Annotated in this window: 57 protein-coding genes and 2 pseudogenes (1 of these 59 running past the window's edge); 33 read left to right on the top strand and 26 right to left on the bottom strand. The window is 66.2% G+C overall.

Features of this window, described 5'->3' with window-relative positions:
• The 9 genes from OG716_RS14510 to OG716_RS14470 all read left to right on the top strand — a co-directional run.
• Positions 1-217, top strand: the 3' portion of a protein-coding gene (locus tag OG716_RS14510) for an ectoine synthase (RefSeq protein ID WP_327146103.1). Its footprint begins 179 nt before the window's first position; only the last 217 of its 396 coding nucleotides appear in the window; its start codon lies beyond the left edge, outside the window; its stop codon occupies positions 215-217.
• Between the two features lie 24 nt (positions 218-241).
• Positions 242-1,126 carry an ectoine hydroxylase gene (thpD, locus tag OG716_RS14505; RefSeq protein ID WP_405138150.1) on the top strand — a complete coding sequence of 295 codons (885 nt, stop codon included), beginning with the start codon at positions 242-244 and terminating at the stop codon, positions 1,124-1,126.
• Positions 1,127-1,765: 639 nt separating this feature from the next.
• Positions 1,766-2,647 carry a helix-turn-helix domain-containing protein gene (locus OG716_RS14500; RefSeq protein WP_405138149.1) on the top strand — a complete coding sequence of 294 codons (882 nt, stop codon included), beginning with the start codon at positions 1,766-1,768 and terminating at the stop codon, positions 2,645-2,647.
• Positions 2,644-2,844, top strand: a complete 201-nt coding sequence (locus tag OG716_RS14495; RefSeq protein WP_405138148.1) for a DUF397 domain-containing protein — start codon at positions 2,644-2,646, stop codon at positions 2,842-2,844. The genes OG716_RS14500 and OG716_RS14495 overlap by 4 nt, the downstream gene beginning before the upstream one ends.
• 884 nt (positions 2,845-3,728) lie before the next feature.
• Positions 3,729-5,321 carry a TROVE domain-containing protein gene (locus OG716_RS14490; protein ID WP_405138147.1) on the top strand — a complete coding sequence of 531 codons (1,593 nt, stop codon included), beginning with the start codon at positions 3,729-3,731 and terminating at the stop codon, positions 5,319-5,321.
• Between the two features lie 155 nt (positions 5,322-5,476).
• Positions 5,477-6,031 carry a TetR/AcrR family transcriptional regulator gene (locus tag OG716_RS14485; RefSeq protein WP_405138146.1) on the top strand — a complete coding sequence of 185 codons (555 nt, stop codon included), beginning with the start codon at positions 5,477-5,479 and terminating at the stop codon, positions 6,029-6,031.
• Between the two features lie 77 nt (positions 6,032-6,108).
• On the top strand, positions 6,109-6,723 hold the full coding sequence (locus OG716_RS14480; protein WP_405138145.1) for a hypothetical protein: 615 nt from the start codon (positions 6,109-6,111) through the stop codon (positions 6,721-6,723).
• Between the two features lie 75 nt (positions 6,724-6,798).
• On the top strand, positions 6,799-7,173 hold the full coding sequence (locus OG716_RS14475; protein WP_405138144.1) for a VOC family protein: 375 nt from the start codon (positions 6,799-6,801) through the stop codon (positions 7,171-7,173).
• 71 nt (positions 7,174-7,244) lie between these two features.
• Positions 7,245-7,733 (top strand): GyrI-like domain-containing protein, encoded by a 489-nt coding sequence (locus OG716_RS14470; protein ID WP_405138143.1) that lies wholly within the window; start codon positions 7,245-7,247, stop codon positions 7,731-7,733.
• A 171-nt stretch (positions 7,734-7,904) separates the two neighbouring features.
• Here the strand turns inward: OG716_RS14470 and OG716_RS14465 are convergent, their stop codons facing one another.
• The gene (locus tag OG716_RS14465; protein ID WP_405138142.1) at positions 7,905-9,227 is read right to left on the bottom strand and encodes a GDSL-type esterase/lipase family protein; all 1,323 of its coding nucleotides are present in this window, start codon (positions 9,225-9,227) and stop codon (positions 7,905-7,907) included.
• Positions 9,228-9,440: 213 nt separating this feature from the next.
• Here OG716_RS14465 and OG716_RS14460 point away from each other — a divergent pair, with 213 nt between their 5' ends.
• From OG716_RS14460 to OG716_RS14445, 4 genes and pseudogenes are all read left to right on the top strand, one after another.
• On the top strand, positions 9,441-10,958 hold the full coding sequence (locus OG716_RS14460) for a carboxylesterase/lipase family protein (protein ID WP_405138141.1): 1,518 nt from the start codon (positions 9,441-9,443) through the stop codon (positions 10,956-10,958).
• Positions 10,959-10,979: 21 nt separating this feature from the next.
• Positions 10,980-12,968, top strand: coding sequence for a GMC family oxidoreductase N-terminal domain-containing protein (locus OG716_RS14455; RefSeq protein ID WP_405138140.1), 1,989 nt, complete (start codon positions 10,980-10,982; stop codon positions 12,966-12,968).
• A 13-nt stretch (positions 12,969-12,981) separates the two neighbouring features.
• The gene (locus OG716_RS14450; RefSeq protein WP_405138139.1) at positions 12,982-14,421 is read left to right on the top strand and encodes an aldehyde dehydrogenase family protein; all 1,440 of its coding nucleotides are present in this window, start codon (positions 12,982-12,984) and stop codon (positions 14,419-14,421) included.
• A gap of 295 nt (positions 14,422-14,716) precedes the next feature.
• A pseudogene (locus OG716_RS14445) lies at positions 14,717-15,436 on the top strand (M23 family metallopeptidase); the annotation flags it as partial.
• Positions 15,437-15,439: 3 nt separating this feature from the next.
• On the opposite strand, the gene OG716_RS14440 reads toward OG716_RS14445, so the two are convergent.
• Together OG716_RS14440 and OG716_RS14435 are read right to left on the bottom strand one after the other, a co-directional pair.
• A complete protein-coding gene (locus OG716_RS14440; protein ID WP_405138138.1) occupies positions 15,440-16,621 on the bottom strand; it encodes a cation:proton antiporter in 1,182 nt (393 codons plus the stop codon).
• 110 nt (positions 16,622-16,731) lie between these two features.
• Positions 16,732-17,094, bottom strand: coding sequence for a hypothetical protein (locus OG716_RS14435; protein ID WP_405138137.1), 363 nt, complete (start codon positions 17,092-17,094; stop codon positions 16,732-16,734).
• Between the two features lie 47 nt (positions 17,095-17,141).
• Between OG716_RS14435 and OG716_RS14430 the strand changes: the two genes are divergently transcribed.
• Positions 17,142-17,336, top strand: a complete 195-nt coding sequence (locus OG716_RS14430) for a DUF3349 domain-containing protein (protein ID WP_405138136.1) — start codon at positions 17,142-17,144, stop codon at positions 17,334-17,336.
• Positions 17,337-17,342: 6 nt separating this feature from the next.
• Here OG716_RS14430 and bla read toward each other — a convergent pair whose 3' ends face one another.
• The 3 genes from bla to OG716_RS14415 form a co-directional block, all read right to left on the bottom strand.
• Complete coding sequence (bla, locus tag OG716_RS14425) at positions 17,343-18,281, bottom strand: class A beta-lactamase (protein ID WP_405138135.1); 939 nt, start codon at positions 18,279-18,281, stop codon at positions 17,343-17,345.
• Positions 18,282-18,364: 83 nt separating this feature from the next.
• Complete coding sequence (locus tag OG716_RS14420) at positions 18,365-20,053, bottom strand: FUSC family protein (RefSeq protein WP_405138134.1); 1,689 nt, start codon at positions 20,051-20,053, stop codon at positions 18,365-18,367.
• A complete protein-coding gene (locus tag OG716_RS14415; RefSeq protein WP_405138133.1) occupies positions 20,050-20,649 on the bottom strand; it encodes a TetR family transcriptional regulator in 600 nt (199 codons plus the stop codon). The genes OG716_RS14420 and OG716_RS14415 overlap by 4 nt, the downstream gene beginning before the upstream one ends.
• A 79-nt stretch (positions 20,650-20,728) precedes the next feature.
• Here OG716_RS14415 and OG716_RS14410 point away from each other — a divergent pair, with 79 nt between their 5' ends.
• From OG716_RS14410 to OG716_RS14390, 5 genes are all read left to right on the top strand, one after another.
• A complete protein-coding gene (locus OG716_RS14410) occupies positions 20,729-21,352 on the top strand; it encodes a phosphoribosylanthranilate isomerase (RefSeq protein WP_405138132.1) in 624 nt (207 codons plus the stop codon).
• 103 nt (positions 21,353-21,455) lie between these two features.
• Positions 21,456-22,079: a DUF3159 domain-containing protein gene (locus OG716_RS14405; protein WP_405138131.1), complete on the top strand. Its 624-nt coding sequence runs from the start codon at positions 21,456-21,458 to the stop codon at positions 22,077-22,079.
• Entirely contained in the window at positions 22,076-25,234 is a 3,159-nt protein-coding gene (locus OG716_RS14400; protein WP_405138130.1) for a cytochrome P450, read from the top strand. Before OG716_RS14405 ends, OG716_RS14400 begins: the two co-directional genes overlap by 4 nt.
• A gap of 635 nt (positions 25,235-25,869) precedes the next feature.
• On the top strand, positions 25,870-26,862 hold the full coding sequence (locus tag OG716_RS14395) for a zinc-binding dehydrogenase (RefSeq protein ID WP_405138129.1): 993 nt from the start codon (positions 25,870-25,872) through the stop codon (positions 26,860-26,862).
• A gap of 1 nt (position 26,863) precedes the next feature.
• The gene (locus tag OG716_RS14390; RefSeq protein WP_405138128.1) at positions 26,864-27,199 is read left to right on the top strand and encodes an EthD family reductase; all 336 of its coding nucleotides are present in this window, start codon (positions 26,864-26,866) and stop codon (positions 27,197-27,199) included.
• A gap of 52 nt (positions 27,200-27,251) precedes the next feature.
• Here the strand turns inward: OG716_RS14390 and OG716_RS14385 are convergent, their stop codons facing one another.
• The gene (locus OG716_RS14385) at positions 27,252-28,250 is read right to left on the bottom strand and encodes a sigma-70 family RNA polymerase sigma factor (protein ID WP_405138127.1); all 999 of its coding nucleotides are present in this window, start codon (positions 28,248-28,250) and stop codon (positions 27,252-27,254) included.
• A gap of 269 nt (positions 28,251-28,519) precedes the next feature.
• Here OG716_RS14385 and OG716_RS14380 point away from each other — a divergent pair, with 269 nt between their 5' ends.
• From OG716_RS14380 to OG716_RS14370, 3 genes are all read left to right on the top strand, one after another.
• Positions 28,520-28,897 (top strand): VOC family protein, encoded by a 378-nt coding sequence (locus tag OG716_RS14380; RefSeq protein ID WP_405138126.1) that lies wholly within the window; start codon positions 28,520-28,522, stop codon positions 28,895-28,897.
• Positions 28,898-29,047: 150 nt separating this feature from the next.
• On the top strand, positions 29,048-30,379 hold the full coding sequence (locus OG716_RS14375; RefSeq protein WP_405138125.1) for a S8 family peptidase: 1,332 nt from the start codon (positions 29,048-29,050) through the stop codon (positions 30,377-30,379).
• A gap of 9 nt (positions 30,380-30,388) precedes the next feature.
• Positions 30,389-30,640: a hypothetical protein gene (locus OG716_RS14370; protein WP_405138124.1), complete on the top strand. Its 252-nt coding sequence runs from the start codon at positions 30,389-30,391 to the stop codon at positions 30,638-30,640.
• Between the two features lie 27 nt (positions 30,641-30,667).
• Here the strand turns inward: OG716_RS14370 and OG716_RS14365 are convergent, their stop codons facing one another.
• On the bottom strand, positions 30,668-31,642 hold the full coding sequence (locus tag OG716_RS14365) for an LppP/LprE family lipoprotein (protein WP_405138123.1): 975 nt from the start codon (positions 31,640-31,642) through the stop codon (positions 30,668-30,670).
• Positions 31,643-31,980: 338 nt separating this feature from the next.
• Between OG716_RS14365 and OG716_RS14360 the strand changes: the two genes are divergently transcribed.
• Entirely contained in the window at positions 31,981-32,541 is a 561-nt protein-coding gene (locus OG716_RS14360; protein ID WP_405138122.1) for a hypothetical protein, read from the top strand.
• Positions 32,542-32,612: 71 nt separating this feature from the next.
• Here the strand turns inward: OG716_RS14360 and OG716_RS14355 are convergent, their stop codons facing one another.
• The 3 genes from OG716_RS14355 to OG716_RS14345 are packed head-to-tail and all read right to left on the bottom strand — an operon-like array spanning position 32,613 to position 34,586.
• Complete coding sequence (locus tag OG716_RS14355) at positions 32,613-33,185, bottom strand: dihydrofolate reductase family protein (protein ID WP_405138121.1); 573 nt, start codon at positions 33,183-33,185, stop codon at positions 32,613-32,615.
• A 25-nt stretch (positions 33,186-33,210) separates the two neighbouring features.
• Positions 33,211-33,945 (bottom strand): SRPBCC domain-containing protein, encoded by a 735-nt coding sequence (locus OG716_RS14350; RefSeq protein WP_405138120.1) that lies wholly within the window; start codon positions 33,943-33,945, stop codon positions 33,211-33,213.
• A 2-nt stretch (positions 33,946-33,947) separates the two neighbouring features.
• Entirely contained in the window at positions 33,948-34,586 is a 639-nt protein-coding gene (locus OG716_RS14345) for an ArsR/SmtB family transcription factor (RefSeq protein ID WP_405138119.1), read from the bottom strand.
• Positions 34,587-34,762: 176 nt separating this feature from the next.
• Here OG716_RS14345 and OG716_RS14340 point away from each other — a divergent pair, with 176 nt between their 5' ends.
• Positions 34,763-36,217, top strand: a complete 1,455-nt coding sequence (locus OG716_RS14340; protein WP_405139687.1) for a CoA transferase — start codon at positions 34,763-34,765, stop codon at positions 36,215-36,217.
• Between the two features lie 18 nt (positions 36,218-36,235).
• Here OG716_RS14340 and OG716_RS14335 read toward each other — a convergent pair whose 3' ends face one another.
• A complete protein-coding gene (locus OG716_RS14335) occupies positions 36,236-36,877 on the bottom strand; it encodes a hypothetical protein (RefSeq protein ID WP_405138118.1) in 642 nt (213 codons plus the stop codon).
• 219 nt (positions 36,878-37,096) lie between these two features.
• Here OG716_RS14335 and OG716_RS14330 point away from each other — a divergent pair, with 219 nt between their 5' ends.
• Positions 37,097-37,597 carry a hypothetical protein gene (locus OG716_RS14330; RefSeq protein WP_355127411.1) on the top strand — a complete coding sequence of 167 codons (501 nt, stop codon included), beginning with the start codon at positions 37,097-37,099 and terminating at the stop codon, positions 37,595-37,597.
• Between the two features lie 222 nt (positions 37,598-37,819).
• On the opposite strand, the pseudogene OG716_RS14325 reads toward OG716_RS14330, so the two are convergent.
• From OG716_RS14325 to OG716_RS14315, 3 genes and pseudogenes are all read right to left on the bottom strand, one after another.
• A pseudogene (locus tag OG716_RS14325) lies at positions 37,820-38,011 on the bottom strand (cytochrome P450); the annotation flags it as partial.
• A 111-nt stretch (positions 38,012-38,122) separates the two neighbouring features.
• Positions 38,123-39,292, bottom strand: a complete 1,170-nt coding sequence (locus tag OG716_RS14320; protein WP_405138117.1) for a P1 family peptidase — start codon at positions 39,290-39,292, stop codon at positions 38,123-38,125.
• Positions 39,293-39,916 (bottom strand): TetR/AcrR family transcriptional regulator, encoded by a 624-nt coding sequence (locus OG716_RS14315; RefSeq protein WP_405138116.1) that lies wholly within the window; start codon positions 39,914-39,916, stop codon positions 39,293-39,295.
• A 117-nt stretch (positions 39,917-40,033) separates the two neighbouring features.
• Between OG716_RS14315 and OG716_RS14310 the strand changes: the two genes are divergently transcribed.
• Positions 40,034-41,446 (top strand): APC family permease, encoded by a 1,413-nt coding sequence (locus tag OG716_RS14310; protein WP_405138115.1) that lies wholly within the window; start codon positions 40,034-40,036, stop codon positions 41,444-41,446.
• A gap of 66 nt (positions 41,447-41,512) precedes the next feature.
• Here OG716_RS14310 and OG716_RS14305 read toward each other — a convergent pair whose 3' ends face one another.
• Complete coding sequence (locus OG716_RS14305; RefSeq protein WP_405138114.1) at positions 41,513-42,466, bottom strand: pyridoxal-dependent decarboxylase; 954 nt, start codon at positions 42,464-42,466, stop codon at positions 41,513-41,515.
• Positions 42,467-42,643: 177 nt separating this feature from the next.
• Here OG716_RS14305 and OG716_RS14300 point away from each other — a divergent pair, with 177 nt between their 5' ends.
• Both OG716_RS14300 and OG716_RS14295 read left to right on the top strand, forming a co-directional pair.
• Positions 42,644-42,997: a hypothetical protein gene (locus OG716_RS14300; RefSeq protein WP_405138113.1), complete on the top strand. Its 354-nt coding sequence runs from the start codon at positions 42,644-42,646 to the stop codon at positions 42,995-42,997.
• Positions 42,998-43,262: 265 nt separating this feature from the next.
• On the top strand, positions 43,263-43,430 hold the full coding sequence (locus OG716_RS14295) for a hypothetical protein (protein WP_405138112.1): 168 nt from the start codon (positions 43,263-43,265) through the stop codon (positions 43,428-43,430).
• 47 nt (positions 43,431-43,477) lie between these two features.
• Here the strand turns inward: OG716_RS14295 and OG716_RS14290 are convergent, their stop codons facing one another.
• Entirely contained in the window at positions 43,478-44,404 is a 927-nt protein-coding gene (locus tag OG716_RS14290; RefSeq protein WP_405138111.1) for a LysR family transcriptional regulator, read from the bottom strand.
• A gap of 87 nt (positions 44,405-44,491) precedes the next feature.
• Between OG716_RS14290 and OG716_RS14285 the strand changes: the two genes are divergently transcribed.
• Positions 44,492-45,058 carry a UbiX family flavin prenyltransferase gene (locus tag OG716_RS14285; RefSeq protein WP_405138110.1) on the top strand — a complete coding sequence of 189 codons (567 nt, stop codon included), beginning with the start codon at positions 44,492-44,494 and terminating at the stop codon, positions 45,056-45,058.
• A 51-nt stretch (positions 45,059-45,109) separates the two neighbouring features.
• The gene (locus OG716_RS14280) at positions 45,110-46,603 is read left to right on the top strand and encodes a UbiD family decarboxylase (RefSeq protein ID WP_405138109.1); all 1,494 of its coding nucleotides are present in this window, start codon (positions 45,110-45,112) and stop codon (positions 46,601-46,603) included.
• A 42-nt stretch (positions 46,604-46,645) separates the two neighbouring features.
• Here OG716_RS14280 and OG716_RS14275 read toward each other — a convergent pair whose 3' ends face one another.
• The 7 genes from OG716_RS14275 to OG716_RS14245 form a co-directional block, all read right to left on the bottom strand.
• A complete protein-coding gene (locus OG716_RS14275; RefSeq protein ID WP_405138108.1) occupies positions 46,646-47,419 on the bottom strand; it encodes a MerR family transcriptional regulator in 774 nt (257 codons plus the stop codon).
• A 104-nt stretch (positions 47,420-47,523) separates the two neighbouring features.
• Positions 47,524-49,044, bottom strand: coding sequence for a flavin-containing monooxygenase (locus OG716_RS14270; RefSeq protein WP_405138107.1), 1,521 nt, complete (start codon positions 49,042-49,044; stop codon positions 47,524-47,526).
• Positions 49,041-49,964, bottom strand: coding sequence for a ferritin-like domain-containing protein (locus OG716_RS14265; RefSeq protein ID WP_327146195.1), 924 nt, complete (start codon positions 49,962-49,964; stop codon positions 49,041-49,043). The genes OG716_RS14270 and OG716_RS14265 overlap by 4 nt, the downstream gene beginning before the upstream one ends.
• 1 nt (position 49,965) lies before the next feature.
• Entirely contained in the window at positions 49,966-50,871 is a 906-nt protein-coding gene (locus OG716_RS14260) for an SDR family NAD(P)-dependent oxidoreductase (RefSeq protein WP_405138106.1), read from the bottom strand.
• Between the two features lies 1 nt (position 50,872).
• The gene (locus OG716_RS14255) at positions 50,873-51,889 is read right to left on the bottom strand and encodes an alpha/beta hydrolase (protein ID WP_405138105.1); all 1,017 of its coding nucleotides are present in this window, start codon (positions 51,887-51,889) and stop codon (positions 50,873-50,875) included.
• A gap of 116 nt (positions 51,890-52,005) precedes the next feature.
• Positions 52,006-52,269 carry a GlsB/YeaQ/YmgE family stress response membrane protein gene (locus tag OG716_RS14250; RefSeq protein ID WP_355127386.1) on the bottom strand — a complete coding sequence of 88 codons (264 nt, stop codon included), beginning with the start codon at positions 52,267-52,269 and terminating at the stop codon, positions 52,006-52,008.
• A 140-nt stretch (positions 52,270-52,409) separates the two neighbouring features.
• Positions 52,410-52,994, bottom strand: coding sequence for a TetR/AcrR family transcriptional regulator (locus OG716_RS14245; RefSeq protein ID WP_405138104.1), 585 nt, complete (start codon positions 52,992-52,994; stop codon positions 52,410-52,412).
• A gap of 44 nt (positions 52,995-53,038) precedes the next feature.
• Here OG716_RS14245 and OG716_RS14240 point away from each other — a divergent pair, with 44 nt between their 5' ends.
• Entirely contained in the window at positions 53,039-53,896 is an 858-nt protein-coding gene (locus OG716_RS14240; protein WP_405138103.1) for a phytanoyl-CoA dioxygenase family protein, read from the top strand.
• A 9-nt stretch (positions 53,897-53,905) separates the two neighbouring features.
• On the opposite strand, the gene OG716_RS14235 is transcribed toward OG716_RS14240, so the two are convergent.
• Positions 53,906-54,724 carry an alpha/beta fold hydrolase gene (locus OG716_RS14235; RefSeq protein ID WP_405138102.1) on the bottom strand — a complete coding sequence of 273 codons (819 nt, stop codon included), beginning with the start codon at positions 54,722-54,724 and terminating at the stop codon, positions 53,906-53,908.
• Positions 54,725-54,870: 146 nt separating this feature from the next.
• Between OG716_RS14235 and OG716_RS14230 the strand changes: the two genes are divergently transcribed.
• Entirely contained in the window at positions 54,871-55,602 is a 732-nt protein-coding gene (locus OG716_RS14230) for an SDR family oxidoreductase (RefSeq protein ID WP_405138101.1), read from the top strand.
• A gap of 152 nt (positions 55,603-55,754) precedes the next feature.
• On the top strand, positions 55,755-56,069 hold the full coding sequence (locus tag OG716_RS14225; RefSeq protein ID WP_405138100.1) for a DMT family transporter: 315 nt from the start codon (positions 55,755-55,757) through the stop codon (positions 56,067-56,069).
• A 102-nt stretch (positions 56,070-56,171) separates the two neighbouring features.
• Here OG716_RS14225 and OG716_RS14220 read toward each other — a convergent pair whose 3' ends face one another.
• Complete coding sequence (locus OG716_RS14220; RefSeq protein ID WP_355127380.1) at positions 56,172-56,354, bottom strand: hypothetical protein; 183 nt, start codon at positions 56,352-56,354, stop codon at positions 56,172-56,174.
• Between the last annotated feature and the right edge of the window lie 335 nt (positions 56,355-56,689).

Here is a 56,689-nt window from a genome sequence, read left to right as displayed (position 1 = left end):
GCTCGTCGAGGGGGAGGGCAGTCTCACCGATCTCGACAACGGCGTCAATTACGAGCTGGGTCCCGGATCGATGTACCTGCTCGACGGCCATGAGAAGCACCGGCTGCACGCGCATACGCGGATGCGGATGATGTGTGTGTTCAATCCGCCGGTCACCGGCCAGGAAGTTCACGACGAGAACGGAATCTATCCGCTCGTCGCGGTATCGACCGACTAGTGGAATGACGGGAGTTTCCAGGGCATGACGGCAACGTACGACACCCGGTTCGACAGATATCCGACGCGCACGGACGGACCCGCACCCCATCTGGAGCGCACCGATCCCACGGTATGGGGTGAGGTCGGGACGGCGGCGCTGGCCAGTTTCGAGGCCGACGGGTACGCGATCCTGGACGGCCTGCTCGATCGGGCGGAGGTCGCCGATGTCGCGGCCGAGATCGAGCGCATGACAGGCGATCCCGAGCTGATGCTCGACGAGCGGGTCGTGATCGAACGCGAGTCGAACCGCGTCCGGTCGATCTTCGAGGTGCACAAGCTCAGTGTGCTGATCGCGAATCTGTTGCGCGAGAGTCGAATTGCCGGAATGGCCCGGCAGGTCCTCGGCTCGGAGGTGTACATCCATCAGAGCCGGATCAACTACATGCCCGGTCTGCGTGGCGCGGGTTTCTACTGGCATTCCGACTTCGAAACCTGGCATGCCGAGGACGGAATGCCCGCGCCGCGCGCGGTCAGCCTCTCCATCGCGCTGACCGACAATTTCCCATTCAACGGCAGCCTGATGGTGATGCCCGGCTCGCACCGGACCTTCGTGCCGTGCCAAGGACAAACTCCCGCCCAGCACTACCGAGATTCCTTGCGGGAACAGCAGATCGGCGTCCCCTCCGAAGCCGACATCACCGATCTGGCGAACCGCCACGGCATCGCCCAGTTCACCGGCCGCGCCGGCTCCGCCCTCCTGTTCGACTCGAACATCATGCACGGCTCGCCCAACAACATCACCCCCTTCCCCCGCTCGAACCTCTTCATAGTCTTCAACAGCGTGGACAACACCCTGACCGACCCCTACGCGGCCACCACCCCCCGCCCCGCCTACATAGGCAGCCGCGACTTCACCCCGGTCATGTAATCAGCGCCGCCCCGTTGAGAGGGACCACCCGAAAGGGCGGTCCCTCTCGCCATTTCCCAGAGCTCAACGCCCACCGTCCGCGCCCAACAACCGCATTGCCCGAGCACCCGCCGAGCACTCCTCGGCTCGGCAATCATGATGTAGCGCCAGAACTTCCGCCCACTGCCCCCGCGACCGCCCCTCCAGCACCACCCCATGATCCGCCAACTCCAACGTGAGCGGCGCAATGTACTCCACGCCCCTCACCTCCGATGCTTCCCGGAAGCCCGATGCCGCCCAGCCGAAACCGGCATCAACACCCGCCGCTCCCCACCGAGCCGCCCGCACAACACAAGAATCGCCCGACCGAATTCCGCCTGAAGCAACATAGGAAACCTCCTGCTGCGATGTGTTCCGAAGCCCGCCGATGGCCGGTAGTCCGCTCACCACCCGAAGCATTTGCGAAGGGGCACAACGCAAGAGCGATCCGCTCGGAATGGTCTGAGACTTCCCGGCCACCGGGGGCGATTTCCAGTAGACAACCGGACTATGCCTGCCGGAAGATTTCAGTCAGCGATTCGCTCGACTGATTCCTCATCTTCCAAACCTGCGCCGAAAATCATTCCAAAACGGCGCACGAACGATACTGAGGCTAACGGGATGACCGGTTCGACCGTTCCACGACGAATGTTGGGCCGCCGGCTCCGCCACCTGCGTGAAACCGCAGGTGTGAGTACTGCATTGGCGTGCAGAGCAATCGAGGTATCGCCCCAAACGCTGTGGCGGCTGGAGGGCGGCCAGTCGGTGAAGCTGAAAGCGATCTACGTCGAGGCGCTCTGCAGGCTCTACGAAGCTTCACCCGACGACACGGCAGCTCTGCTGGGGCTGGTACAGGAAGCTCAGCGTTCGGGCTGGTGGCACTCGTACGGCGATCTCGTACCGGCTCACTTCGATCTGTACCTCGGACTCGAGGAGTCCGCCCGCAGAATCACCACATGGCATCTCACGCTGCTGCCGGGCCTACTCCAAACCCCCGAGTATCGCCGCGCGATGATCTGGACTGTCTTTCCGGGGATGTCCACGCCTGAGGTGGAGCAGCGCGTGGAAGTGACCGTGAAGCGTCAGCAGCGGCTCGACGATCCGGAATTCTGTGTGTCAGCATTACTTTCGGAGTCGGTGCTGCACCATCAGGTGGGCGGCCCCGCCGTCATGGCGAGGTCTATATGGCATCTCGCCGAGCTCGGTGACCGGCGAAACGTCTCCATACGTATCGTTCCGCATCGGGTCGGGTCGCATCTCGGGCTGCAAACGGACCACTTCGTCCTGCTGGAGTTTCCGTCGGACACCGCTTCCGGGACCCGGACCAAGTGGATCGAGCCTCCGGTGGTCTACGTCGAGGGGTTTACCGGCGCCCTCTACCTCGAAAAAGACACCGAGGTCGACCGTTATCGCAGCGCGCTTGTAGAAATCAACCGACTTGCGTTGGATGAGGGGGACACGCGAAAGATGTTGGCACAGAGGGCGAAGGAGTGGGCACCGTGAGCATCCCCGACGAAAGACGCTGGTTCAAGAGCAGCTACTCCGCTCAGCAGGATGCTTGCGTGGAGGCTGCACACATCAGCGGGGGAGCGGTCGGCGTCCGCGACTCCAAAGATCCGGCCGGCCCGGTACTCACTTTCGCTCCCCGGCAGTGGGACAGCTTCCTGATCGCTCTTCGCGCAGGTACTTTCGACAGATAGCGCGTGGCACGGTGAGGCTCCGGACTGAGCGGTCAGATGCCCACCACCACGACATGATCTGCTGCCCGCGCCGATTCCGGACCGCTGTCAGCGCAGGTCCTACGACATGTAGCGCTTGATACGGCGATGGCCCGGCCTGAGCGGTCAAAAACCCAGTCATCACGGCAATATTTACCGCTCTGCGCTCATGTTTGACCGCTGAGACCGGTCTCGAAGCGGAACCCGCGACCTGAGGCCTCGCCGAGTGGGCTCTGGTGGTGGGATTTCTCGGCGTGTCTCCACCACCAGAGCCCACTCGGCGTCGTACTGCGCCAGGGTCGGCGAGGTGCGGTGAATCGAGGGTGATGAGGGAAGTGTCGGGGTGCTGGCGAAATTGGTTGGCGCGTGGAGGGGGCGACCACTTACAGTCGATCGAGTACAGCAGATGTTGTGTGAGCGGGCCGGATTCGGTCGGTTACCACTTCTAATGGGGATGTCGCGAGTTCGAATCTCGCCGGAGGCTTGCTTCCGTAGCTCAGTTTGGTAGAGCGCCAACACGTCGGTCGGAACAACATGACCGCTCACCTTGTCTGCTGTGGCGAGTAAGGACGGGCCGGAGCTGATCGGTTATCGGTTACCAAGGTTCAACTCCTTGCTGACATTCGGAGTGATCCGTATGCCAGTCCCGGTCGGCACACCATGACCGTCCGCGCTCGATTGCATTACAGGAGAACGGAAGACGGGCCGGTTTCGATCGGTTATCGGAGCGGGAATACGCGGGTTCGACTCCCGCCGAACGACATTGTCGTTCGTAGCCGAGTGGATAGGCGCCCGCCAAATCCGGTCGGCATGCACATGCCCGTCTTTTTCCATGCCCTTCGCAGGGCCGAACAAATGAGGTGAACATGGACGCTTATGCAGGCGTGAACCTGCGGGCAACCCCGCAGTCGCAGCCCGCCGACCGGCGCCAGGTTGCCAACAATGCCGGCGGTTTCACTTTCGAGGTGACGCCGGAAGTACGGCTGCGCCGATTCCTGACGCTCGGGACCGAGGGCGGAACGTACTACGTGAGCGCGCGTGATCTGACCAAGGAAAACGCTACTGTCATACTGGATTTCGCGCGCACTCGCACCGCGGACCTGGTCGCCGAAATCGTCGCGATCTCGACCGCGGGCCGGGCCCCGAAGCAGAACCCGGCGCTGTTCGCCCTCGCTGCCGCCGCATCTCTCGGTGACGTCGATGGCCGTCGCGTCGCGCTCGACGCCTTGCCGCTGGTCGCACGTACCGGTACCCACCTGTTCCTGTTCGCCCGCTACATCGAGCAGTTCCGTGGCTGGGGACGCGCGCTACGGCGTGCCGTCGCGCACTGGTACGTGGACAAGTCCGTCGACGACCTCGCGTATCAGGCCGTGAAGTACCAGCAGCGTGAGGGTTGGACGCACCGCGATCTGCTGCGTCTGTCGCACCCGGACACCGACCAGGACGAGCGCCGCCGCCTGTTCGATTGGATCTGCGACCGCGAAGCATCGCTCGAGGGGCTGCGCCTGATCGAGGGGTTCAAGCGCGCGCAGGACGCGCCGGTCGCACGCATCCCGGATCTCGTGCGCGAGTACCGGCTGTCGTGGGAGATGCTGCCCGACTCCGCGATCAACGAGGCGTCTGTATGGGAAGCGCTGCTGGACAGCGGTATTCCACAGACGGCACTGATGCGTCAGTTGCCGCGACTCACCCGTCTGGGTCTGCTGTCCCCGCTGGGGGTGCGTACCAAGGCCGTCGCCGAGCAGCTGGCCGACCGTGATCGTCTGCGGAAGGCTCGCGTGCACCCGGTGAATGTCCTTGTCGCGCTGCGTACTTACGCGTCCGGCCGATCGGCGCGCGGCGAAAGCTCCTGGGAGCCTACCCGTCCGATCGTGGATGCGCTCGATTCCGCGTTCTACCAGGCATTCGAGTCGGTCCAGCCGACCGGTAAGCATCACCTGCTCGCGCTGGACGTGTCGGGATCGATGATGTCGACAGTCTCGGGGCTGCCGTTGACCGCCCGTGAGGCGACGGCCGCGCTGGCCCTGGTCACCGCATCGACCGAATCCTCCTACGACATCGTCGGATTCACGTCGAACGGCGACTACCGGAACGCCGCACTGACCCGCCTGCCGATCAGCCCGCGTCAGCGCCTCGACGACGCGATCCGAGCGGTGAGCAACCTGCCGTTCGGTGGCACCGACTGCGCGCTCCCGATGCGGTACGCGCTGCAGAACCAGCTGCACGTCGATGTGTTCGCAGTGCTAACTGATAACGAGACCTGGGCGGGCCGGGTGCATCCGCATCAGGCGCTGCAGCAGTATCGGCGTGAGATCAACCCGGAGGCGAAGTTGGTGGTGGTCGGCATGACCGCGACGAACTTCTCCATCGCCGATCCGGCCGATGCGGGGATGCTCGACGTCGCCGGGTTCGATTCGGCGGTGCCGACGCTGCTGGCGGATTTCGCGCGCGGGCTCTGACGGCTGCGTGTGGCGATGATATGAAACGACGCTGACCAAGTATCTGGTCAGCGTCGTTTCGCTTGTGCGAGAGACGGATCTGAAAGCCGCTGCGGCCGGATGATCGCGCGGCGGCAGGGTTGCTGAAATATGTAGGTCGGTCTATTGTTTGTCTGGTGAGCAACAAGGGAACCGAGACCAGGGTCAAGCTGTTGGATGCGACTCGGACGCTGGTCGAGGCCCGCGGGTACTTCGGGACCGGGCTCAATCAGATCATCGAAACCAGTGGGGCGCCGAGGGGTTCGCTGTACTTCCATTTCCCCGGCGGTAAGGATCAGCTGGTCGGCGAGGCTATCGGGCGCAGTGGCACCGATATTGCGGAGCTGATCGCCATCGTCGAAGCGCCGAATGCGCGAGAGTTCGTGCGGCAGTTGCTCGCTCTGCTCGGCGACCGGCTGGAGCTCTCCGAATGGACCAGTGGATGCCCCGTCGCAGCCGTCGCGCTGGATGTGGCCTCCTCCAATGACACTGTGCAGCAGGCATGTTCGGCTGTCTATCGGCAGTGGGAAGACGTGCTGCGGGATCGGCTGACCGCCTACGGTCATCCCGAACCGGAACGGTTGACCACCTCGGTTCTCGCAATGATCGAAGGCGGCTTGATTCTGGCCCGCACCCACCGCGACCGCACACCCCTGCGGCAACTGGCCGAGATCGTCGACATCCTCGTCTGAGCCGCAGACGCGCGGTTCCGCCGAACTGGCGTTTTGTCTCAAAAATATATAGAGCGATCTACTGAAAGCTGACAATCATGGTAGACACCGACTCGATCGTCTTCGGCGTCGCCGGATTCATCGGACGGTCACTGGTCGCCGAACTGCTGCGCAACGGGCGTACCGTCGCTGCGGCTGTCCGGTCCGGTAGCCGGGAACGCCTGCGCACCTGGCTCATTGATGAAGGCGTCGACCAGGGCCAACTCACGATCGTCGATATCTCACCGGCCTTCCTGCCATCGCGAGCATCACGGCTGACCCGCTCGCGAATCATCGCAGAGGTCATGAAGCGCCTCCCGGCAGCGAAACTGGCTGAGCAACTGGGTGTTCCGAACAGCCCGGCCATCGAGAGCGCCGCCGCCAACCTGCATCGCCCCGGCGTCGCCTGCCGCACCGTCGCCGCCCTCGCCGCCGCGAGCACCCCCAGGAACCGGACCGCGCTCACCGCCGAATTATCGCAGCTGCGTGTACCTTTCGACATCATCGCCGGTTCCGACGATCCGATAACCGCACCCATCACCCACCCGGTGACAATCATCGACGGCACCGGCCACTATCCCCAACTGACTCATCCCGATGTCATAGCGAGCCTGCTCCGCAGTGCAGGAAGTCGCGCCGCCGCGTCGGAGGGTGCGGTGACCGCCGTCGGCTGAACACGGCATCCAGCCTGCGGCACCGTCCCGGCTGACCCCTACGCTCAGTGGGTGCATCTGGAGCTGATCACCATCGTGGTCGCGGAGTACGACCCGGCCATTGAATTCTTTGTGCGGGTTCTGAGTTTCGACCTGATCGAAGACTCTCCGTCATTGACCAGCGACGGTCGTGCGAAGCGGTGGGTGGTCGTCAGGCCGCCCGGCGCGGTGACGGGAATTCTGCTGGCGCGCGCTGATGGAGAGGTGCAGCGGGCTGCTATCGGGGGTCAGGTGGCCGGGCGGGTGGGGTTCTTTCTGCGGGTCGAGAACTTCGGCGAGGCGTACCGCCGAATGAGCAGTGCCGGGGTCGAATTTGTGACCGAACCCCGCACCGAGCCGTATGGGCAGCTTGCTGTCTTTCTCGATATCGCCGGCAATCGGTGGGATCTCCTCGGTCCGAGCGAGCAATAACGCAGCGATGAGATTCGGGTGGCTGCGGCGTCTGTGTTGTGGATGGGTTCTCTACTGCATCGAGGAGAGTCGTGGCTGACCACATTGCTGATGGATCGGTGGCGGGTCCTGGCCTGGTCGATGTCGCCGAGGTGACGACGGCCGTCGTTCGCGGCACGGTTCCGCCGTTCGGACTGCGGGACTTCTTCGATACCTCGTTCCGTGTGCTGCCGGAGGTGGTCGCCGCACACGGGGCAGCCATTGGCGGACCAGCATTCGGGCTGTATCGAGGGGTCTCGGGCGAATCGATCGACCTCGAGGCCGGGTTCGCGGTCGGCAAGGCGGTGCAGCCGGAGCGTGGCGTCACCCCCGGGCGCCTGTCCGCAGGCCGGGTTGCCCGGGTTGTCCATGCCGGCAACTTCGACGCGTTGAACAATGCATGGGATCGCCTGAATGCCTGGATCGGCGAGCAGGGCGGCGTCGCCGGTCCGGTGCGCTGGGAGGTCTACCACACCCAGCCGACCCCGGACATGGATCCTTCGGATCTGTGCACCGAACTCAACTGGCTCTCGAGCGACTGACGAGCGGGCAACGGGGTTTGGCGTTCGAGAGCACTCGCGCACTGCCGGGCGGATCGGTGGAGATCATCCAACGACTCGTCCGGCAGACGGGACTTCCGTTGCGCACCAGGCTGGTTGGCTACCGGCATCGCAGCGGTCGGCGGTCAGTTGGGCGCGCCGAACTGCCGACTGTCACCCGCAGGTTCTCCCACCCAGGGTCGAGAGGTCGATGGCGTCGGCCATGGCCTGGTAGCCGGTCAGGTTGGGATGGAGTTTGTCGGGCCCGGCGAAGCGCGGATCCAGCGCATTGGGATCGGCGGGGTCCTGGACGGCGGCGGCGAAGTCGATGACCGTGTCCGAGAGGTGCTGGGTGCGGATCCAGTCGTTGATGCGCAATCGAATCGGGTTCTGCCGCGGGGCGATCGCGCTGCCGATGAACGATCCGCCCGCCGGCATCAGGGTGCCGAGGTGGACGCGCAGTCCGGCGGCTTTCAGGCGGGTGATGACGTCGGTGTAGGCGCCGATGAGACGGTCGTAGTCGGCGCCGACGGGGGAGTCGAGGTCATTGATCCCCTCCAGCAGAATGACATCGGTGACCCCCGATTGGTCCAGGACATCGCCTGCGGCGCGGGACACGGCGCTCGGGCCGAACATGGGCAGCACTCCGTCGTCGTCCAGCGCATTTCCGGAGATACCCGCATTGAGCACGGCCAGTGGGATTCCCGCCGCGTCGAGGCGGTGCTGCAAAAAGTCCGGATACCGTGCGTTGGTATCGGGCAGCGCCGGATTCTGCGGTATTCCGAGGTAATTGGCGGAAACGTAGCCGTCGGTAATCGAATCACCCAGTGCGACAACGGCGGAGACGTCGCTGGAAGCCGACACATCCACGGTCGACACGAGTGGAACCGCGGTGGTGCTGAAGGCATATGCCGTCCCGGCCGAATCCCCGGTGCTGTCACCCGCTCCGGGCGCGGTGTAGTAACTGGTGGCATTGCCGTTGAAGTGCTCGGTCAGCAGAGGCGCAGTCCCCGGCAGATATACGCTCACCGCGATCGGAGCCCAAGCCGTCGCGGCGAATTCGACGGGATCGCTGAGGATCTCCGCTCCCGGCGCCAGCGTGATGCCCGCCTGCCCGGCGAAGGTGATCGCCCGCATGGAGGCCGCATCCACCTCGGCTCCGGTCGCGCGGTCGGCGATCGTGGCATGACCGACGGTCAGCGGCAGTGACCGGAACCGATTGGTCAGCCGAATCCGCACCTGGCCGCCACCGCGGTGCGGCGTGACCACGATCCGATAGGACTGCTCACCCACCGAAAGTATCGGCTGCAGTGCGGGATCGATGGCCTCGAGCGCATCGGAGGGGCTGGCCGCCCAGGAACCCACCCAATGCGTGGCCGGGCATTCGGCGACGCCGGGTCCGTCGGCCGCGGCCGGTCCGGCGGTTGCGGTTGCGAAGACCGCGAGCGCGGTCAGGAGCACCGCCCGTCCCCGAATGGAATTCGGATCGTTGGTCATCAGATGTCCTCCCCTGGTACGCGCCGCCCGTCCGATATCAGCTGGACGGGTGCCCACATTAGCCGCGCGCGACTCCGCACGGACCCGATCCGGAAAGAAGCCCGAGCCGCCAACCGAATCCGATTTCAAGTTCATTTCGCGGTATCGCCGCGAGCCGGTGCGCGGCGAATTTCAATGGACTCACACCGGGTGGCGTAGTGATGGAGGAACGGAATGGAACCGATCGTCGAAGTGAGCGGCGGCAAGATCCAGGGACGTACGACGACGGGCGTCAGCGCATTTCTCGGAGTCCCCTATGCGGCGGCTCCGATCGGACTCACACGCTTTCTCGCGCCGCGGCCGGTGGTGCCGTGGGACGGGATTCGCACGGCGAATGCGCTGGGCCCCACCTGCATTCAGCCCTCGTACCCGCCCGGTATCGAGGAGATCCTGGGTACCTACACCGTGCCCGGCGCGGAGTACCTCAATGTGAATGTGTGGACCCCGGACCCCGGCGGCTCGGGCTTGCCGGTCATGGTCTGGATTCACGGTGGTGCGTTCGAGCACGGTTCCAATGCCGTGCCGGCCTATGACGGCGCTGCGTTCGCCCGCGACGGCGTGGTGCTGGTATCGGTGAACTACCGCCTCGGCATCTCCGGTTTCGCGGTACTCGACGGTGGCCCCGCCAATCGCGGGCTACTCGACCAGCTTTACGCTCTGGCCTGGGTGCAGGACAATATCGCGGCCTTCGGCGGCGATCCCGCCAATGTCACCGTCTTCGGCGAATCGGCGGGCGCCATGAGCGTCGCGGCGCTGCTCAGCGCCCCCGCCGCGCGCGGCCTGTTCGGCAGGGCGATCATGCAGAGCGGAAACGGCAGCGTCGCGGTCACCGCGGACGATGCCCGGCTGATGAGCGCGGAGCTGGCGAAAAGGCTCGAAATAACCCCGACCGCTGAGGCATTCGCAATGGTGAAGCCCGCAGATCTGCTCACCGCTCAGCAGTCCGTCCATGCCGAATTTTCCTTGAACCCGGACCCGGCGCGATGGGGCGCCTCGGTGGTCGCGGCCGGCGGCGGCGTCATGAACCTGATGCCCACGCTCGACGGCGAGCTGCTCTCGGCGCTGCCCATCGACGCCATCACCGCGGGATCCGCCCGCGGCATCCCGCTCATCATCGGCGTCACCGCCGAGGAATTCCGCCTGTTCACCGTGCCCACCGGCCTCGCCGCGGCGGCCACCACCGATATGCTCCCGTTCCTGCTGGCGCGCTTCGGCATCGAGGTCTCGGTGGCCGAGGCGTTCGCCGCCGCGCGCCCCGACGACACCCCCGGCGATGTGCTGGCGGCCGTCATCACCGATGGCATGTTCCGCCGTCCGACCGCCGAACTGGCCGCCGCGCACGCCGCGACCGGAACCCCGGCCTACGTCTACGAATTCGGCTGGCAGCGCACCGATGGCGAACTCGGGGCCTGCCACGGCCTCGAAGTCCCGTTCGTCTTCGACACGCTCGCCGATGCGGTTCCGCTCGCCGGTCCGCACGCACCGCAGCGCCTCGCCGACGAAATCCATTCGGCCTGGATCGCTTTCGCCACCACCGGCGAGCCGGGCTGGGAGCAGTACAGCGCCGATCATCGAGCCGTCATGCGATTCGGCGATCCCCGATCAGAGCTCGTCACCGGCCCGGCCGGCGGCGTGTGGAGCACCGAGCCCTTCGCGGCGGCCGATACCGCTGTGCCCGGCGCGGAACGATAGACCCGGAAAGTCGAGGAAGATATGACCGAATGGATGACCGACGAGCGGTCACAGGCGCTGCGAGCGATCTGCGACACCATCGTCCCGGCACTGCAGCGCACCGATGATCAGGACGGCTTCTGGGCGCGTACCGCCTCCGAACTCGGTGCGGATCAGGGCATTGTCGCCTATCTGGCGGGCATGCCCGAGGACCAGCGCACCGGTCTGCTCGGGCTCATCGATGCCCTTGCCGCACAGGGCATTGTCGCAGCCTCACCACTGTCCCGCGAGGAATTGCTCAGGCGCACAGCGCTACTGGGACCGCTGACCGGAGCGGGAGTCGGCGTACTGATCTCGCTCACGCTGTTCCTCACCTACGGCCTGCCGGACCCGGCCACCGGCCAGAATCCCATGTGGCGCAGATTCGGCTTCCCGGGCCCGATCGGCGCACCGCAGCAGGGCACCAAATCCCTGCACATCACAGTGCCGCAGCCTGATTCGACTATCGAGGCCGATATTGTGATCGTCGGTTCCGGCGCGGGCGGTGGCGTGATCGCCGGGCAGCTGGCCCAGGCCGGACTGCGCGCCGTGGTCCTGGAGGCAGGCGGTTACTTCGACGAATCCGACTTCAACCAGCTCGAATTGTGGGGCTTCCAGAACCTCTACTGGCGCGGCGGCCCGACCCCGACCGCCGATTTCAATATCTCGCTGCAGGCCGGCGCGACCCTGGGCGGCGGCACCACCGTCAACTGGACCAACTGCCTGCGCACCCGTCCCTGGGTGCGCGAGCAGTGGGCGCGCGAACACGGGCTGAAGGATCTGGACGGTCCCGAGTTCGACCGGCACCTGGACGCAGTGGCACAGCGCATCTCGGTCAATGAGCAGTGCTCCGATTTCAACGGTCCGACCAAACGCTTCGCGGCAGCGGCCGAGCATCTCGGCTGGTCGTTCGCCACCATCGCCCGCAATACCGATCCGGCGACCTACGATCCGGCCAGCGCCGGATATCTGGGTTTCGGCGACCAGTCCGGATCCAAACAGGGCACCATGAAGACCTACCTGCGCGACGCCTCCGACGCGGGCGCGCAGATCATCGTGCGCACTCGCGCCGATCGGGTCCTGGTCGACAATGGCCGGGCCGCAGGTGTTTCGGCGACCTACACCGATCCGGCGACCGGCGATGCCGCCACCTTCACCGTGCGCGCGCCCCGGGTGGTCGTCGCGGGCGGCGCGCTGGAATCACCCGCGCTGCTGCTGCGCTCCGGCATCGGTGGGCCCGCTGTCGGCAAGTACCTGCGCCTGCACCCGGTCGCCGCCGTCGCCGGTATCTACGCCGAGGATCAGCAGGCGTGGTGGGGCGCTCCGCACACCGGACTGATCGACGAATTCGCCGATACCGGAGACGGTTACGGCTTCCTCATCGAGACGGCGCAGTACACGACCGGTCTGGGAGCCTCGGCTGTGCCCTGGGCGTCCGGCGCCGCGCACAAGCAGTTCCTGAGCCGCTATCGCAATGCGGTGACCAGCCTGGCGGTGCTGCGCGACCGCGGGCACGGACAGGTGAGCATCGATGCCGACGGCAATTCGGTGGTGTCGTACTCCATCACCGATGAGCTCGACCTCGCCAATCTGCGCCGCGGCGTGGAGGCGCTGGCCATCATGCACGAGGCAGCCGGCGCGGTGCAGATCGTGGCCTTCGCCGAGGGCTTGCCGACCTGGCGCTGGGGCGAGGACCTCGACCCCTACATTGCCGCGATCCGCCGAATCCCCTTCCGCGCCGGGGGCTATCGCATGTTCTCCGCACATCAGATGGGCAGCTGCCGCATGGGCACGGACCCGCAGACCAGCGTCGCCGGACCCACCGGCGAGCTGCACGACACCCCCGGCGTCTGGATCGGCGACGGCAGCGCGTTCCCCACCGCATCGGGCACCAATCCCATGCTGTCGATCATGGCGCTGGCGCACCGCACCGCCGAAGCGATCGCGGCCGATGCCGGCGCGACCATCCGCACCGGCGTCACGGCGAAGTAGAGACGAGGACGATATGACCACCACCGAACCCGCCGTACAACTGCACAACCGGGCCTATATCGGCGGCGAATGGATCACCCTGTCCGGCACCGGCACCCACGATGTCGTCAACCCCGCCACCGAGCAGACCATCGCGACGGTCCGGCTCGGCACCGCCGCCGATGTGGACACGGCGGTGCGGGCCGCGCAGGCCGGATTCGAATCCTGGTCGCGCAGTACGGTCTCCACCCGCGCCGAGGTGCTGGCCGCCATCGCCGCCGGACTCGAGGCCCGCGGAGATGAACTGGCGGCACTGATTTCGCAGGAGGTCGGCACCCCGGTCGCCGTCTCCCGGCTGCTGCAGGCCGGATTACCCGCCATGACCTTCTCGGCGGCCGCCCGATTCGTGAGCGAGCTGCCCTGGGAGGAGGAACTCGGCAATGCCCTGATCGTCCGGGAGCCGGTCGGAGTGGTCGGCGCGATCACCCCGTGGAACTATCCGCTGCATCAGATCGCCGCCAAGGTCGCCCCCGCACTGGCCGCAGGCTGCTCGATCGTGGTGAAACCCAGTGAGGTGGCGCCACTCTCGTCCTTCCTGTTCGCCGAGATCATCGATGCGCTCGGCCTGCCCGCCGGTGTCTTCAACCTGGTTCCCGGCACCGGACCCGTGGTCGGCGAAGCGCTGGCCGCGCATCCCGGCGTGGATATGATCTCGCTGACCGGTTCGGCCACGGCGGGTGCGCGGGTCTCCGAGCTGGCCGCGCGGACGATCAAGAAGGTCGCGCTGGAGCTGGGCGGTAAATCGGCCAATGTGATTCTCGACGATGCCGACCTGATGACCGCGGTCGTCGACGGCGTCGGCAAATGCTTCCTCAATTCCGGCCAGACCTGCACGGCGCTGACCCGAATGCTGGTGCCGCGCAGCCGATTGGCCGAGGTGGAAGCCATCGCGAAGGCCGCGGTCGAGGCCGCCGTCGTGGGCGATCCCTTCGACCCGGCCACCGCCGTGGGCCCGATGGTCACCGTGGCGCACCGCAATCGGGTGCTCGGATACATCCGCCGCGGGATCGAGGAGGGCGCCACCCTGGTGACCGGCGGCACCGATCCGGTCGAGGGCCTGGACCGCGGCTGGTTCGTGCGCCCCACCGTCTTCTCCGATGTCGATCCGGCCATGACGATCGCGCAGGAGGAGATCTTCGGTCCGGTGCTGGCGATCCTGCCCTATGACGATGAGGACCATGCCGTCGCGATTGCCAATGGCACGCACTACGGCCTGTCCGGGGGAGTCTGGTCCGCCGATCCGGAACGCGCCCAGCGCGTGGCCCGGCGACTGCGCACCGGACAGGTCGAAATCAATGGCGGCGCCTTCAGTCCCGTCGCCCCGTTCGGCGGCTACAAGCAGTCCGGAAACGGCCGTGAACTCGGTCCGTACGGCGTGCTGGAGTTCCTCGAGACGAAGGCCATGTTCCGTTAGCGGTGACCTGGGCGGGCGGAGTCCCCTTTCGGACAATCCGCCCGCCGACCCTGGCGATGTTGCGGTGTTCACCTGCGCCGGAGCCGAATTGCCCTATTCGAAGCCGGGACCGGACGGTCCTTTCCTGGGAGTCGTTCACAGTTTCGGGTGATATCGTCGCGCCGCCGCAGACGGCACGTGCGGTCGGCGGTTTCGGACCGGGACGAATCGGGACGGGACCGCGCGCCGCAGAGATTGCGTAGGAGGTTCGGTTCTGTTGCACGGCAATACTTTCTGGACTGCTGGTGGACGGTCGGGTACACACCGGAAGCCGCCCGCCATCACGATTTTGAAGGGTCGCGCGGTCATCGCGGCGGTGGCCGCCGGTGCGGCGGTGGCCGCGGGACAGGCCGGTTTGCAAGACCAGGGCGGCCATAAGACCACTGCCGCTGCCGGACCCTCGACCCTGGAGATCGCTGCCCTGCAGCCCGCAAGTCTCGAAGGCACAGACGCGCACTTCCCGGAGATCCTCGATGCCGCCCAGGCCGAGGACGCCTCGCAATTCCAGAACATTCTGCAGAACGGCAAGCAGTTCGAGGCCGATATAGCCGCCCGGGCCGCCTCGAAACTGCGGCCGCTCTTCGTGAAATTCGCCTCGGGCACCTTCACATCCGGCTTCGGAACACGGTGGGGCGCCCAACATCTGGGCGTGGACGTGGCGGCGCCGATCGGAACCCCCATCTACGCCGTCATGGATGGCACTGTGATCAGCGCTGGTCCGGCCTCCGGCTTCGGCATGTGGGTCCGGCTGCAGCACGACGACGGCACCATCACCGTCTACGGTCACGTGGACACCGCGACAGTCTCGGTGGGCCAGCGGGTCCTGGCCGGCGACCAGATCGCCACGGTCGGCAATCGCGGCTTCTCCACTGGCCCGCACTGCCATTTCGAGGTATGGCTCAATGGCGCCGACAAGATCGACCCGCTGCCCTGGCTCGCCAGCCGCGGCATTTCCCTCGGCCCGGAAATCGACTGACCGTCAGGCAGTGCGCACGCGCAGCCGATCCACCCCGCGCAGTGCCGGCTCGATCACCCGCGCGGCAATGGGACCCAGCACCGCCATGATCAGCACATAGGTTGTGGCGAGTGCGGCGAACTCCGGGGGGACCGCACCGGCGGTGACCGCGAGACCCGCGATGACAATGGAGAATTCGCCGCGCGCGACCAGCGCTGATCCGGCGCGGGCGCGACCGTAGCGCGAAGCCCCGGCGCGCTCTGCCGCCCACCACCCGGTGGCGATCTTGGTCGCGGCGGTCACCAGCGCGAGCGTGAGCGCCCACCCGAGCACCGGCGGAATGCCGGCCGGATCGGTGCTGAGACCGAACAGCACGAAGAACAGCGCGGCGAACAGATCCCGCAGCGGTTCCAGCAGTTTGGCGGCATTGTGCGCGGTGGAACCGGAGATCGCGATGCCCAGCAGGAAGGCGCCCACCGCGGCGGAGACCTGCAGTGACGAGGCCAATCCGGCGATCAGCAGGGCCGCGCCGAGCAGTTTGAGCAGGAAGATCTCACGATCGTCGCTGTCGACGATCCGGGAGACGTACTTGCCGAAGCGCAGTGCGACCACCAGTACGACCGTCACCGTCACCAGCGCGATGCCGACGGTGGTCATCCCGGCCGCGAAGCCCGCGCCGGCCAGCACCGCGGTGAGCACCGGGAGGTATCCGGCCATGACCAGATCCTCGAACACCAGAATCGACAGGATGGTCGGCGTCTCCCGATTGCCCAGGCGTCCCAGATCATTGAGCACCTTGGCGACAATGCCGGAGGAAGAGATATAGGTGACCCCGGCCATGGCGACCGCACCGGTCAGGCCCCAGCCCAGCAGCAGCGCCACCGTCACACCCGGCGCGGCATTGAGCACGAGGTCGACCACACCGGCGAGCCATGAGGTGCGCAGACCGGTGACCAATTCGGTTGCGCTGTATTCCAAGCCCAGTAGTAGCAGCAGCAGTACCACGCCGATCTCACTGGCCAGTTCGATGAACTGGTCCACATGCTCGAGCCTGATCAGACCGCCGGTGCCGAACACCAGTCCGCCGATCAGATACAGCGGTATGGGCGACATGCCGATTCGTGCGGCGAGCCGCCCGAGCAGTCCCAACCCGAAGAGCACCGCCCCGAGTTGGATGAGCGACAGCGCGGTTTCGTGAGCGACCACCGGACTCACCCGTCCGTCAGGATGGGCGCGGCGGTGCGCCCGTCGGTGGTGCCGTAGTCGCGTATGCGGAAACCGTATATGTGTGTTGCGGCAATGTTCACGCCCCTACCTTAATCGGACAAATCGGTCAGATTGACCAGTGGGGTCGAAGTGCCTACCTGCGGGTAGTGGTGAACAACGCATGGGGGCAACACAATTCGGATCAGCGGGGTGTCTCGCGGCAATCTCAGGTCCGGGATCGGCCGGTGCCACGCATGGGTACGGCGGGGCAGCAGCAGCCGCTGTCGTTGATTCTGGCGCTGGAGTACGTGGTGATCGCGCTGCCGTTCACCTTCCGGGCGCTCGACGCCGGAATCCGGGGTTCGCGCATCGGCGTCCTGGTCGAGGCCGCGCAGAACCTCGGCGCCTTCCTTTCGGTGGAGGTCGCCGAAACTGTGTCGGGTGGTCTGCTGAATATCGGCAATGTGAACCACATGGCAATGCTGCACATCGTTTTCGCCGGCCTGGTCGGCGGAATTCTGTGGAATCTGCTCGGCAGGTCGCTGCCGCACTCGTCCAGCAGGGCACGATTCCGGCCGACAAGGCGGACGTCGGGGTGGTCATCACCAAACTCACCGATGAATTGCCGACCGAATCGGACCTGGTCCGGGTGCGCGCGCACCTGGTGGCCTCGGGCTGGCCCATCGAGGACGATTGGAACGACATCGGCGAGTGACGGCGGTTACCGCACTGCCGCTACGGCATTGCGGGTCGCCTCCGCGATCACAGTGCTGTCCGCCTGCGCCTCTTTGGCGGGGTGGGTGGACAGCACCGCGATGACGATGGGCGCTGTGCTGCCGGTCGGCCAGGTGACGGCAACATCATTGGCGGTTCCGTAGCCGGAGCCGGTGCCGGTTTTGTCGCCGGTTTTCCAGTCGTTCGGCAGGCCCGCGCGAATACGCTGGCCGCCGGTGGTGTTGGCGAGCAGCCAATCGGTCAACTGCTTGCGCTCCGGGGCCGGTAGCGCGTCGCCGACGGTGAGGGCCTGATAGTCGTGCGCGATGGCGGCCGGTGTTGTGGTGTCCTGCTCATTGCCCGGGATCGAGTCATTGAGCAGCGGTTCCCAGCGGTCCAGCCGGCTGACCTGATCACCGAGGGTTCGGACGAACTGGGTGACGGCCTGGGGTCCGCCGAGCAGTTTCAGTACCTCGTTGCCCGCGACATTGTCGCTGTAAGTGATTGCCGCATCGCATAATTCGAGTACCGACATGCCGCTGGCGACCCTGGCGCCGGTGACCGGTGCGCCATCGGCCGCGGTGACGTCCGCATCGGTGAAATGGATGATCTGGTTGAAGTATCCGGTGTCGAGCGGGTGGGCGTGCAGCAGCGCGCCGCAGGCGAGGGTCTTGAACGTCGAGGCCATGGGGAAGCGCTCGTCCTGGCGGTAGCCGACCGTCTTTCCCGTTGCGGTGTCGAGAGCGAACACCCCGAGGCGGGCCTGCGCGTGCTGTTCGACGGCGGCCAACTGTGCGTCGGCGGCGGAGGTGCTGGTGGCTGCGGGCGCTGTGGTGCTCGCGGTGTCCGACGTGTTCCCGCACGCAGCGATCGCGGGCAGCGTCAAAGTCATCATCGCGGCGAATATCCGGCGGGCCGGGGTCAGCCGCTTCCTGCTCTGAGTCATGGTGACACGACAACACGGAAGCGGTACGGCTGTCCAAGACCACGCCGGTATCCACCGATATCCGAATCGATATCGGCGCAGGGTCAGCGCCGGTTCCGGTGGGCACGGGCATGGAAAACGTCCCGGTGTGTGGCGACCACATCGGGCCAGAGGGCGTGCGCCCCGGCGCGGGTGAGGCCGTCGGCATGGAGAACGTCGAAGGTCTGCCAGGCGTCGAGTGCGTGGTGAGTTGCCTTCGCGCGCAATGCCTGCGGTGGTGCTCCGGCGGCTGCTTGCAGTTCCGCTGTGGCGGTGGCGGCGTTCCGCAGTGCGTCGGTCAGATGGGCGATGGTGACGGGCCGCCGGAACATATAGGCGGCGACCAGTGCGATCGTGGCGCCTAGGGCTGTTTCCCATGCACGCGGGCCCATCGACTGAGCCGCGACGCCGGGGTGCGCGAGCTCGGGCATCAATAACGCCAGGGGAGTGACGAAAGCTACTGCGACGCCGTAGTTTCGCGGGAAGAACAGCTGTGCCACGAACATGCAGACGGCGATGACCGCGAGGAGCCCGGCGACATTCGGGTCGATCCAGAGCACCCCGGCGGTGACGGCGATGCCGAGCAGGGTGCCCGCGGCGCGCTGCAGGGCGCGGTGGAAGATCATGGTGGTGTGCGCGCCCTGCAGGACCGCAGCGGTGGAGACGGGGACCCAATACCAGTGCGGCATATGGGCGCCGAGAGCCAAGGTTGATGCCAGCGCGGTGGGCACCGCCATGCGTTCCGCGTGCACGCGGGCGATCGAGTGCCGATCGGTCACGTGGCGGCGTATATCTCGCAGCAGGCTGGTGCGCGAGTGTCGCCGGTGTGACCGGCCGCCGGGCGCTGTCTTGCCGCGGCAAGTTCTCGTCGCAGCCGCGATCGTCGCATCGACGGGCCGACCTCCCGCCATTGCGGCGGATGCCCGAACAGTCTTGCCGCCGGCAAGGGCGGCGAGAGCGTCACGACGGGAGTTGTTGCCGCCGTCGTTGATCAGTGCCGTGCGATCGCCGATCAACTCGTCGAGGATCAGATCCGCCTGCTCCGCAAGGTGAGTGAGCCGCGCGACCCCGGAGTGCTCGCGCGCGGGCAGCGACAGTGCCGTCTGGACGGCTACGGCTGCCGCATGTCGTGCCGCGTCTTCCCCGGGAGTGCCCATTGCGGAGGCGAAGCGCGAAAGCTGAAGGTAGGCATGGGAGATCGCCGCGCGGTACGGGCGGGCCGGGGACGCCACGACGGAGAGCGCGGTCATCGCTATCGCGAAGCCCGCACCGGCGGCCGTCCACAGCGCGCGCTGGCCGACCTGGTGCGGTTCGACGGGCAGCGCCAACGCGATGCTCGACGCGATCAGGATCAGGATCATGCCGGGTTGCCCGGCGCGGCCCACGTCGATGACGAAGGTGGCGAGTCCGGCGACGACGGCGATGAGAACCGCTGCTACCCAGGGTGATCCCGCGACGGCGGAGAACACTGTGACACCTGCGACGATCGCGAGACCGGCCGCGCTGCTGATGCGCAGGCGACGTGAGCTGGGCTCGCCGATGCCGTAGACGACCGCGAATCCGCCTGCGACCGCGAGCAATCCGGCGGCTCGACCCGCAACGGCGTTCACCGCGAGAAACGGCACGACGGTGGCGAAGAGCGCCAGCACGGCGGCCTCCCAGGCCCAGGGGCCGGGCCGGTGCGCCACGAGCGCGCGCAGCAGCGGCGGATGTGCCGGGGCGGGCGGGAATTCGGTGGTGATCGCGTGGGTCATCGAATCGCACCGGTGATCACGAATTGCAGCGTATTGGCGAGGACTTCCTCGAACTGTGCGGCGGGCAGGGAGCAGGCCGGTTCGAAGCGGAAGACGTAGCGCTCCATGATCGTTCCGATGAGCAGGCAGCGCACCAGCGCATTGCGGGCCGGGCCGGTGCCCTCATCGCCGAAAATGGCACGCAGCGGTGTGGCCAGCTGCACATCCAGGACCGATCGCATGATCTGCTCGCTCGGCGGATGAGTCATGGCCGAGCGCAGCAGCGCCTGCCAGGGATCGTCGGCGCTCATGTGCTCCCACCGTTCGACATAGCGCCGCGCCAGCCGTGCTCCCAGGCCCTCGAGCTCCCCGGGCAGGACGTCGTCGCGCAGTCGGAGATCGCTGACAATCTCCCGGAACAGGGCCTCTTTGCTGCCGAAATAGGTGATCACCAGTGCCGGATTGACATCGGCGTCCGCGGCGATGGCGCGAATCGAGGTCTGGTCGAAGCCGCGCTCGGTGAAAAGCCTGCGCGCGGAATCCAGGACGCTGCGGCGTCGGCCCTCCGGATCGTGCGTCCGCTTGCGCTTGGTGGTGTGTTGCTCCGCGGTCGCCATCTTGTCAATCTAAACGCATGTTTAAAAAGATTCTATGTGGGTTGATTCACTCCCGGGTACGGGCTGGTTAACTGGCCATGTGACTACCCCCTTCATCAAGATCTGCGGTTTGAAGACCGAAACGGATGTCGACGCGGCCGTGACCGCCGGGGCTGACGCGGTGGGGTTCGTCTTCGCGCCGGGGAGTCCGCGCACCGTCGACGCCGGCACCGCTCGGCGTCTGGCCGAGTGGGTACCGGCCGGCGTGCTCACGGTCGGCGTCTTTCGCGGTCAGTCCGTGGCGGAGATCCGGCGATTCGTGCGCGAGAGCGGTGTGCGCGCAGCGCAGTTGCACGGAGAGGAGGGGCCCGAATTCTTCGAGGCGCTGCGAGATGAGGGAAAGACGTTGCTGCGGGCCACCTCTCAGCATGTCGAGAAGTGCGGAGAGTACGGCGAGGATCTGCTCCTGCTCGATGCCCCCGATCCGGGCTCGGGTACACCGTGGAATTGGGGATCGGCGCAGTTCTCCGCGCCGGAGGGACAGTGGCTGCTGGCAGGCGGCCTGAGCCCGGCCAATGTTCGTGAGGCGCTGGAGCTGACGGGCGCCTGGGGCGTCGACGTCTCCAGTGGCGTCGAGAGCGCGCGCGGTGTGAAGTCGCCCGACCTGATTCGCGCGTTCATCACGGCGGCCCGCGACGGCAGGCCGGTGACCTCCCGGAATTGACTCGCGGCGCGCGTCGGCGGGCTGCGGTCATCCCTCGCGCGGGGGACCTGAGATCACCCGCTCGAGCGATGCTCCGGCCGGTTGTGCTGGTTAGCGTGGCGGTATGGAGCCTGCTCAGGAAGTAACCCGGCGGCAACCGCTCGCCGGCCCCCTGCGGCAATTCGAGCGCAGGCATGTGATCGATGCGCTGGTGCCCAATAGCGCCTTCCTGCTCGGATATGTCATTGCGGGACCACTGATCGGGGTGACCGCGGCGCTTGTCGTGGCCTCGGCGCTGGTGCTGGTGCGGGTGTTGCGCAGCGAGCAGTTGCGACTGATCGCGATGTCCTTCGGCGCTGTGCTGCTGCAGGCCGCCTTGGTACTGGGCACCGGGGAGGGCCGCAATTTCTTCCTGTCCTGGTTGGTGGTCAATACCGCGCTCATTGTCCTTTTCGCGGGATCGCTGGTCCGGGGCCGCCCCATTACCGTGCGCATCGCGCGGCGCGCCGGATTGCCGGAGGACCCGGAGATTCATCAGCGGCTGACCGGCTACTGGCTCGGACTGTGGGCGCTGCACCTGGCGGTAGGGCTGCCGCTGTATCTGGCGAATCAGGTTGTCGCGCTGGGTGTTGCGCATTTTGTGCTCGGTCTGCCCCTGCTGTTCGCGCTCGCGGTGCTGTCGTGGCGTCTCCTCAGTCGGCCCGCCGCGCCCGCACCCGCCCGCTACCACCGAGAGGAAATTCGATGAAAACGCAGTCCAGTACCGAGATTCCGACTCTCGGCCGGGCTCGGCTGCCGGTGTTCGGCGATATCGGCGGTTTCGCGGGTCAGCGCACGGCATTCGAATTGCCCTCGGCATTCGGTGAACTCGGCAGTCTGATCTCCGCCAACCGGTTCGGGCGGCAGGTGCTGCTGGCCGGACGGGTCGATGTGGTCAGTGATCTGTGTGACGACTCGCGGTTCGTCAAATTTGTCGGCCCGGCGCTGAAACTATTGCGCGGCAATATCGGCGGCGGATTGTTCACCGCCGACAATGATGACCCGAATTGGGCGAAGGCCCACAACATCTTGATGCCCGGCTTCGCGATGGACGAGATCGACAGCTATCACCCGGTCATGCTCCGGGTCGCGGACGCGTTGATGGGCAAATGGGATGCGGCGGCAGATCGCAATCCCGTCGACGTTGTCGGTGACCTGACCGGATTGACCTTGGACACCATCGGATTGGCCGGATTCGGTTACGACTTCGGGTCCTTCGGCAGGGCGACCTCGCACCCGTTCGTCGAGGCGCTCCGTGAGGTTCTGACGAGTACTCAGCAGCGACTGCGACGTCCGCCGGGCAGCGATCGGCTGTTCCGGCGGCAGGATGCCGCGCAGCGCGAGCAGACCTCGGTCATGTTGTCCACCATCGATGATGTGCTGCGGGCCCGCCGAGAGCGGGATGACATTTCGACCGATGACCTGCTGGGGCTGATGCTCAATGCGGTCGATCCGCAGTCGGGCGCGGGTCTCGGCGACACCAATATTCGCGATCAGATCGTCACCTTCCTGGTCGCCGGGCACGAGACAACCTCGGGCGCACTGTCTTTCGCGCTGTACGAGCTCGTCAAGAATCCGGTCGCACTGGCCCGGGCCACCGCTGAGGTGGATGCGCTGTGGGGTGCGGCCGACAATCCGCGGCCCACCGCCGATGATGTGCGCGGATTGCGTTATATACGACAGTGTCTCGACGAATCGCTGCGGCTGTGGCCGACGGCTCCCGGATTCAACCGGGTCAGTGCGGCCGATTCGATGCTGGCCGGACGTTACCCGGTTCCCGCCGGACAGCAGGTGCTGGTGGTGCTGCCCGCGCTGCATCGCGATCCGTGCTGGGGTGAGAATGTCGATGCGTTCGATCCCGACCGCTTCACCCCTGAACGCACCGCGGCGCGCCCGGTGCATGCCTACAAACCCTTCGGGACCGGCGAACGCGCCTGCATCGGAAGCCGTTTCGCGGTGCACGAGGCCACGCTGGTGCTCGGACTGCTGTTGCACCGCTATGCCTTCGACGATCACCGCAATTACCGGCTGGAGGTCGCGCAGACGCTGACGGTGAAGCCACGCGGGTTCACGCTGCGGCTGCGTCGCCGTACTCCGGCTGAGCGGGCCGTGGCAAAGCTGCCCGCCGCGATTGCCGTCGAGAGTCCGAAAGCGCTGCGCGCCAAGGGGACACCGCTGACCGTACTGCACGGTTCGAATCTCGGGGTCACCGAGCGATGGGCCGATACTCTCGCCGCCCGCGCCGCCGAGGCGGGGTTCACGGTGCGCCGGGGCAGTCTCGACGATGCGGTCGACTCCCTGCCGGCCGATCATCCGGTGCTGCTGCTCGCCGCGTCCTACAACGGCCGGTGCACCGACGATGCCGCGCGGTTCGTCGAGCGGCTCGAGCATGCCCGGGACGGCGAGTTCGACGGTGTGCGGTTCGGTGTTCTCGGTGTCGGTGACCGCAATTGGAGCGCCACCTACCAGCGTGTGCCGACCTTCATCGACGAGCAGCTCGCGGCGGGCGGTGCGCAGCGGCTGGTGCCGCGCGGTATCGCGGACGCCGCCGTGGGGCTCGCTGTCGCCGCGGATCCATGGATCGAGGAGGTGCTCGGCACCCTGCTGAGCGAATTCGGTGAGCCGGTCGAGGGGCCGGTCGGTGCCATCCCCTCGGGTCATCGGATCGTGAAAGTCGCTGCTACCGATGCCGCTACGGCGTTGACCGCCGGATTCTCGAGCTTCACCGTGGCGGCCAATGAGCCGCTCACCGATCAGGGTCGGCCGGGCCGCACCAAAACGATGCTCCGCCTCGAGCTGCCCGCCGGAAGCGAGTACCGCACCAGTGATCAGCTTGTGGTGCTCGCCCCCAATCCCGATCGGCACGTCAAAGGCGCGCTCGCCGCGTGCGCGCTCGAGGGTGAGCAGCTGGTTGTCGTCGAGCCCACGCGTACGGTCGGTGAATCCCGCATTCCGGCCGGTGTGCCGATCACTGTGGAGGATCTGCTGCGCCACACCGTGGACCTGCGTATCCCGGTCTCGGACGCGATCGTTCGCCGACTGGCCGAACTCAATCCCTGCCCGCCGGAGGCCCGCGCGCTGGCCGATCTGGCCGAGTCGGCGGCCGAACTCGCCAGGCCCACTCTGATCGAGCTGGTGGAGCGGTATCCGGCGCTCACCGGTCGCATCGATCTCGCGACGCTGCTCGACCTGCTGCCACCCCTGCGTCCTCGCACGTATTCGATCTCCTCGAGTCCGGCGGCGAGTCCGCGGGCTGTCGAATTGCTCGTCGCGGTGGTCGAATCCGAGGTGGGTGAGCGCGGCACCGGATCCGGCTACCTCGCCGATCTCGCGCCCGGCGATCGAATCCGGGGGCGGTTGCAGCCCTGCCGTGAAATCTTCCGCGTCGATCCGGCCAGTACGGTGCCGACCGTGTTGATCGCGGCCGGGAGTGGGCTGGCGCCGTTCCACGGCGTTATCGCGGACCGGCTGCACGCTCTGCGTCAAGGTGTGGAATTAGTGCAGGCCACACTGTATTTCGGCTGCGATCACCCCGATCTGGACTATCTGTACCGGGATGCGCTGGCCGCTGCCGAAACCGCAGGTGTGGTACGTGTGCGGGCTGCGTTCAGCAAACAGCCCGTCGAGAACGCCCGCTACGCCCAGGACTGTCTGGCGCAGGACGCCGACCAGATCTGGGCTCAGCTGCGGGCGGGTGCGCAGGTTTACGTCTGCGGTGACGCGCGTCGTCTCGCGCCCGGTGTGCGCGAGGCGCTCATGCGGATCTACCGCGACAATACCGGTGCCGATGCCGGCCAAGCCCAGCAGTGGCTCGGTGACCTCGGACAACAGGGGCGCTACGTCGAGGACGTCTACGCGAGCTGAGGCGCCGAACCGAATAGTCGAAAGTTCCTGTCCCGCCTGCGAATATCGCAGGCGGGATTTTCGTCGTCACCCTCTCGGATGATTTCGCATCCCCCTCGGGAGGGATATTCATACGGAAAATTCGGTGATAATTCAGGGTTGTGGATCACAAATGTCTTATATGAATGGCGAATTCGATTTCTATACAGGTGAATTCACAGGACGCGTTAAGTGATCTCTCAGCTGCGGTAGGCAGAGTGGGCCGTGTCAGCAGCGAAATGCAATGGCTGGCAGTGTATTCCACTATTGAGAGGCGATCGAATGATTCCCGTTATTATCAACACCGGCAGCGCTGCTCTCGGAGGTCTGCTGAACACCGGAAGCGCGGCACTGGGAGGGATCCTCGGTACGCTCTGGACCGGTTCGTTCGGCTGACAGTCGCCGATACGAGGAGTCCTGGGCGGCAGCCCTGACAAGGCGCCCAGGGTGCCGGAATACGAACACCCAGGACTCGGCCGGTCCGGAACCAGTTTCCGGACCGGCCGAATTGTTTGTGCAGGGCTGCCGATTCCTTTGGGTGGCGGCGGTGGTCTACATGGTGGAGGTGCGGCACAGGCCGCCCTCGCTCACCCCAGTCGAGTAGAAAGCCGAGTGCCTTGACGCTCCCCACCACCATGCGCGCCCTGCGGCAGATGTCCCTGAACGGTCCGCAGGACATGCGCCTGATCACCGATGCACCGGTACCGGTCCCCGGCCGGGATGAGATTCTGCTGCGAGTTACCGCCGCAGGCGTCAACTTTCGCGATGTCTCGCAAACCCGGGGGACATCCGGGGGTGGCCCGCAGCCGCCGTATCCGGCGGGTTTCGAGGCTGCCGGTGACATCGTCGCCGTAGGCGCGGCGGTGACCGGTCTGGAACTCGGATCCACCGTAATCGGTGTCGGATACGGCGCTTTCGCCGAGTACATGGTCCTGCCCGCAGCCGCAGCGGCACCGGTGCCGCCGGGCTGGACCGCCGAGCAGGCGCTGGGTCTCGTCGTGAACCTGCCGACCGCACTGGCCGCACTCAGACCCCTCGGTCAGATCGCTGCCGGGCAGACCGTCCTCATCCATGCCGCAGCGGGTGGCACCGGCCAAGCCGCGGTGAAAATGGCCAAACATTATGGCGCGAGGGTCATAGCCACCGCCGCGCCGAGCAAGCACGACACCGTGCGGGCTTTGGGCGCCGACCACATCCTGGACTCCCACACCGCCGATATCGCCGCCGAAGTACTGCGGCTGACCGGCGGCACGGGAGCCGATCTGGTGCTGGAGTCGCCCGGCGGCGCCACCTTCGCCGCGAGCCTGGCTGCCGCCAAGCGCGTCACCGGCCGAGTCATCGTCTTCGGCCTGGCCGGCGGCGAGGCCTCGATCACCAACTGGGACCTGGTATATCGGCACCAGGTCCACCTCATCGGCCTCAATATCGGCGTGCTGATCCAGACCGCACCACAGATCTTCGGCGAACTCATGGGTGAGCTGTTCGGGCTCATCGCCACCGGCGTGCTCACTCCAGGACAGCCCACCACCTACGAATTGGCCGACGGCCCCAAGGCTCTCGCTGAGCTGGAAAGCCGCGCGACCGCCGGCAAACTCGCACTGGTGCCCTGAGATGAGCATCGACCCGGGTGTCACTCCCAGAGCGCGATTCGTGATCATGTACGACCGGCCGTCGGATGTCGAGGCGTTCGAACGGCACTACAGCGAGGTTCATATTCCGCTGGCCAAACAGCTTCCCGGCTTGCGCCGATATACGGTCAGCCGCGATGCGACGCCGGTGATCGGCGAGCCCTACTACCTGGTCGTCATGCTCGACTGGGACGATATGGAAGCGCTGGGCGCGGCGTTCGGCTCCGAAGTCGGCAACCGAACGGCCGAGGACGCGACCACGAATCTGGCTCGCTACACCACCCTTCGCGGCATGGTCGTGCGGCTCGACGACCAGTGACATCCGTGCGATGACCAATGCCGCTGCCGTGCAACGGCGGACACGCTCGGAGTCAATCTGCGAGCGTGTCCGGGAAGCCGAATGTCGTGGTGAGCAGCGTGGAATGGTGGAATGCGACCGCGCTGGTCACGCCGGTGGCGGTGACTTCCAGGACGACCACCCCGTACGCCCGGAGGCGTCCGTCCGCATCGCGTTGATAGACGACGGCGGCGGGCTGACCGTTGGCGCTGGTCGCCAGCATCCGCCAGTCGCCAGGTGCACCCAGGACATATTCGTTGAGCACGTGGATGCACATCGTCCGTCCGGCCTGCCAATCGCGGAACGGTGTGGCCTCCAGGGTGGCGTCCGCGCGCAGCACCTGTTCCAGCAGTGTGGCATCGGACTGCTCGAAGGCGGCGATGTATCCGTCCAGCAGTGCGCGGGCTCGCGGGTCGGCGGGTTCGAGCAGTTCCGCGGGCTGGGGGCCGAGTTCGTCGAGGCGGGCGCGGGCTCGCTGCAGGCCGCTTTTGACTGCGGCGGTGGTGGTTTCGAGGATCTCCGCGGTTTCGGCGGCGGAGAACGCCAGCACCTCGCGCAGGATGAGGATGGCGCGCTGGCGGGCGGGCAGGTGCTGCAGGCTCGCGATGAGGGCCAGTCGCACCGATTCGCGCGCGACTACCACCACCGCCGGATCGTCGTCGGCCGGGAAGATCCAGCCGTCCGGCAGCGGCTCCAGCCATGAAACCTCGCCTGGTGCAGCAGGACTCGGCGGGCGATCGGGTCCGTCGTAGGGGCCTGCCAGGCCCGAGGGGAGGACTCGAACTCGTCGCGATCGCAATGCGGTCAGACAGACATTGGTGGCGATTCGATAGAGCCAGGACCGAATCGACGACCGGCCTTCGAATCCGGCGTAGGACCGCCAGGCCCGCAGGTAGGTCTCCTGCACCAGGTCCTCGGCATCGTGGGCCGAGCCGACCATCCGATAGCAGTGCGCCAGCAATTCCCGGCGGAACCGCTCGGTCTCCGCCGCGAACCGGTCCTGGTTCGGCGCCGGCCGCAAATGCGACGTCATGCGCCGAGCCTAAACCGCCGCCGGACTGCCGGTCGGTACACATTCGCTGCTGACTGCTTGCCTGCCATGCGCGCACTCCTACTTCAGGGCCGGTCCCACGGGTCGGAACCGTTCGCCATTACGACCGCTCCGCCGCATAAAAGGAATCGAATCCCAGGTCAGGGTGCCTTCGGTAACTCGGCGAGAGGTTGCGGGATCGCTCGTCCGCCGCAACTATGGCGGTAGTGACGAACTCCGGGGCGAGGCCGGGGTGATGAGCGGGGAGAGCTATGACCGCGATTGCGCGTTTCGGAGCGATTTCGCTCGACAGCCGAGATCCTCGACGTCTCGGGCAGTTCTATCGAGCATTGCCGGAGTTCGAGATTCGACACGAATCCGAGGAACTGGTGGTGCTTCGAGGCGACGGAGTGACGCTCACAATCGAACACGTAGCCGACCATCAGCCACCGGACTGGCCTGGTGACCAGGTTCCCAAACAGATGCACCTGGATCTCTTCGTGACCGACCTCGACACCGCCGAACGCGCAGCCATCACCTGTGGCGCGACCAAGCCCGCCTTCCAGCCCTCCCCGGACCGCTGGCGAGTCCTCCTGGACCCGTCGGGCCACCCCTTCTGCCTCACGGTGATGTCCGGCAGCGGTGAGTGAATCCCCGCCGCGTGTAGCTGAGTGCGGAACGACGTATTCGGCGTTGTAGGTCGTCCGTTGTAGTCGCCGGGGGTCGGGTCGCTGTCATAAGGTTGCGCATTCTTTTCGACCCGCGAGCGGTCTCGGGCGAATGGCGGCAGGATGGCGGGTATGCGTCTTCTGATTCAGCTTCGCCCGGCGGCCGAACTGGTTGCGGCAGTGGCAGATCCCGGGGTCACGGTTCGCTCTTCCGACATTCTCGGCGAATCGGGCGGGCTTGTGCTCGATGATTCGTTCGCGCCGATTGTGGTGCCAGGACCTGCGCCCAGTGGTTCGGCGGGGCCCGAGTACTCGCTGGCGCCCGAACACGCGACGGTGCTGGTGCGTGGTGAGATTCCGGATGACGACGTTGCCGCGGGGATTCGGGTGCTGAACCAATCACCCACGATCACAGGGGTATTCGCGGATCCGGTGATCGAGACGTGCCTCACGTGTGGCGGTGATCCGGCGGTCGGGAACTGGCACGATATCGAATCCCGGCTGCATGTCGATCAACTCACCGCTGCCGGGCTCAACGGTGCGTCCGTGGCGCTCGCCGTTGTCGACACCGGAATCAATGCCGCGTTTGTCGGAAAGGTTCGCGGCACGCCACCGATCATCGACAAGAGCCGTAGCTGGAATCCCTCGGGAGTGACCGGGACGGCGGGGGAGTTCCCGGTGGCGCACGGCTCGATGTGCGCGTTCGACGTGCTCATCGCCGCACCGCAGGCGACGCTGCTCGATATTCCGGTCATGCAGAGCACCCGGCACGGCAGCACGGTCATGGACGGGCTGCTGTCCGATGCCGTCGCCGCCTACGCGCAGCTGCGCACCGTGCTGAGCAATCAGCCGGATTCCTCACGCGCGCTTGTGGTCAGCAACAGCTGGGGGTCGTTCTCGCCGCAGTGGGATTTCCCGGTCGGCAATCCCGGTAACTACTCCGACAATCCCGCGCACCCGTTCAATGTCATTGTCGGATCACTCGAAGCCGCCGGGGCGGACATTATTTTCGCTGCCGGAAATTGCGGCCGGGACTGCCCGGACGCACGCTGTGCCTACCCGAGTCAGCCGATCGGCGGCGCGAATTCGCATCCGAGCGTGCTGAGCATCGGCGGTGTCGATGACACCGGCGCCCGGGTCGGCTACTCCTCGCAGGGCCCGGGTCGCCTGAGCGCGCAGAAACCCGATATCTGCTCCTACACACACTTTCTCGGGTCGACGGCTTTCGGCGCGGGCGAGCCCGATACCGGCACGTCCGCCGCCTGCCCGGTGACGGCCGGTGTGGTCGCCGCCATCCGCACCGAATGGTCCGCGACCGCACTGCCGCCCGCCCAGCTGCGGGCCCTACTGCGCAGCACCGCTACCGATCGCGGAACCCCGGGCTTCGACAACGATTACGGATTCGGCGTCATCGATACCGCCGCCCTGCTCACGCAGCTGCGCAGCACCGTCCCGCACGCGTAGCGTGAAACCATGCCGCTGCTGACCGTTCGGCTCGCCCAGGACGCGACTCTCGAGCTCGCCTTGCGCACCCTCGGGCTCGCCGTGGGCGATGTCGACGCCGGTTACGGTCTGGTTCCACTCGATCCGGCGCAGGGTCTGTACGCCGTGCGCGTCACCGATTCCGCCGCATCCCGCCTGGCGACCGCCGATGATGCGGGGGTCGGCATCTTCGCCGACCCCCGCATCGAACCCAGCCGTGAGGGCCCCGAATCTGCTGAGTGAGAACGCATTCGGGGCGCCTCGCGGCTGTCAGCGGCAGATCTTGGCGGCGACGTCGGCGGGAACGCCGATCTCGGTGCAGTGCAGAGCGCTGCCCAGATCCGCCGGTTTCCACCCGCCTTCGGCCGCCACATAGTGGAACAGGACCTGGGCGCGATTGACGGTGTTGTTGTGGGTTCCGCTGTGCGCCATCGCCCAATCACCGGCACAGTCGATCTGATCCTCGAGCTCGATCGGCTTCGCCAACCGCGACTCGATATCCGTACCCTTCAATGCCGCGAGCAGGGTGGTCTTGGAGACCGGGCACGCGGCCGGGGCCGGGGAACCTCCCGAATTCGGATCCGTTGCCTGCGTGGGGAAGTCGCGATCGGGAGTCACCGTGTGATTGTCCGAGCCCAGCGTGAGCGTGACGGTCACCGGCCCGCCCGAGGGGCAGCAGCTGGCATCCTGACCCGCCAGCCAGCGGTACTGCACCTGCACGCTGCGATCCGACGACCCGACCACCGTCGTATAGGCGGTCGAATTCTTGGTCGCGGTCCCCAGATAGCCGGCGTGATTGAACAGCATCACCTGCCAGGGCGAGCTCGCGGTGCCGTGCGGTGTCCCGGCGAGCACCCACAGCAGGCTGGGGCAGGAGCCGACCGCGGCATCGGTGCCGCTGTCCGCGTAGAACCCGTCGCCGCCGACATTGGCGCCGAGCCTGCCGAGCGCCGCGGTGACCACCCCGGAGGTGAGATCCACGCATTTGCCGTTCCCGGCGGTGGCGGTAGCGTCATTGTCACCGGGCTGCCCGCCGCCCGGTGACTGCTGTCCGGAACCCGGTGACTGCTGCCCGCCGCCCGGTGATTGCTGGGTGGTCGATCCCTGGGCCGATCCCGGCGGGGCGGCAGTGACGGAAGGCGACGCCGACGACCCCCCGGCCGCAGGCGTCGTCGTGCCGTCCTGGCATGCCGTCGCCAGGGCCACCACGGCGATCGCCGCGATGATTCCGACAATTCGCTTCATGCGTTTCCTTCCACTCGGTACTACCCAACACGTCGCGCCGGAGACGAAAAACGTTGCGCCCCCGCTTTTATGGGCATACCCGGCGGACACCGTGCGATCGAAGCCGGCGATGGGCCGCGCCGGCGAGTTATCCCGCCGGTTATCGTTGATTCATCACGTGGCGCCGGTGCGCAGATACGGCTCCGGTCCACAGTGGGAACGGGGAGGAAACAGTGTGGCGGTTCTGAGGGAGAATACGGACATGAGTGACGCGGTAAGACAGAAGTTCAGAGATCAGCCCGGGCTACCGGCAGTAGTTGCGATGACGGGTGCCACGGCATCTGTCGGCGGTTAGCTCGATGTCGGACCAGGAAGTTCCGGGACGGGGATCCCTGCCGGGGCCCGGCGGGAACAGGTTCGATGCGGTGGAACGGTTGCGCCGGAAGCTGGAAGGCCTGAAGGCCGCCGAGACCGGTTTCCCCGAGGCGGGGCCGGACGGTTCGAAACTCACCCGCCTGCCGCGCCGCCCGCGGCGGATGACGGAGGAAACCGACGAGCGTCCCCGCAAAACGTGGCATTCGGAAATCGGCTCCGTCTACGATCCCGCGCCGACCAGGCCGGTACTGCGATCGGAACTGCAGCGTGAGACCGGATGGTGGCAGGTCGATCCCGGCCAGGCCCCGCATTCCGCCGCGGCCGATGAGCCGGGCAGAGCCGAGCATGACGCGAGTGTCATCGATCTCGGCGCAGTACGACGGAAACGAGCCGGTGACGACGCCCCGGCCGCAGGTATGCGGCGTATGCCCAGACCGCGCCGAATCGGATCCGATAAAAGCGAGGAATCGGGCGGCGATCCGGACGGTGGCCAGCGCGGCGACCCCGGTTCTCCCCAGCCGGGCGGACGTTCTCCGCGGCGCTGATTTCTGCTCCGTCACAGGTGGATTCGACCGGACCGCCGCCCGTGAGGGGCGACGGCGCGGCGCGGTTTTTGTCAGTGAATGACGTCGAAGACGTTCTTCTGCAGGCCGTTCGAGTAGGTCTCGGACTCGACCAGCTTCAGCTTCTGCGTGTCCTTGTCCGTAGTGCTGAACAGCCGCTTGCCCGCGCCGAGCAGGAGCGGGAATACGAGCAGGTGGTAGCGGTCGATCAGGCCCCCGTCGGAAAGGCTTTGGTTCAGCGCGGCGCTGCCGTGGACGATGATCGGGCCGCCCTCGGTGTCCTTCAGTGCGGCGACCTGGTCGAGTGAGCGCAGGATTGTGGTCTCGCCCCAGTTCGAGACCAGATCGTTCTCGGTGAGGGTGGTGGAGACGACGTACTTCGGCATCGACTTGTAGTCGGCGAAATCTTCCATATCGGGCCATACGGGGCTGAAGGCCTGGTAGCTGACCCGGCCCAGCAGCATCGCGCTGGATTCCTTCTGTTCCCGCCCTTTGATTTCGAAGGCGTCGGGGACGAATTCGATGTCCTTGAAGGTCCATCCGGAATTGCGGTAGCCGGGTTCGCCGCCGGGGCCCTCCACGACGCCGTCGAGCGAAATGAAGGCGGTGCTGATCAGAGTGCGCATGGTTGTCTCCCTTGGTTGGTGAATGTCAGCTGACGAGCTTGGTGAGCCACTGCTGCCAGGCGGCTTCCGCCCCAGCGGTTTTCGGTGCGAACAGGTGATGGAACATCAGCGCCGTACCGGTCGGGCCCTGGTGGAAGGAGTAGAGCCCGTCGGCGGTGCGAAGCCCGATGCGCTCGTCATCCGCCCAGACCACTTCGCCGTCCAGCGGCGGCAGTCGCTCCGGCGCCGCCTGCGCGCGTGCGCCCACGGTGAGCGGGGTGGGCAGTGCCAGCCTGCGCAGGAGCGCCGCGCGCACGTCCTGCATCGACTTCCCGTGTGCCACAGCGAAAACGGGAACTCCAGTACGACCGGGGAAGTGTGTCAGGTACTCCTGCAGCGTGTGCAGGTGGAAGGGCCAGCCGCGGCGCAGAGCGTCGTACTCGTCCTGCCAGTTGTCGCCGAGCATGCCGCTCTGCACGACCCGCAGTACGGTGCTGCCGCCCGCACGGCCCTCGATCAGATACTCGAAGGCCATGAACCGGCCGTCCTCGGCGGCGGCGGTGCGAGAGGCGAGACGCTTACCGGGCTCGTAGGCGGTGATCACCGCTTCCTCCCGATGGCCGCCGGTGTCCATGGCGGCCACCCCGCCCTTGCGTGGCTCGATGTCATTGCGCCCCATGAACCAGGAGTCGATCCCCGGTCCCGTGGCGATGGCCTCCCAGACCTGTTCCGGGTTCGCCGGCAGTGTCGTCTCCAGTTCGATCTCGAACGGATGCGGCATTGTCAGTTCTCCTGTCCTGCTTCGGTTTCGGAAATTTCCGGCAGTTGTCTCGGGGCTGTCGGCGTGGTCGGGATCTGGTGGAGTCCGACGACCACCCGGTGGGTCCGGCCTCCCGCGGCGGACTCATCGTGGTAGCGGCCGACCAGGGTCGTCACCGCCTGGGCCAGCTCCTCGGTGAACGCCGCCCGATCGGCCGCGGAGGCGAACCGCACCTGGGCGTCGATGCCGAAGGTGGCGACCCGCTGTTTCGCGCGCTGAGCGCCGGTCAGCAGTGCGCCGACCTCCTGCAGCAGCCGGGAGCCCAGGGCCAATAGCCAATAGCCCGACAGCTGGTCGGGAGACCGGGCCGGGTCCGGACTGATGGCCCCCAGCGCGCTGGGAGAGATCACGTACGAGCCTGCGGTGGCGCGGTACACCCGCTCGGTGACATTGCCCTTGCGGCGTTCCACCTCGAGCTCGACCAGCCCGTGCCGTTCCAATTCCTTGAGGTGGTAGTTGACCTTCTGCCTCGGCAGCCCCAGTCGAACGGCCAGCATGGCAGCCGAGCCGGGCTCGGCCAGTGCGGCGAGGATCCGGGACCGGATCGGGTCCAGGGACGCCTCGGCCGCGGCGGGTTCTTCGATCACTGCTACGTCCAGCACGGGTCCACCCTGCAACCGACGAAAAAAATTGTCAAGGACAACGGTTTTGTCGGTGCAGGTTGAAGGTGTGAGGGCCGGCACGCTCCGGGCGGGCGGACATACTGAATCGAACACTGCGCGTTGGGGACTCGTCGAAACTCAGGTGGATCGACTGTCCGCTCCCGAAGGAGACATAGATTACTGACCAGGCAATCAGCCCGGATATCGCCGCTCTCGACCACGTCGCGGCCCTGGACGGCCTACTGGCGAACCTCGGACTCTCGGCCGAAAATGTCGGCGGTAGTGTCAGTTTCGACGGTCAGGATCCGATCCTGCCGGCCCGGCATCGGCTCGGCGCCGGTATCGGTATTCCGATCATGGCGGCGGCCGTCGGCGCGGTCGCCCTGCATCGCCGACGGGGCGGTCCGGATCAGGATGTGCATCTGGATCTGCGGCAGGCCGTGCACGGCATCACCCCGCATGCGTTCTGGCATCCCACGCTGGCCGGTGAACTGCCGCCGCATCCACTGGTCGCGGACAATCCTTTTCTGCTCGCGCCCTACCGCACCGCGGACGGTCGCACGGTGATGGCGTCGGGCGTTTACCCGCACCTGGCCGCGAAATGGTGCCGATTCCTTGATGTCCCACCCGATTACGCGAAGGTCGCTGCCGCCTTCGCGACCCGTGAGGCCGCCGAGCTCGAGGAGTCGGCCAATGCCGCGGGGCTGCCACTGTGCATCGCCCGCACACCCGAGGAATGGCTCGACCATCCCCAGGGCGCGCTGCTGGCCGGGCAGCCGGTGATCGGGCTGCGCCGCATCGGCGATGCGCCGGTGCACGACTTCGGCCCGGCCGCACGGCCTTTGGATGGTATCCGGGTGCTGTCGTTCACCCACGCCATCGCCGGACCGACGGTCGGGCGCACCCTTGCCGAGTACGGCGCGGAGGTGTTGTGCGCTACGCGTCCGAACGACTACGAGCACGACTTCATCTATGCCGAAGCCAATGTCGGCTCCCGCAGTGCCTATCTCGACCTCACCACCGATGCCGGGCGTGAACGCGCCGACCGGCTGCTGGCCGACACCCACATCGTGGTCAACAACCATCGCGGCGACAAACTCGAGAAGCTCGGCCTCGACCCGGAGCAGCTCGCCGCCCGCTATCCGGGCATCATCGTCGTCTCGGTGAGTTGCTACGGTTCCGAAGGGCCCTGGCGCACCCGCGGCGGCTTCGATATGAACGGTTCGGCGGCCTCGGGTCTGATGACGCTCGAAGGCAGCCCCGAAAACCCGAAACTGCCTGTCACCGGGATGATCAACGATTTCATCACCGGCTATATGGGAGCGATCGGTGCGCTCGCCGCACTCGGCAAGCGAGCTGGTGAGGGCGGCTCCTGGCACGTCACCGTCAACCTCACCCGCACCGCCATGTGGTACCAAACCCTCGGCCTGGTCGACCCCGAGGGCGCCGGCATCGGCGACCAGCACACGCTGCGCGAACCCGCCGCCTACGATGCCCCCAGCCCTCTCGGCGACATCCACATGCTCGCCCCTCCGGTCCAGTTCTCCGACTTCACCCCCGCATGGCCCGACCCGCCGCTCGTACCCCGTGGCTCCAGTCGGCCCGAATGGCAAGCCGGCAAGCACGAGTGACACTCGAATCCGCCCATGTCAGACGGTAGCGGCATGCCCGATAATGATGTTGCCGTACGAGTTTCGCGCATAGACCCGCACGGTGTCCTGTCCCTGACCGACCGCCGCCGGCTGGTTGTGCACGCTGCCGTTCTGGGTGGTGGTCTCCAGCCGTGCCGTGCTGCCCGGGCTGATGCCGACCTCCAGTTCGCCCATGCATGTTTCGAGCTCGAGCACACCGCGTGAGGCTTCGCCGATGCGGATATTGCCCTTGGCGGTCTTCGCGGTGACCGAACCGCGCACGCGGCCGATGGTGATATCGCCCGCGGCGAGTTCCAGTTCGCAGGGCCCGAGTTCGCCGACGCTCCGCAACACGCCCATACCGGCGATGGCTTTGAGCCGGGAGCCGCTGGGGACCTGAATAGTGACTTCGATCGAGGGGTTGCCGCTGAAGGGTGTGTAGGTGCGCCACCCCTTCGGCGTTTTCACGCTGAGGGTACCGGCGGAGAAATCGACCTGCGTGTGCGCGGCAGCGCGCACGTCGTCTCGCTTGGACTGATCGGTGGGGTTGATGTCGACGACGGTGTCGGTGCGGTCGGAGGCGACGACGGTGACGTTGCCGTACAGCACATCGACGGTGATGGCGATCGGTTCCGGTGTGGCGAATGCGATGTTGTTCATGTGAATACTGTCGCGAGTAGCGCTGATACCGCCCTGATGCCGACCTGACACGTCCGAGATCGGGTGCGAACTATGAGGATCTGGACTGAAAGTGCTCTAACGCTTGCTTCGGGTAACCGTTGGACAGGTCTCGTCAGTACTGTCGGGGGTCGTGCGGCGTCCCGGCCGGGTGGCTGTGACATCGCGCGACAGATTTACTCGAACGCAAAGGATGAGTAGTTGACGTTTCAGAAGACTGGACGCATTGCGATCGCGGCGCTGGCTGCCGTAACCGTGCTCGGGTTGTCGGCGTGTGGCAGCGGTGACAAGACGACGAGCGCCAAGCCCGCCAAGACCTCCACGTCGCAGACGGTGGCCGCCCAGACCTTCCCGCCGGCCCCCACCGCGGCGGACCTGAACACCGCAATGCAGAGGGTGCTCGACCCCAGCGTTCCCGACTCCGAGAAGCTGGACCTGATGCAGGGCATGCAGGCGGACCCGGGCCTGCCCACGCGGATTATCGACGCCTACAAGCAGAACAATGCCACCATCACCGTCACCAGCGTCACCGACCTGGGCAACGGCACCCTCACCGCCGACGCACAGGCCGCGATCAATGGCGGCGCACCGCAGCAGGCGGTGGTGCCCTTCGTGGTCGAGGACGGTAAGTGGAAGGTCCAGAAGGAATGGATCTGCAACATCCTGACCCTCGGCAACCAGAGCTCGCCCGCCTGCAGCTGATTCGGGTACGAATGGTCCGCGCCGAGGATTGCGCGGACCTTTCGGTGCTGTGGTGGAGTGCGCGTTAGGGCGGATCCGCCTTGGGCTAGGACGATTCCAAGTGGACCGGGAGTTGGGCGTGGTCGTTGGAGATGAAGCTGCCGACTGTCTTCGGGGTGGCGGGGCGGCGGCGAGGGTCAGGGTGGGGAAGCGGGTGAAGAGCGCGGGTAGGGCCACCGTGGCTTCGAGTCGGGCCAGAGGGGAACCCAGGCAGTGGTGGACGCCGTGGCCGAAGGCCAGGTGCTGGTCCTTGGTGGTGCGGGCCGGATCGAACTCGTCCGCGGTGGGGCCGTGCACCTTCGGATCGCGGTTGGCGCCGGCGTAGGACGCCAGAATGGGGTCGCCCCTGTGGGTCCGGGACAATCGGCTGTGCATTCATCGTATTCTCCTCACAGCTCCGACAGCGGTCTTCCGCGTTGCGCGGACAATGTCGACGGTTGTGCGGTTGCCCCAAACATGCTGTGTGGCAGTTGCTTCGGGTGAGAACTACCCCTCCGCAAGCGCGGCGAGCAGTTGATCGTGGGGGAGTGCGGGGGAGTGATGGCCGTCGCGGCCGGTCATATCGGTATTGACGATGAGGCTGTTCAGAACGGCTTCCTCGACCGCTTCGACGACGGCGGTGTAGAGGGAATCCATACGGTTCCAGGGCATTCGGGCGGTGGTGACCAGTTCGTCGCCGCTGGGATCGCCGATCGGAAACCCGGTGTCGGAAGCGCGGTCGCCGGCCGTGGAGAACGCGAGGAACAGATCGCCGGAGAAGAGGCTGCCGGTGGTTCCCGTGCGCGCGAGCCCGAACGGGACTCGGCGGGCCATGGCCTTGCACTGCAACGGTTCGAGAGGTGCGTCCGTGGCGACGATGACGATCACCGAACCCGAACCGCCGGGTGCGGCCGGAACCTGGTCCGGCGCCGTGCCCCAACTGGTGGACTCTTGCGGATTGTCCACCATGAGCCGTTCACCGACGCGCCGCCCTCGAATCGTAAGTTCCTGTCGCGAGCCGAAATTCGCCTGTAGGAATACCCCGACGGTGTACGTCTGCGCACCGAATTCGACGAGCCGCGACGCGGTGCCGCTGCCGCCCTTGAAGGCATAGCAGTTCATCCCGGTGCCACCGCCGACCGAACCCTCCTGAACCGGACCCGACTGTGCCGAATCCAGCGCGGCCCCAACAAGTTCCGGCGTGACATGCTGGCCGTTGATGTCATTGAGATAGCCGTCCCAGGTCTCGGCGCAGACCGGTAGCAGCCACTGCCGGCTCAGATCCGGTCGCACGGCATTGATCCAGCCGATGGTGCCGGTGTGACAGGCCCCGATGGCATGGGTATTGGAGATGGTCACAGGCATCGACAGCTGGCCGACCTCGTCGATCCATGCGGTGCCGGTCATTTCGCCATTGCCGTTGAGCGAGTAGCGCCCGGCGGCACAGGGCCTGCCCACACCGTCCCGGCCCCGCGGCAGGATCGCCGTCACGCCGGTGCGCACCGGCCCGTCGCCCACTCGCAGCGGTCCCGCACCCTCGATCAGGGTCCGGTACCCCACCTCGACTCCGGGAACATCGGTAATGGCATTCCACGGTCCGGGCGTCCCCGCCGGATGCAGGCCGAGGGCGCGGGCCCGGGGTCGTCCGTCGGGGGAGAACGATCGGGACTCGGTCATTCAGAAGCCTTTCGACGGTGTCGTAATATCCGGGCAGCAGGTCGCCGTCCGGGCATAGGAGCAAATCAGCTGAGCGGCACGGGCTTTGGTCACCGACCGATTCCCGGTGACGATGTGCAAGCCGTATGCGTCCTCCAGGGCAACCAGATTCGCGGCCACCTCCAGGATCGGCGCGTCGATCATGAAGTGCCCCTGGGCACTTCCGACCTCGAGTGCGCTCATATAGACCGCGACCTGCGTGTCGAACAGCGCAGTGATCAGATCACCGTGTTCGGCCGCGATATTGCGATACGCCACCAGCCGGTACAGCGCGACGACCAGTTGGTCGTTGTCGTCGGCGGGCAGTCCGGCCCAGATCATCGCCCCGATCTTCGCCCTGGCATCCGGGATGTCGGCGACCATGGCCAGGCGCGCACCGAAGAATCGATCGCTCGCCTCCCGGTGGACTTCACGCAGCAGCGTGTCCAGATCATCGAAGTAGTAGTGCACCGTCGCGGGTGAGACGCCCGCGAGTTCGGCCACATCCCGAATCCGGAGCCGGCCGACCTCGCGGTGGGATACCGCCGTCAGCGCAGCGTCGAGGATGGTGCGGCGTGCCCGCACCTGATCCTTCCGGCGTGCCATCCGTTCCCTCCCGTTTCTTGCCTTGATGATGAGTTAAGTACTTGTTACGTCTGAAACACCGTATTGCCAGCGAGTTTGGATCATTCTTTGATTGTAAATCAAAGAAAGGAGTCGGTCATGGCGATGCACCCTTCGACCGGCCGAACAGCCGCTGGCGCCCCGGAAAACAGTTACGAACAACAGCTTTCGCGGGCCCTCGGGATGGGGGAGAACATTCTGATCACGCTGTCGGCGGTGACGCCGGCCTCGAGCGTGTTCGTCATCATTCCGTCGATCCTGCTGGCGGTGGGCGGAGCGTCGGTGCTGACGCTGGGCATCGCCGCGCTCGCGTCCGTGTGCGTCGGCCTGTGCTACGCCGAACTCTCGGCGCGGTATCCGATCGCGGGCGGCGAATACACCTGGGCCGCAAGGCTGCTCGGACGTCCCCTCGGCTTCGCGATGTTCCTGCTCACCATGGTCAACGGGGTACTGATCATCTCGGTCATCGCGCTGGGGACCGGCGACTACCTCGGCGTGGCCATCCCGAGACTCGGGGGCAAATGGGTCGGCGTGGCCGTCATCGTGGTGACCACCGGTGTGGCGCTGCTCAATATCAAGACCAATGCCTGGGTCACGGGGATATTCCTGGCCGTGGAGGTCGCGGCCATCAGTGTGCTTGTCTTCCTGGGCTTCCGGCAGGTCGAACGTGGTCCGGCGGAGTGGTTCCATCCGCTCACCGCAGGTGGCAGCGGCACAATCGGAGTCGGTATGGGTGCACTACCTGCCCTGATTCCGGTAGCGCTGTTCGCCTACAACGGTTACGGCGCCGCCATCTACTACTCGGAGGAAACCAAGAACGCCACCAAGACGATCGGCCGGGTCATCATGGTCTGCCTGGCCGCGACCGTCGCCATCGAAATCCTGCCCATCGCCGCGGTGGTGCTCGGCGCACCGTCGATGACCGACCTGCTGCGGAGCCCCGCCCCGCTGAACTACTTCCTGACCGCGCGCGGCGGTTCCGCCGTGAATACCGTTGTGAGCGTGGGCATTGCGATCGCCATCATCAATGCGGTCATCGCGATCATCCTGCAGATCTCCCGCCTGGTCTTCGCCTCGGCCCGCGATCGCAGCTGGCCCGAGCCGATCGACCGCACCCTGTCGGCCGTGCACCCGCGCCTGCGCACCCCGGTGGCCGCCACCATCCTGGTGGGCGCGATCGCCGCGATCGCCGCCGCGGTCCTGCCTCTGAACTGGCTGATCACCGCGACCGGTGCGGGCCTGGTCCTGGTGTACCTCTTCGTGGCACTGGCCGCACTTCGCGTGCGCCGCACGGGCGCTTCGGAGACCTATCGCATGCCGCTGTGGCCGCTGCCGCCGCTGATCGTCATCGCGGTCATGGTGTACGCCGGATACAGCCTCGGAAAGGACTCCTGGCAGCAGCTGGTGGTAGCGATCGTCACCATGGTGCTCGGTATCGTGTACTACTTGATCTATCTGCGTCCCCGCGCCTCCGAACGCTGGCTGCTCCCCGATCCGGTGCACGAACCCTGAACCGGCGCTGGGCCATCGCGGCCGGTCCGGCCCGAAGCTGAGGGAGCTCTACGACTCTCCTCGCCGTCAGTGGGCGAAGCCGTCGCGGTGGATATCGGGGAGTGGCCCGTCGTGCGCATCGAGTTCGCCGATGGAGTCGTCGATGGCACGGACCAGTCGCTCCGCGAGATCGAGCGTCAGGCCGTAGCGGCAGACGATGCGTGCCACCACGGTGTCCTCCGCGTCGGGCGCGAGGGTGTATGTGGGCACCTGCCAGCCACGTTCGCGCAGTTTCGCGGCGAAGTGCCGCATCCAGGGGCCGTCGGGACCGTGTGTCCCGAAGGCGATGACCGGCAGGTCGCGACCGTCGCCCCAGATGCGGAAGCCGCGTTCGGCGATCGCCTCGGCGAGGTATGCGGCGACCTTCGAGGCCTGAGCGACCAGGCCGACGAACCCGGGCCGGCCGAGTCGCAGGAAGGTGGCGTACTGGTCGATCACGGGCGCGGCGGGCCGGGAGTAGGTCAGGGAGAAGGTGGGTGCCGGTTCGCCACCGAGCAGATTGATCTGGAACGTCAGGGACTCGGGAAGATACTGCCGCTCGCGCCACAATGCCCATCCCAAGCCGAGATTGGCCAACCCGAACTTGTGACTCGAGGCGTCGATCGAGACCACACGGGGTAGCTGGAAGTCCCACGGGGCAGCGTCCGGCTGAAACGGGGCGTAGAAGCCGCCGCTGGCCGCGTCCACGTGTATACCGATGTCGGGGCCGCCATGTGCGGCCAGCGCGTCGAGCGCCTCGGAGATCTGCAGCACGGGGTCGTACCGCCCGGTCGCGGGGTAGCCGAGGGTCGCTACCACGCCGATGGTGTTCGCGTCGCACGCGGCGGCCACCTCTGCGGGATCCAGCGTCGTCTGATCGTGGCGGATCGGCAGTTTCCTCGGCTGCACATCGAAGTACAGGCATGCCTTGTCCCAGCACGGGTGGCAGGCGGAGGAGAAGACGATATTAGGCGTACCGAGCTCGGTATCGCTCTGGCGCAATGAGTTCCGCAGGTCTGCCCTGTTGCCCGACGAGTCGGCATTCGCATCAGACCGGTTGGTTCCCGGCGAAACGTGTAGTTCTGATCCTGAGGTTCTTCTTCGGAGATCCACAGGCTATGACCAGGACCGCGCGGCACTGTGGATGGAGTAATGGTGTCGGCGAAAGCGAGGTCCACGATGGTCGAGTTCGAGCTCACGGGGACGACTGTGACAGTGCATGTGACCGGAGCGCATCGGGTGCTGGCGCTGCGCGAGCAGGTGACTTTCGATCTATCGCAGATCACCCAGGTCGTGATGGCCGAAGTGGATCTGCGCCCGCCGTGGGTGCGCGCACCCGGCACCTTCTTCCCCGGCGTGATCGCGGCAGGCACCTTCCGGGGCAAGGGCCGCAAGGAGTTCTGGGACACCCAGTTCGGCGGCCAGGGCATCCGCATCGAACTCTCCGGAGCTCCCCTGACCCGCCTTGTTGTCGACGTGGCCGATCCGAAACTGGCCACGGCCACCCTGCGCACCGCCGCCGCGGCCGCCTGATTCAGGCCGCCGCACGGAGACGCATTCGCGATGGCAGTCGAGGGCACCGTCGCAGATCTATTGCTCCTCGTAGCAAGTCGAAATGCGAGACTCTCCGCCCTCACCCGAGCAGGGTGCGGATGCTGCCCGGACGATCTCCGCGGACGCTCGGATAACGATCCGGCGCCGTCGTGGTCAGCGGATGGACACGTCATGCGTGGACGGGGGTGAGAACGGGAACACCACCCCTGCAAGCTTTTCGAAGGCGGCGACCGAGGAGGACACCATGAACGAGCCCGTGTGCATCGACTGCTGGCGCCGCGACAACCTCACCTTTGTCCAGCGGCTGGATCCCGCGTTCTACCGGCCCGGTCCAGTGCACCGCTGCGCCATGCACCGCGCCCTGCACGATGATCCCGGCACCGGTACGGGAACCACCCGCCAAGCTGCGTGAATCGACTGTCCGGCACGGCATCCCGATACGGGCGGCCGTGCCGGCGCCTAGCGCGGCGATCCGTCCGGCGCTCGGCTCCCGGACGAGGTGACCAGCGCCCTCGTCGCGAGCTTGGCGAAGTCGCGAACCTTGCTGTCGTCATTGCCTTTTCGCCAGACCAGCACCACGCGGGCGTCCGGCATCCCGGTGAACGGAATGAACTGCACGTCCGGGTGTGAGAAGTGGGTGGGCATGGCGGAGGTGGTGAGGAAGACGCCATTGTTGTGCGCGACCGCGCCGAGCATCTCCGGTTCGGTGCGGGCGGCGGGCAGGCGGGGGATGGGCCGGCCGGTAGGAGTCAGTGCGGGCGGCCAGAACGTGCGCGCCAGTTCCGGCGGCACCTGCGGGGATGGACCGATGACAGGCAGTTCGGCCAGGTCCTCGAGCGTGATGACCGGTGCGTTCGCCCGCGGGTGCGCTTTGGAAATCGCCAGCATGCGCGGGAAACTGCCGATTTCCGGTCCGATCACCAGGCCGGGTTGCTCGACGGGCGCCAGGCAGAGCTGGATATCGATCTCCGAGCGGTACAGCGCGCCGAAGACGTCGGTCCACGGCACCTGGACCAGTTCGAGTGGACAGTCCGGGAACTGCGTGCGGTGGCGCGCAATCGGTTCGGCGAGTGTGCTGATGTAGGGCCCGAGGAAGCCGATACGGATGCCCTGTGCGGCGGACCGGGTATCGGCCACCACCCGCTGCAGCTCGGTGAAGGCCGGGCGCAGGCCGCGAAGCAGGCGCTCACCCAGCGGATTCAGCATTACGCGGCGGCTGGTCCGCTCGAACAGCAGGCCACCCACCCGCCGTTCCAGCGCGCGCAGCAGCTGGCTCACCCGTGGTTGCGAGAGACCGAGTCGTGTTGCGGTACGGCCGAAATGGAGTTCTTCGGCGAGAGTCAGGAAGATCTCCAGTTCGGTGAGATCTATACGATCGGTGTCCATAACTCCTCAGCCATTGATAACCCCTGCTTCTCAATAGTGGCCGATTCTCTCGTTGATGGCCAACGCTGGGAACTCGATCCTTGTCTGGTGGACAAAACGCAACGACTCGTCGTGGGTATCAGCGGTGCGACCGGCATCGCCTACGGTGTCCGGGTGCTGGAGCTGGCCCGCAAGGCCGGCGTCGAAACCCACCTCGTTGTCAGCCCGGCGGCACAGCAGACCAGGGCGTACGAGACGGATTTGAGCGCCCGCGATCTCGCCGCCATGGCGGATGTGACCTATCGGCCCGCGGATATCGGCGCGGCCATCGCGTCCGGCTCGTTCCGCACCGCGGGGATGATCGTGGCGCCCTGCTCGGTGCGGACGCTGTCGGCCGTGGCCTACGCCAATAACGACAATCTGCTGACCCGCGCCGCCGATGTCACGCTCAAGGAGCGCCGGAGGCTGGTGCTGATGGTGCGCGAAACCCCGTTCACCCTGGCGCATTTGCGGGCGATGACGGCCGTGACGGAAATGGGCGGCATCATCATGCCGCCGGTGCCCGCGTTCTATCTGAAGCCGGACTCGGTCGAGGACATTGTCGACCACACCGCGGGCCGCGCCCTCGACCTGCTCGGCATCGACGTTCCGGATCTGCCGCGCTGGGGTGAGTAGTCCACGAAACCTGTTCGGTCAGTTCGCTATTGGCAGTAAGGAAATCCCTGTATGACGCACCTGCGCAGCCTGCGTGAGTTCATTTCGGAGCTGGAGAGCATCGGCGAGATCCAGCAGATCGACACCGAGGTGGACTGGAATCTGGAACTGGGCGCGGTGATCCGCCGATCCTACGATCTGCGCGCTCCCGCACCGCTTTTCACCAATATCACCGGCTATGGCGACAGCGGGTTCCGGGTGCTCGGCGCGCCCGGCGCGCTCAGCGGACCGAAGCACCGGCTGGCGCGGATCGCGCTCGCGGTCGGCCTGCCCTATGACGCGACCGGTCAGCAGATCGTCGAGGCCCTGGCCGATGCGCGGTCCAAGCCGGGTATCGCGCCGGTGGTGGTGTGGCCCGCCGATGCACCGTGCAAGCAGAACATCGTGACCGGCGACGATATCGATCTCTTCGCGTTCCCCACGCCGCTGATCCACGGCGGCGACGGCGGCCGCTACATCCAGACCTACGGCATGAATATCGTCAAGACGCCGGACGGCTCCTGGACCAACTGGTCGATCAATCGCATGATGATCGCCGATAAGAACACGCTGGCCTGCCTGATTCCGGGGCCGCAGCATCTGGGCGTCATTCGCTCCAAGTGGATCGAGGCCGGCGAACCCATGCCGATCGCGCTGGCCATCGGCGTCGAGCCGGGTCTGCCGTTTGTCGGCGGTATGCCGATCCCCGAGGGCGAGGACGAAAGTCATTACCTGGGAGCGCTTTTCGGTGAGGGCATCGAACTGGTCGCGGCCGAGACCGTCGACCTGCTGGTACCCGCGACCGCGGAAATAGTGATCGAAGGGCACATCCTGCTCGACGAGACGATCATGGAGGGGCCGTTCAACGAGTTCCCCGGCTACAACGCCACCGAGGCCAGCCCGAAGCAGGTCTTCAAGGTCAGCGCCATCACCTACCGCGACGGCGCCATTCAGCCCGTGGTCGCCGCCGGTCCGCCGGTGGAGGAGGACCACACCATCATCGGCACCACCAGCGCCGCGGAGATTCTCTACCTATTGCGTCAGGCGGAACTGCCGATCGCCTCGGCCTGGTACAACTACGAGGCCGCGGTGCACTGGCTGACGCTGTCGGTGCGCCAGGATTGGCACGAGACGACCGGGCTTGGTTCGCACGAGCTGGTGGACAAGATCGCCGAGGTGATCTTCACCGGTAAGCCGTCGGTCAATGCGCCCAAAATCCTGCTGGTCGAGGACGATGTCGACATCACCGATCTGGAACAGGTGGTGTGGGCCTTCGCCACCCGCTCGCATCCGGACCTCGATCGGGGCGAATTCCATTACGCCCACAAGGTTTCCGATCAGCTCGCGGTGTACCTCTCCAAAGAGGAGTCGCACACCTTCATGGCGGGCAAGGTCATCTACAACTGCCTGCTCGCCGACCTGTACCCGGAGGGTAAGCGCCCGGTGAAGGGCAGCTTCGAAAACGGCTGGCCCACCGAGATCCAGGAGCGCGTGCTGGCCAACTGGGAGAAGTACGGCTACCGGTAGCACCGGCCGACCCGGTCGTGGCGGATGTCGAGGGGTCCTCCGCTACGACCGCACCTCGGGTGCCGCCGTCGAACGCTCTTGCTCGCGTTCGGCGGCATTGGCGAGGTAATCGCCGAGCTCGCGGCGCAGCGTGACATCCAGCGAGCGGGCCAGCGTGGAGTGCACCGAGGTGACGGCCAGCTCGCGCATCTTGTTGAGCATGGCCGTGGTGCCGGCGATCTCGCTACTGGTCTCCGGCAGCCAGCCGCGGCCGTGTGCCTGTTCGATGTGCTGTTTGGCCGCGGTGATCATGGTCTGGGTGATGTCGTCGATCCGCTCGGCGACCTGCGCGTAGATCTCGATGAGAGTGCGCAGTTCGAGGCCGTACTCGTGCAGTTCGGCGAACGAGGTGAGCAGTGCGGTATCGGTGAAGGTGACAGTGTCGCCCTCGATGCGCACCAGCTTCATATCCGCGAGCTGGTCGAGCACGTCCTCGGTCTCCGCGCCGAGAATGGTGCCGACGAGTTCGCGCGGTACCTCGAAGGTTTCGGCCTCACCCCAGGCGGCTGTGACCGCATGCTGCAGGCCGAGCACCTCGCTGAGATCCTTGCCGGTCTCCCAGCTGGTGATGAAGTCGCCGATATGCGAGGTGGTGAAACCGCGCTGCAGCAGTGCGTCGATGAGACGCAGCCGTTCCAGATGGGTGTCGTCGTAAATGCTTGCGCGCCCGGCTTTTCCGGCCGGGGGCGGCAGCAACCCGCGCTCCTGATAGGCGCGCACATTGCGGGTCGTCGTGCCCGCGGCGCGAGCGAGGTCGTCGATCCGGTACTGCGGCACCGATATCACCTCCCTCGCCTCGGGGCGCCGGCCGAGCCGGCGGCCGGAACACACACGGTCCTGGACCGACCGAGTCTATCGTCCTGGCCGCCGGCCGCCGTCACCTACGAATTCACCACGATCCGTGGCGCCGTCCGCTCCGCACCGACCGGCACGACGTGGTAATCGCCGAGCTCGACCGTGCGCAACTGACCGACGTACTGGGTCGCGAAGCCCGGGTACATGGTGGCATTGAACCCATCCTCGGTGAGATACCAGCTGCGGCAGCCCGAATTCCAGGTGGTGCTGTCCAGCCGGCGCTGGATGGCGGCGTTGTACTCGTCCTGTCGCTCGCGGCGCACGTCGAGCATGCGCAGATCCCGGTCGAGAACGGTGCTGATCGCCTCGACGAGATAGTTGATCTGCGCCTCCATGTACACCAGCGCCGAATTGTGGCCCGGCCCCGAATTCGGGCCGAAGGTGAAGAACAGATTCGGATAGCCGGATACCGCGATGCTCTTGTAGGCGAACGCGCCGCGCTGCCATTCGGTGGCGAGCACCCGCCCATCCCGGCCCACGATCGGAATCGGCGTCCCGGCCTTGGACACCTCGAAGCCGGTGGCGAAGACAATGCAATCGGCTTGGTGCTCAATGCCTTCCGCGGTGCGGATGCCGCGCTCGGAGATGCGCGCGATCGGCCACGTCACCAGTTTGCAGTTCTCACGCTGCAGAGCCGGGTAGTAATCGTCGGTCATCAGCAGCCGCTTGCAGCCGGCGCGGAACTCCGGGGTGAGCTGACGGCGCAGCCACGGATCCTTCACCTGCCGTCGCAGCTGAGCGCGCCCGACCAATTCCACGACGCGGGTCAGCGGCGTATTCCAGACGACACCGAGCGCGACCGACTCGTGCCCGTAGAACCATGCTGCGCGCGACAGGGATTCGGCCGCGGGGACCCGCCGGTAGAGCTCCTTGGTCAGCGGACTGGTCTGCCGGTTGATGCGCGGCAGCACCCAGCCCGGCGTCCGCTGGAACACCTTCACCGAGGCGGCCTGGTCGACCAGTTCCGGAATGATCTGCACCGCACTGGCTCCGGTGCCGACGACCGCGACCTTCTTACCGGTGAAGTCGTAGTCGTGATCCCAGCGGGCACTGTGGATCTTGTGCCCCTGATAATCCTCGATGCCTGGAATCTTCGGCAGGCCGGCATTGGCCAGCGGGCCCGAGGCCAGCACCACGGTGCGGGCCCGGACGAGATCGGCGCGGCCCTCGACCGAGATATCCCAGACGCCGGCGTCCTCATCGAAGGCGATGCCGGTGATGTTGTGCCCGAACCGGAAATGCCGGTGCAGACCGAACTGCGTGGCCATCGATTCGATATAGCCGAGGATCTCATTGCTGCCCGAGTAGGTGTGCGACCAATTCGGATTCGGTGCGAAGCCGTAGGAGTACAGCCGCGACGGAATATCGCAGGCCGCACCGGGATAGGTGTTGTCGCGCCAGGTGCCGCCGATCGAGGTGCCGCGTTCGAAGATGGCGAAATCGCCGATCCCCTTCTGCTTCAGGCGAATCGCGGCGCCGATCCCGGCGAACCCGCCGCCGATAATGGCGACGTCGAGTATCTGGGTGTTCATGGGATCCTTCGTCATGCCGCGGGCTCGTAGGTGAGTTCCTTGGACCAGGTGGGCTGGCGCAGCCACCGCTGCGGTACATGCGCGGAGACCTTGACCAGGGCGTCGGCCATCAGGTGATACGGGTGCTCGCGATTGATCACCCAGCCGCTGTGCCGCTTGACGATCTGGAACATGGGCAGTCTGCGGGCGAATTCGCTGCGCTCGCCGACATTGGCGTACCGCTTGAACGCGGCGTACAGCTTCTCCTCGTCGACGCCCATCTCGACGATATTGTCGCGCATCTTGTTCAGCAGCGGCACGTAGCTCAGGACGCCGATGAGGAAGGTGGGCTTGACCCAGCCGCCGACCAGTTCGGTGAGCAGTTTGCGCATCCCGGCGTGCCCGAGGAGATCCATGACGGCGAAATCGACTGCGAGGTGCCGGGATTCATCGGAATTGATCTTCTTGAACGCCTCCTGGCAGATGGGATCCTCGATCTCGTCCATGATGAACTTGATGAGCGCGCCGTCCAGGGCGACCTCGAGCATGGGAATCACGGTGCCCAGGAACGACAGCGACATATCGTCGGAGTACTTGTCCAGGAAGTCGATGACCAGCTTGACATTGATATTCGGCTCGGGGATCTCGTCACCGTCGAGCATGCCCCAGCGCCGCATGAGCGCCAGTTCCGCATTGGCGTGCTTCTGCTCTTCGGCGTGGAAGTAGCGGTAGATCTCGCGCAGCGTCTCGGTGGGCGCTTTCTTCGCCATGGCGGCGAAACCGCGCGCGCCGACATTCTCGATCCACATGAGATCGGCCATGAACGGCTGGAGTTTGGCGTGCAGTTCGGGCGAGATCGTTTCCGCGCCCGGCGCATCCCAGTCGATATCGGCCAGCGCCCACTGCCGGTCCTTGATCTTCTGCAGCATATCGTCGAAATCCATAGCGTTCGCCATGTCAGACTCCCGTCTTGTCGGAGACCGAGGTCCGGTCGAGGGTGGTCGGATGCTCCTGCGGCAGTAGCCGATCCAGGAGGCCCAGCGCATAGGTGTACTGCGCGGGGAAGTAGCGCTTGAGACGCCAGACGACGTGTGCGTCCACTTGCGGCAGCACATACAGCTGGCCGCGATCGTGGGCGTCGAGGGTGGTGCGCGCGACATGCTCGGGGGAGAAGCCGGTCAGGCGCATGAGGGTGTCGGCCAGGCGGGCCGACTGCTGCGTAATGCGGCCGTCCCGCGCCACATTGGTCTTGACGAAGGTCGGGCACAGCACCGTGACGGCGACTCCGGTGCCGCTCATCTCGGCGGCCAGGGTCTCCGACAGCGAAATGACCGCTGCCTTGGAGGTGTTGTAGACCGCCATCGAGGGCGCGGCCGCGAATCCGGCGGCCGAGGCGACGTTGATGATGCCGCCGCGGCGGGCGGCGCGCAGCTGCGGTGCGAAGATCTCACAGCCGTGCACCACACCCCACAGGTTGATGCCCAGCGCCCACTCCCAATCAGCGAAGCCGATCTCGCCGACATGTTTGCCGCCGATGCCGACACCGGCATTGTTGATCACCAGGGTGATCGGGCCGCCGAAGACCGATTCAGCAAAGTGCGCAAGGACTTCCACGTCATCGCGCTTGGCGACATCGCAGCGGAACGGGTGTGCGGCGCCCGGGTGGTTCGACTCGATGAGCGCGGCGGTTTCCGCGGCGCGGACCTCGTCGATATCGGCGCAGATGACCTGTCCACCGCGAGCGGCGATTTCGAGCGCGAAGGCCCGCCCGATACCGCTACCTGCACCGGTCACCACGGCCCGGGCGTCGTAGCTGCGGCGGGGGCGAATGCTGAGGGGGATGAGTTTTTCCAGTCCGAACATGTCAGCCCACTCTTTCCGTGGCGGTATTGCTGGAATTCAGTGCGGCACCGAGGAATTCGGCGACGCGCGCCAATGCCTGATCGGCCTCCGGTACGAGCAGGGGGAGTGCCTGGAAGACGTGCACCTGGCCGGGCCAGACCTCCAGCTCGCACGTGCCGCCGGCGGCACGGACCATATCGCGAAGGTGTCGTGCGTCGGCGCTGAGCATTTCGGCGCCACCGACCTGAACCAGCATGGGCGGCAGAGTGATTCCCTTCGGCAACCGCAGGTGCAAGCGCGGGGAATCGGCGGGTAGGTCCCGGGTGTAGGCGTGTGGGAGCCGGGCGGCGATGCGGGCGGAGATGACCGGATCTCGGCGCCGCCGTTCCTGTTCGGCGGCCAGGCCGAAGGTGAGGTCGATCAGCGGGGAGAACAGCGCCACCCCCGCCGGCTGCGGCCGGGAATGGCGTTCGTTCTCGATCAGCAGATCGAGCGCCAGATGCCCGCCCGCCGAATCACCGGCGATGACCAGGTCTTCCGCGGCGATGCCCTGCTCGAGCAGCCAGCGATATCCGGCCTCGACATCATCGGCGGCGGCGGGAAAGCGATGCTCGGGGGCGAGGCGGTAGTCGGTCAGGAACACCGGCAGCCCGGTCTTCCTCGACAGCTGGGAGGCCAGCCCCCGGTGCGTGCGCGCCGAGCACAGCACATAGCCACTGCCGTGGATGTAGTAGATGGCGCGGGTGGCATTCGGGCCGGGGCGCGGCACGATCCGGGAATCGACACCGGGCGCGCACACCCATTCGCCGCGTACCGGGCCCGACCTGACCGGAACGACGGTCGTGCCTGGCACCGGTGGACCCGCCGTGGCCATGATCGTCGCGATGAGCTTGCGTGCGAACCACACTCCCGGTGCGTTCAGCGGTACCGCATTATTGAGCGGCCGCAGCCCGATCCCGCATGCCGTGGCTGCGAGCCGGGATCGGGCGGAGGCTACCGCCGGAACGCCGGGGACCGAGGTCCTCGTTGACCTTGTCATGCCTTTAGAGTCACCGATGAATGTGCCAGTTGTCAATGGCACAGTTAGAAGTGGTGCTCGACTGCGGCAAAAAACGCCCCGGCCGAGTGTCGGCCGGGGCGTGTCGGGCGCGAGCGCTACCGGCGGCCGCCCACGCGGTTGTAGACGAACAGCAGCACCACCGCACCGGCGAGGCAGGTGAAGAAGCTGAACCAGAGACCGGCGTCGCGGACGTCGACGCCGAAGATCTTCAGCAGGAACCCGCCGACCAGACCGCCGACGACACCGACCACAATATTGAGCACGATGCCCTGCTGGGCGTCGGTTTTCATGATCTTGCTCGCGATCCAGCCCGCGAGCCCGCCGATAATGATCCACCCGATAATGCCGAGACCGAGCATGGCGTTCTCCTGTCTATCAACGGCTGACCTATCGCCTCAGCTTCACACACAATTCGAATAATCCGTTGTATCGGCAGGGTCGATTCGCGTGGTTTTCGAATACCTGTGTGGGGACTTTTCGGTTTTGTGATCACTCGCTGTCACAGGCGGCCGGCGCCGACCGCGGCGGCGATGAAGCGCCACAGTCCCTCGGTGGCCTCGTCGACCGACGGGCGGGGGTGGCGGCGCAGTTGTTCGGCGATGCCGTGGCGCAGTGCGCCCATCACGCAGGCGCCGGCGAGATCCGGATCGATGGCGGGATCCAATTCGCCGGACTGCTGGCCGGTGCGGATATTGCGGCCCGCCGATTCGATAATGCGCGCGAGTGCGGCGGCCTCCAATTCGGCGACCTCGGGTTCGGTGCTGATCGGTCCGAGCAGGAGTTCCGAGAGGGGGTCGGCGAAATGGTAGGCCACGAAATTGCGGGTGCGGGCGCGTTCACGTGCGCCCCAGCCGGCCGAATCGGCGATTGTCTCGTCGGCAATGGCGGCAACCAGTCCGGCATGGAATTCCTCGTAGATCGCCACCAGCAGACCGGCTTTGGAGCCGAAATGGTGATACAGCGCGCCGGTGCTCAGCCCGGAGCGGCGTTTGAGCGCATTGAGATCGACGGTGCCGCTGCCCGCCACCAATTCCGCGCGCGCGGCGTCGAGCAGTTGTTGACGTCCGAGGGGAGCCCGTGCCATGCTGCGGAGCATAACAGAACTCAGTTATGTTTCGGAGGTGCGCCGTGGGCGCTGAGGTGTCATCCGTAACCGATCTTTCCGGCGATCTCGCCGGAACCTATCGCCGAACCGAAAGCAGCGGCAGCACAGTCGATCCCGCCGCAGTGGACGCGGATCTGGCCGCGGTACTACGTGACGGCTACGTCATCCTGCCGGATCTGCTCACCCCGCAGGAGCTGCGGGATATTCGAGACAGCACGGCGGAACTGCTGAATCTCCAGGGCCGCAACAATTTCGAAGGGCATGCCACACAACGCATCTACAGTGTGCTGAACAAGACCCGCAGCTGCGATCGGATCGCCTCGCATCCACGGGTGCTCGCGCTGCTCGACCGGCTGCTCATGCCGAACTACCTGCTGTCCATGCTGCAGGTCATCAATATCCTGCCCGGGGAATCGGCGCAGATGCTGCATACCGATGACGGCTTCTATCCGCTCCCGCGCCCCCGGGCCGCGCTCAGCGCCGCAACCATCTGGGCCATAGACGATTTCACCGCCGAGAACGGCGCGACCGATATCGTGCTCGGCAGTCACGAGTGGGGTGACATCCTCCCCGGCGATTCCGCCGAACGTCAGCCCGTCATCATGAGCGCGGGATCCTGCGTCTTCTTCGTCGGCACACTGTGGCACGGCGGCGGTGCGAACCGCACCGATGCCGCGCGGCTCGCCGTCACCGCGCAGTACTGCGAGCCCTGGCTGCGCCCGCAGGAGGCCTTCACCCTCTCCACCCCGCACGATATCGTCCGCACCGTGGACGAGGACATTCGCCGCATGCTCGGCTACAGCATCCATCCGCCGTTTATCGGACAAGTCGACGGCATGCACCCCAAGCGCCTGCTGGACAACGATCCCGAAGGCGCGTGAGGGTGCCGGTCAGAGCTTCGGTGCGGCGGTGAGGAAGTCGATGACCACGCGATTGACTTCCTCCGGACGCTCCAGATAGCCGTAGTGCCCGCACTTTTCGATCTCCACATAGCGGGCGCGGGGGATGGCCGCGGCGACCTCACGGCCGAAGGCCGGTGGCAGCATGCGGTCGTCGGCGAACCCGACGACCAAGGTGGGCACGGTGATTCGGGCATACTCGGCGAGCCGGTCGCGGGAGCGATCCATACCCAGCTGCGCCCGGACACCCGGCGACGGGGCGGTGCCCGCGCCGTATTCGAGAATGTCGAGCCATTCCTGGGCGCGGTTCGGATCGTGCAGGGTGTGTGGCGAGAAGTTCAAGATCGCCTTGATCGCCGCGGAGTACTCCGCGGGCAGTTTGATGCCCTGATCCTGCAGCGCCTGCTCACCGCGATTGAGCATCTGCGACACCGGATGCGGGCGGCCGGTGGTGGCCAGCAGGACGGCCTTGCCGACCAGTTCCGGTCGCGCGAGCGAAAGCTCCTGCGCCACTCGGGCACCCATCGAGGTGCCGACGAGGTGGGCCGGCCCGCCACCGAGATGTTCGATGAGCGCGGCGGTATCGGAGACAAGATCCTCGATGCGGATGCCCGCGGCGGATTCGTCCGAGGGCGCGATACCGCGGTTGTCCATGGTGGCGACGCGGAAACCGGCCTTCACCAAGGCCGGAACCTGATAGGTCCGCCAGACGCGCCCGGGACTCCCGGTGCCCATGATCAGCAAGACCAGCGGGCCGGTACCGGTCACTTCGTAGCTGAGCCGGATTCCATTGAGAGTGGCGATAGGCAAGTTCGGGTCTTCCTTCAGTGGGCTGCGGTGCGGCCGCTGACTGTATCGCGAACGCCGTGCCCGAATCCCGCCGGACACCGGATGATCGTGTCCGTTGAATGGTCTTCATGAGCGAAACCGGAACGCAGAGAAGGAAAACAGCCCTGGTGACCGGGGCGAGCCGCGGCATCGGCCGGGCCGTCGCCGAGCGCCTGGCCCGCGAAGGTGTGCTCGTGGCAGTGCATTTCGGCCGGGACGAGGCAGCGGCGAAAGAAGTGGTCGCGGGCATCGAGTCGGAGGGCGGCAGCGGGTTCGCGGTCGGTGGTGATCTGGGCTCCGTGGACTTCGCGGCACTACTGGACGAGGTGGACGAAGGCTTCCTCGGCCTCGGTGCGCCCGCCGGCCTCGACATCCTGATCAACAATGCGGGCATCACCGTGATGAAGGGTGTCGATGCCATGACACCCGCCGAATTCGACACCCTGTTCGCCACCAATGTCCGCGCCCCGTTCTTCCTGGTGCAGGGCATTCTGGACCGGCTGCGCGAGGGCGGTCGCGTGGTCAATCTGTCCTCGGCCGTCACCCGGATCGCGATCCCGGACATCCTGGCCTACACCATGACCAAGGGCGCGATCGACACCTTCACCCGTGTGCTCGCCCAGGCCCTCGGCTCGCGCGGCATCACCGTCAATGCCGTAGCCCCCGGCTACGTCCTCACCGATATGAACGCCTGGCTCATCGACAACCCGGACGGACAGCGCGAGGCCGCCGCCAATGTCGCACTCGGCCGTGTCGGCCGCCCCGCGGATATCGCCGATATCGTCGCCTTCCTGGTCAGCGACGACGCCCGCTGGATCACCGGCCAGACCCTCGATGCCAGCGGCGGCACCGCCCTCTAGCAGGGGTTATGGGCGGATGGTGAGGAGAATCCCCACCCGGGCGCGGGGTGATTGGGTATGGTCGATGGCGAGTCGCGGTCTGCGACCCACTGGACGATCGGAACCGTACCCAGGCAGCGCAAAGACGGTATTTCCTGAAAGGAATAGCTGTCATGGCCTGGTTGGTTCTCGCGATTTCCGGTGTGCTCGAAGCGGTTTGGGCCACAGCGCTCGGTAAATCCGAAGGGCTCACGAAACTCGCACCGAGTGCCCTGTTCGCCGGCGCGCTGATGCTGTCCATGGGCGGGCTGGCCTACGCGATGCGGACGCTGCCCATCGGCACCTCGTATGCGGTGTGGGTGGGCATCGGCGCCGTGCTGACGGTGGGCTACTCGATGGCCACGGGCGCCGAGAGCGCCTCCGCGCTGAAGATGGTGTTGCTGGTGATGATCGTCGGCGGCGTGGTCGGGCTGAAACTGGCGCACTGATCGCGAGGTTCACACGATCTGCACCGCGAAGGTTCCCTCACCGACGCCGAATTCGCCGCGGAGAACGCGCGTCTGCTCGGGAACTGACTGTGTCCGCTCGTGCTACCCGGCCAGCACGCGATGCCGGATGGTCTCGATCAGGCCGTCGATCGCCGCGAGTGAGGATCCTTCGTCCGCGCAGACGACACCGGGGTACTGCGAGGAGCGCGCGACGAATGCCGCGTCCGGCGGGGACCATTGGACTTGGAATGCGGAGAGCTGTATCTGGCGTTCGATTTCGTCCATTGTGGCCTCGGTTGAAGAGCGACTTTGCTGGTTGACCATTGCCTATTATCAAGTTCTGACCGGCCGGTTCGAATTCCCTTACGGAACTTTGACGGCCTGATCCGTTTCCTTTACGACCCAACATCTTTGTGCCACCCCGGGCGCCTGAACAACCCATAGCGCGCCTGAACAACCCACAGCGTGTGCGGGTGGCCGGATTCCGGTCACCGCCACATTGCCCTCCGGCCTCGATGTGCGGCGTTCGGGTCCCGGTCGCGTTATGTTCAGGCTCAGATCAACTGGAAGTGCTGGTCGTGGTGCATGGTGTGCAACGACCGGCCGGTATCCGGCCACCG

It is taken from the genome of Nocardia sp. NBC_01388, from assembly GCF_045040085.1.
GTDB lineage: Bacteria > Actinomycetota > Actinomycetes > Mycobacteriales > Mycobacteriaceae > Nocardia.
The sequence above is the reverse complement of the archived record's forward strand: the minus strand, read 5'-3'. Positions and strand labels throughout refer to the sequence as shown.

Excerpts from the sequence above, each read along its gene's own strand:
- bla (WP_405138135.1), bottom strand. The coding sequence starts at position 18,281 with ATGACTCAGAGCAGGAAGCGGCTGACCCCGGCCCGCCGGATATTCGCC.
- thpD (WP_405138150.1), top strand. The coding sequence starts at position 242 with ATGACGGCAACGTACGACACCCGGTTCGACAGATATCCGACGCGCACG.
- OG716_RS14250 (WP_355127386.1), bottom strand. The coding sequence starts at position 52,269 with ATGCTCGGTCTCGGCATTATCGGGTGGATCATTATCGGCGGGCTCGCG.
- OG716_RS14465 (WP_405138142.1), bottom strand. The coding sequence starts at position 9,227 with ATGACCAACGATCCGAATTCCATTCGGGGACGGGCGGTGCTCCTGACC.
- OG716_RS14375 (WP_405138125.1), top strand. The coding sequence starts at position 29,048 with ATGCGTCTTCTGATTCAGCTTCGCCCGGCGGCCGAACTGGTTGCGGCA.
- OG716_RS14415 (WP_405138133.1), bottom strand. The coding sequence starts at position 20,649 with ATGGCGACCGCGGAGCAACACACCACCAAGCGCAAGCGGACGCACGAT.
- OG716_RS14270 (WP_405138107.1), bottom strand. The coding sequence starts at position 49,044 with ATGACGAAGGATCCCATGAACACCCAGATACTCGACGTCGCCATTATC.
- OG716_RS14385 (WP_405138127.1), bottom strand. The coding sequence starts at position 28,250 with ATGACGTCGCATTTGCGGCCGGCGCCGAACCAGGACCGGTTCGCGGCG.
- OG716_RS14320 (WP_405138117.1), bottom strand. The coding sequence starts at position 39,292 with ATGACCGAGTCCCGATCGTTCTCCCCCGACGGACGACCCCGGGCCCGC.
- OG716_RS14380 (WP_405138126.1), top strand. The coding sequence starts at position 28,520 with ATGACCGCGATTGCGCGTTTCGGAGCGATTTCGCTCGACAGCCGAGAT.
- OG716_RS14310 (WP_405138115.1), top strand. The coding sequence starts at position 40,034 with ATGGCGATGCACCCTTCGACCGGCCGAACAGCCGCTGGCGCCCCGGAA.
- OG716_RS14420 (WP_405138134.1), bottom strand. The coding sequence starts at position 20,053 with ATGACCCACGCGATCACCACCGAATTCCCGCCCGCCCCGGCACATCCG.
- OG716_RS14255 (WP_405138105.1), bottom strand. The coding sequence starts at position 51,889 with ATGACAAGGTCAACGAGGACCTCGGTCCCCGGCGTTCCGGCGGTAGCC.
- OG716_RS14300 (WP_405138113.1), top strand. The coding sequence starts at position 42,644 with ATGGTCGAGTTCGAGCTCACGGGGACGACTGTGACAGTGCATGTGACC.
- OG716_RS14365 (WP_405138123.1), bottom strand. The coding sequence starts at position 31,642 with ATGAAGCGAATTGTCGGAATCATCGCGGCGATCGCCGTGGTGGCCCTG.
- OG716_RS14400 (WP_405138130.1), top strand. The coding sequence starts at position 22,076 with ATGAAAACGCAGTCCAGTACCGAGATTCCGACTCTCGGCCGGGCTCGG.
- OG716_RS14280 (WP_405138109.1), top strand. The coding sequence starts at position 45,110 with ATGACGCACCTGCGCAGCCTGCGTGAGTTCATTTCGGAGCTGGAGAGC.
- OG716_RS14295 (WP_405138112.1), top strand. The coding sequence starts at position 43,263 with ATGAACGAGCCCGTGTGCATCGACTGCTGGCGCCGCGACAACCTCACC.
- OG716_RS14370 (WP_405138124.1), top strand. The coding sequence starts at position 30,389 with ATGCCGCTGCTGACCGTTCGGCTCGCCCAGGACGCGACTCTCGAGCTC.
- OG716_RS14500 (WP_405138149.1), top strand. The coding sequence starts at position 1,766 with ATGACCGGTTCGACCGTTCCACGACGAATGTTGGGCCGCCGGCTCCGC.
- OG716_RS14355 (WP_405138121.1), bottom strand. The coding sequence starts at position 33,185 with ATGCGCACTCTGATCAGCACCGCCTTCATTTCGCTCGACGGCGTCGTG.
- OG716_RS14480 (WP_405138145.1), top strand. The coding sequence starts at position 6,109 with ATGGTAGACACCGACTCGATCGTCTTCGGCGTCGCCGGATTCATCGGA.
- OG716_RS14265 (WP_327146195.1), bottom strand. The coding sequence starts at position 49,964 with ATGGCGAACGCTATGGATTTCGACGATATGCTGCAGAAGATCAAGGAC.
- OG716_RS14290 (WP_405138111.1), bottom strand. The coding sequence starts at position 44,404 with ATGGACACCGATCGTATAGATCTCACCGAACTGGAGATCTTCCTGACT.
- OG716_RS14455 (WP_405138140.1), top strand. The coding sequence starts at position 10,980 with ATGACCGAATGGATGACCGACGAGCGGTCACAGGCGCTGCGAGCGATC.
- OG716_RS14390 (WP_405138128.1), top strand. The coding sequence starts at position 26,864 with ATGAGCATCGACCCGGGTGTCACTCCCAGAGCGCGATTCGTGATCATG.
- OG716_RS14360 (WP_405138122.1), top strand. The coding sequence starts at position 31,981 with ATGTCGGACCAGGAAGTTCCGGGACGGGGATCCCTGCCGGGGCCCGGC.
- OG716_RS14260 (WP_405138106.1), bottom strand. The coding sequence starts at position 50,871 with ATGTTCGGACTGGAAAAACTCATCCCCCTCAGCATTCGCCCCCGCCGC.
- OG716_RS14350 (WP_405138120.1), bottom strand. The coding sequence starts at position 33,945 with ATGCCGCATCCGTTCGAGATCGAACTGGAGACGACACTGCCGGCGAAC.
- OG716_RS14460 (WP_405138141.1), top strand. The coding sequence starts at position 9,441 with ATGGAACCGATCGTCGAAGTGAGCGGCGGCAAGATCCAGGGACGTACG.
- OG716_RS14315 (WP_405138116.1), bottom strand. The coding sequence starts at position 39,916 with ATGGCACGCCGGAAGGATCAGGTGCGGGCACGCCGCACCATCCTCGAC.
- OG716_RS14450 (WP_405138139.1), top strand. The coding sequence starts at position 12,982 with ATGACCACCACCGAACCCGCCGTACAACTGCACAACCGGGCCTATATC.
- OG716_RS14225 (WP_405138100.1), top strand. The coding sequence starts at position 55,755 with ATGGCCTGGTTGGTTCTCGCGATTTCCGGTGTGCTCGAAGCGGTTTGG.
- OG716_RS14490 (WP_405138147.1), top strand. The coding sequence starts at position 3,729 with ATGGACGCTTATGCAGGCGTGAACCTGCGGGCAACCCCGCAGTCGCAG.
- OG716_RS14405 (WP_405138131.1), top strand. The coding sequence starts at position 21,456 with ATGGAGCCTGCTCAGGAAGTAACCCGGCGGCAACCGCTCGCCGGCCCC.
- OG716_RS14335 (WP_405138118.1), bottom strand. The coding sequence starts at position 36,877 with ATGAACAACATCGCATTCGCCACACCGGAACCGATCGCCATCACCGTC.
- OG716_RS14220 (WP_355127380.1), bottom strand. The coding sequence starts at position 56,354 with ATGGACGAAATCGAACGCCAGATACAGCTCTCCGCATTCCAAGTCCAA.
- OG716_RS14245 (WP_405138104.1), bottom strand. The coding sequence starts at position 52,994 with ATGGCACGGGCTCCCCTCGGACGTCAACAACTGCTCGACGCCGCGCGC.